Here is a 56,215-nt window from a genome sequence, read left to right on the forward strand (position 1 = left end):
CACAGCAGTGACATCAGCACAGCCTGGCGGCCGACATGGCGCCGGGGTGTGCCCCTCACGGTGCCTCCTCGGGTTTGCCCGTACCGGGACTTTCGTCGTTCGGACCGCCTGTCGCGCTGTGGTCCTGCGGAAGGCCCACGCGCACCGGCCGGACAGCGGCGTCAGGGGTGGCACACCGCTGTTCCTTCCGCATCACGGTAGGGCAAGGCCACCGGAGTCGACGAAGCCGCCTTCGGTATCCGTGGACAACTTCAGCCCCTGTGGACAAGTCGCGCGGCAGTGACAGCAGTTTCGCGCGAAACCGCCCACACACACGACGGAGGGCCGTCCCCCATCGGGAACGGCCCTCCTGGTGGCTTGCGCGCCATCACGGACGTGCGGCAGCACAGGCAGATGTGTCCTGGAAGGACGTCACATCATGCCGCCCATGCCACCCATGCCGCCCATGCCGCCGGTCGGGTCGGCAGCGGCCTCGCCGCCGCCACCCTTCTCCGGCTTGTCCGCGACCACGGCCTCCGTGGTCAGGAACAGCCCGGCGATGGAAGCGGCATTCTGCAGCGCCGACCGGGTGACCTTGGCCGGGTCGATGATGCCTGCCTGCACCAGGTCCTCGTAGTCGCCGGTGGCGGCGTTGAAGCCGGTACCCGCGGGCAGACCCTTCACCTTCTCGGCAACGACGCCACCCTCGAGACCGGAGTTGATGGCGATCTGCTTCAGCGGACCCTCGACGGCGAGCCGGACGCTGTTGGCACCAGTGGCCTCGTCGCCCTCCAGCTTCAGCCCGTCGAACGCGGCCACGGCGGCCTGCAGCAGCGCCACACCGCCACCCGCGAGGACACCCTCCTCGACGGCGGCCTTGGCGTTGCGCACCGCGTCCTCGATGCGGTGCTTGCGCTCCTTGAGCTCGACCTCGGTCGCCGCGCCCGCCTTGATGACGGCCACGCCGCCTGCCAGCTTGGCCAGCCGCTCCTGCAGCTTCTCGCGGTCGTAGTCGGAGTCCGAGCGGTCGATCTCGGCGCGGATCTCGTTGACCCGGCCGGAGATCTGCTCGTCGTCACCGACACCCTCGACGATGGTGGTCTCGTCCTTGGTGACGACGACCTTGCGGGCACGGCCGAGCATGTCGAGCTCGGCGTTCTCCAGCTTGAGGCCGACCTCCTCGCTGATGACCTGACCACCGGTGAGGATGGCCATGTCCTGCAGCATCGCCTTGCGGCGGTCGCCGAAGCCGGGGGCCTTGACCGCGACCGACTTGAAGGTGCCCCGCATCTTGTTGACCACCAGGGTCGCCAGGGCCTCGCCCTCGACGTCCTCGCAGAGGATCAGCAGCGGCTTGTTGGACTGCATGACCTTCTCCAGCAGCGGGAGAAGATCCTTGATGTTGGAGATCTTCGAGCTCAGCAGCAGGATGTAGGGGTCGTCCAGCGACGCCTCCATCCGCTCCTGGTCGGTGACGAAGTACGGCGAGATGTAGCCCTTGTCGAAGCGCATACCCTCGGTGAGCTCGAGCTCGAGCCCGAAGGTGTTGCTCTCCTCGACGGTGATGACGCCTTCCTTGCCGACCTTGTCCATCGACTCGGCGATGAGCTCACCGATCTGGCTGTCGCCTGCGGAAATCGCGGCCGTGGCGCCGATCTGCTCCTTGGTCTCGATCTCCTTGGCGCTCTTGAGCAGCTGCTCGGAGACCGCCTCGGTGGCCTTCTCGATGCCCCGCTTGAGCGCGGTCGGGCTGGCACCGGCGGCGACGTTGCGCAGGCCCTCGCGCACCAGCGCCTGAGCCAGCACGGTGGCGGTCGTGGTGCCGTCACCAGCGACGTCGTCGGTCTTCTTGGCGACCTCCTTGACCAGCTCGGCCCCGATCTTCTCCCACGGGTCCTCGAGCTCGATCTCCTTGGCGATGGAGACGCCGTCGTTGGTGATGGTCGGCGCGCCCCACTTCTTTTCGAGCACGACGTTGCGGCCCTTCGGGCCGAGCGTCACCTTGACGGCGTCGGCGAGGGTGTTCATGCCGCGCTCAAGACCGCGGCGGGCGTCCTCGTCGAACGCGATCATCTTGGCCATTGCGGTGTGGTCCTCCACCTGTCTGGACGCCGCGGGGATGCAGCCACCCCCACGGCAGGACTCGATGCTCGGCCAGGCTCGGTGCCCGCGACGGACGACCGGTCCGGTGTATCGCCATATGACACCCCGGAGTCGGCCTCACCGTCCCGACCTGGCACTCAACCCTACTGAGTGCCAACTCCGTGTTTAGCACTCCCGCCTCCTGAGTGCAAGCTGACCATCCTCCCGAGGGACTCACCCGACAGGATGAGCAAGGGCATCAGAGCCCGTACGTGGGCACCGATGTCGGCAGGTCACCGTCGTTGTATGGCCCGTTGTCGTACGAGGATTCCCCGGATGTTCCGAATGTCCGCCCGGAATCCGCACCACCGGATCCGATCGAGTTCGCCATGATGATGAACAGCACCACGATCACGGTCGCCGCCACGATCACCATCACCGACACCACCCAACGCGTCGAACTGCTCTTTCCGTCCGCGAAGCGCGCAGGCTGCACGGCCCCCGGCGGGTTGGGCCGAGGCCCCGGCGGCTGCGGTGTCCGGAATGGCTGCGGCGGTGGGTACGGAGACTGCTGGGGCGGCTGGTACGGCCCGCCGGCAACCGGTCCCGCCGCGGGTGATTGCTGCGGTGGGCCGGTGTGCTCCGGGTTGCCCGGATAACCCGGGGGATTCGGCACAGCTCCTGCGGGAGCGGAACCGGCAAGCGCCTCCGGGCCGGTCAGCGGGCCCTGGTGCGGAGATGCTGCCGAGGCCTGCGATCGGGGCACCTGTGCGAGCGCGCTACGCGCCGCCGTGATCATCTCCTTGCAGTTCGCGTAGCGCTGATCGGGCATCTTGGCCATCCCGCAGCGCAGCACCTCGTCGATCCCGGCAGGCAGCGCCGCATGGGAGGTGACCGTGGGCGGTTCGACGTTGAGATGTCCCCGAATCACTTCCTGCACCTGTCCCCGAAAGGGCGGCCGTCCGGTCAGGCACGCGAAAAGCATGCAGGCCAGCGCATACAGATCGGTACGGCCGTCCACGGGCTCTCCACGCAGATGTTCCGGTCCCGCATAGGTCGGCGAGCCCAGGAAGTCACCGCTGCTCGTACGGTGCCCGGTTGCTCCGCGCCTGGTCAGCCCGAAGTCGGCGAGGTAGACGTGTTCATGGGAGGACTCCCGAGAGGTCACCAGGACGTTGGCCGGTTTCAGATCCAGATGCACCAGACCGCGCTCATGCAGCATGTCCAGCGCCTCACCGACCTGGTCGAGCAGATCCAGCGCCCGCTGCGGGGAGATCGGTCCCTCGGAGATCAGGCTCGCCAGATCGGAGCCGTCGACCAGCCGCATCGCGATGTAGAGCATCCCGTCGACCTCACCGAAGTCGTACAGCGGCACGATGTTCGCGTGGTCGATGGCCGAGGTGTTGCGGGCTTCGTCGACGAATCGTTCGCGGAACTCGGCATCACCGGTGATGTGCTCACCCATGACCTTGAGCGCGACCTTACGGCCCAGCCGCACGTCGGTGGCGCGGTACAGGATGCTCATCCCGCCACGGCCGAGCACTTCGTCGATCTTGTAGTGGCCGAGGCGGCGCCCGGTGAGGTCTTCCGACACGCGGGCAGCCTAACGGTCGCCGTGGAGCCGCATGCGCTGATCCCACAGCGCTACCGAGAAACCCGCCCACCGGAGCAACCGAGCGTCGGGCGGGCGGGTTCGCATGTTGCCGTCAGTGGATCGAAACCTCAGAGCTTGCGGACGCCGTCAGCCTGGCTGCGACCATCACGCCCCGCCTTCACTTCGTATTCGACTCGATCACCCTCGTCGAGGGTCCGAAACCCGGACATGTTGATCGCGGAGTAGTGCACGAAGACATCGGATCCACCGTCGGTGGCGATGAACCCGTATCCCTTCTCCGAGTTGAACCATTTGACCGTGCCGACCGCCACGGCGTCCTCCTCATGACAATGTGACGCACGACGCTGACAGCGTCGATGGAGCAAGCGACACGCTACCCGAGAATGCGGGGTTCGTCGCCTCCTCAACAGAGCAATTTCGTCCTGAGCGCTGGGCCGAACGGGTAAATTCACGACCACTCGCAGTAGTCCTTTCCCTGGGCGCGGGACTTGCCGACCCACCCCCGCAGTTCGCCGCAGACGCCGCGCCCTGCCGCAAGCGGGCAGTGTGCCACGGCGCAGTCGGGTGAGTTGCCGAAGCCGGTGCAGACAGGGCAACACCCCATGACGGATCATCGGCACGTGGCGAACGCAACCCCAACCCCACGACCGGTCCCGGTCACCGAGCACGAGAAGAGGATTTCGGCGCTGCTGGCACCGTCCCGCGTCGAATCACGGGCGCTCGAGGACTGCCTCGGACTCGCACTCGCCGAGGACGTCACGGCATCGATTCCGCTGCCGCCGTTCGACAACTCCGCGATGGACGGCTACGCGGTCCGATCGGTGGACCTCGCCGAGGCCGGCGCGCAGCAGCCGGTGACCCTGCCCGTCACGGCCGACATCCCGGCGGGCCGAATCGATGTACCCACGCTGGAGCCCGGGACCGCACACCGCATCATGACCGGTTCCCAGGTACCGCCCGGTGCCGATGCGACGGTTCCCGTCGAGCACACGGACGGCGGTGCGGAACGCGTGCGCGTGTCCGCTTCCGTGCAGGCTGGCGCGCATCTGCGTCGAGCGGGTGAGGACGTCGTCGTGGGCGATACCGTACTCACTGCGGGGACCACGCTGAGCGCTGTCCACCTCGGCATCGCCTCCGCAGTGGGCATCTCGCAGCTGCCGGTGCACCGGCCACCGCAGGTGCTGGTGCTGTCCACCGGATCGGAACTCGTGGAGCCCGGCTCGACACTGCGTCCCGGGCAGATCTTCGAGTCCAACGGCATGATGCTGGCCGCGGCGGTGCGCCAGGCGGGCGGGCAGGCCCACCTGCTCCGATTCGTCCCGGACGACGTCGCGACCTTCCACGACGCACTCGCCCCGCACCTGGCCTCGACCGACCTGATCATCACATCCGGCGGGGTCAGTGCGGGAGCCTACGAGGTCGTCAAGGACGCGCTGGCGGACAACGGTGTCGAGTTCACCAAGGTCGCCATGCAGCCGGGAAAGCCCCAGGGCGCGGGCAGGTACTCCCCGGAGCGCGGCACGGCAGGAGCACACGGCGTACCGGTGGTCGCGCTGCCGGGGAACCCGGTCAGCTCGATGGTCTCGTTCGAGGTGTTCGTACGCCCGGCGCTGCGCCGCGCTGCGGGGCACCACGCCGACAGGCGACCGGTTCGACAGGCGGTGCTCACCGAGCGCCTCGACTCCCCGTCCGGCAAGCGCCAGTACCGCAGGGGGAGATTCGACCCTGCGGCCGGGACGGTCACTCCGGAAGGCGGCCCGGGCTCACACCTACTGTCGGCGATGGCCTCCGCGAACTGCCTGCTCGACATCCGCGAGGACACCACCGAACTCCCCCACGGCTCCCCCGTGGACGTGTGGTTGCTCGACTGACCTCGAAAGGAGTCTTTTTCGCGTGCTTCACGTGCTGTGCCACCACCACACCGGGAAAGACTCACGACTCGGCACCTTTCCGCGAGCGCCCTGGTTACACCCGATCGGACTAGTTAGTCTGATGTGGCGATCGCGGACGACCTTCGATCGGGAGTTCCTCACTTGCGTGGCCCTTGGCGCGCCGTCCTGGCGCTGGCGCTGCACACCGGCTTCTTTGCCCTGCCCATCGGACTCGTGGTCGGCCTGCTCGGCATCGCGCTGTTGACCTACCGCTACGACCCGGACAACGGTCTCCGGGCCGGCCTCGCCGCGTTACCGGTCGCCTGCCTGATCGGTCTGGGCCTGCGTACGGTGCTGCGTACGCACATGCGTCCGCGTGGCGTCTCGCTCGACAGGTCCGCCCAACCGCAGTTGTGGGCCGCGGTCGAGCACATCGCCGACGAAGCAGGCACCGAGGAGCCCGGCCGGGTCCGGATCACCTCCACCCCCGAGGTATGCCTGCGGGCGGACACCACGCTGCTCGGTCTGCGCACCCGCAGGCGCCACCTCGAAGTCGGACTCCCGTTGATCGCGGGACTGGACGTGAGCGAGCTGCGCGCGCTCGTGGCTCACCAATTCGGATGCACGGGCGCGGGCAGCAGACTCGAAGCAGCGGTCCACCGCACGGCGGTCGACGTCGAACGCACCACGCAGGGCTTGACCGGCGGCCCCACCAAGTGGCTGTTCACCGGCTACGCCCACGTCTACACCGCCATCACGGCACCCATCATGCGTGACCTGAAGTTCACCGGAGACGCCGTGGCCGCGCGGGTGGAGGGCCACCGCGTCACAACCACCGCACTGCGCAAGGCGACCGAGATCGAACTCGGCTGGCGCGACTACTCCCACGAGTACCTCAGTATGGCCGTGTCCGTGGAGCGCACCCCCGACCTGCTGCTCGGCTTCCGCGCATTTCTCGAGCATCCGGACCGCAAAGAGGATCTGACCGAGCGAGCCAAGCGGGTGATCGCCGAGGAGGGCACCGACGGCGATCGCGACCGCGCCCACGGCCCCACGCTCCGGCAGCGCGTCGACGCGCTCGAGCGACTCGGCGACAGTGACGACGAGCCGGACGACCGTCCTGCCATGGCACTGGTGCGCAACCCACGCCGTGCCATCCCCGCGCTGGAGGACCAGCTCATGGTCGACGGGATGGGCGCCCGGGTGCCGTGGCCGGAGCTGGCGCGAATGGCGGGCGCGGCGGAAGCCGCCCACCAGGCCGCGAGGCTCAGTTCGTCGGTGCTGCAGAGCGGCGTGTCCTCCGATTCGACGCTGGCGGGGGTGCTGGCGGCCCTCCACCAGGGCCAGGGCGCCGAGCTGATCAACCCCATGCTCGATCCCGCCCTGTGCCCGGAGGACATGGACCAGGCGGTGATCGACACTCTCACCGAACTACTCGGAGCGACCGCCGTCGACGCGCTCGTGTGCGCGGGTCAGGCACAGCACGAGCTGGACTGGGGCGGAGCCTGCAAGGTGCGACTGGCCAATGGGCAACTTCTGGATCCGGATCGACTGGTCCGCCCGGCGGTCGTCGACCCACGGCTGATTCCCGGACTGCATCGCCATCTGGTCCACCTGGGGGTTCCGCTGGAGCACTCCCAACCGGCCGCCGAGGAGCCGGAAGCGGTACTGGCGGGAATCGTCAGCCCCGTGCGGTGTGCGGGAAGCCTGCACGAACTTCTGGTGACCGACCGAGGTCTCCTGCTCGTGCCGAGCCTCTCCGGCATCGCTCGGCGCGTGCTCGCCGGGGCACTGACCTCCGTGCGGCGCAGGGAGAACCATCAGCTCGCCCGGTTGGCCGACACGCCCATCACGCAACTCCGCGAGCAGGCGGACGCACAGTGGGTGGACAGCCGCGATATCGCCACGGCCCGGTTGCTGCAGCAAAAGTCGGGGTGGGTCCTGACCCTGGAGCTCTATCTGGACGAATACGCCGTATCGGAGATCGACTCGGCGAGCACGCGCCCCGGCGAGGACGATCTGGTGCTGCTGGAGGTCCACAGCACGCCCGATTCCGGAACTCGTGGAGCGCCGTACGGGGGACTCGACGAGTTGATGGGGGCTCGGATGAACGTGGAAGACCAACGAAACCGGGACGGGTGAGTATGATCGCCCCACTTTGTCACCGTAAGTCACTGAATTCGTGCCCAATGTCCTCCGTTAGCGGCTACGGACTTCCTGTGAGCTCAATTACACTGGAAAACGCGTAACAAACCGTGGAGGAGCGACATCTCTCCGTTGTCCCCGACTTCCTCATCCTGCTTACCGACGAGGGAGGGGTGGACACACCGGGTGCGTGTGCCGTCGGGGGGCGCACGAACCCATCCGGGGGAGGTCGCCAGGTGCCAACGGGGAGGTGCCTGGCGGCCGTGGGTCCGGGGTGGGACCGGCACTTCGGGGGTGCCGGTCCCACCCCGGACCTGTTTGCCGGGAACGTACCGTGATCCGGCACGAGAACTCACGAACCGCCGTCCGAGCTTCGGCCGCTCCGGCCCCACGGCCATGTTGGTGCTCGTTCGAGCAGTCACGGCCACACGGTCTCAGCCAACACCGGCCAACCCGGCCAACCGGAAGAGTCGCGGAGATGTCTTCGTTTCATGCAGTTCAGAAGGCCTTGCATCGACACTCCATGATCGACTCCACCCCCTGGCGACGGAAGCCGTAAGCGTGTCGGCGATGCTGTAACGACGACGACCGCACATCGGCCGCCGTATCGTGACCTCCGACGTAGAGGCGAACCACCTCGATGACCATCGAAACAGACCGAAAAACCAGTCCACTGGCGCATCTGGCCGGGCTCGTGCGTACGACCATACCGCCGATGCATCCGGCCGGGCGCCCGTTCGTGTTCGGCGCCGTGGCCGCCACGCTGCTGCTGCGCCGTCTCTGGCGGCCCGCAGGAATGATCGGCGCGATCATCACCGCATGGTGTGCCTGGTTCTTCCGCGAGCCACGCCGCACCACACCCACCGTGCCGAACATCGCGGTCTCCCCCGCCGACGGCACCGTCTCGCACGTCGAGCAGGCCACGCCGCCGCCCGAATTGGGCTTGTCCCCGGCGCCGATGACTCGGATCAGTACTTTTCTCACCGTGTTCGACGTGCACGTGCAGCGCCTCCCCATCGCAGGGCGGATCACCGGTGTTTCCTACCGGCCGGGCAAGTTCGTCTCCGCCGACCTGGACAAGGCCGCCGAGGACAACGAGCGCAATTCGATGGCGATTCGCAGCACCGAGGGCCACGACCTCGCCGTGGTACAGATCGCCGGGCTGATCGCCCGCCGGATCGTGTGCTCGACACGGGAGGGCGACACGGTACTGGCGGGCCACACCTACGGTCTGATTCGGTTCGGCTCACGCGTCGACCTCTACGTCCCCGCCACCAGTCGGATACGTGTCGAGCCGGGCCAGCGCACCATCGGCGGCGAGACGATCCTCGCCGACCTGCCCGCGGCACAGTCCTCCCCCACAGAACCCTCCTCCCCCTCGACGTTGGGAGGCGACGACAACGCATGAGTGTCGTCCGCAACAATCCCGGTGTTCGTTTCCTCCCGAACGCCATCACGGTGCTGGCGATGTGTGCGGGTCTGTCCGCGGTGCAGTTCGCCCTCAACAAGCAGCTCGAGGGTGCGATCACCGCTGTCGGCGTCGCCGCGGTACTCGACGGGCTGGACGGCCGCATCGCCCGGCTGCTCGACGCCACCACGAAAATGGGCGCGGAGCTGGACTCGCTGTCGGACGCGATGTCCTTCGGCGTGGCACCGGCACTGACCCTCTATGTTTGGCAATTGCAGGGCGATCGGGTCGGCTGGGTCGTCTCGCTGGTTTTCGCCGTGTGCATGATCCTGCGCCTCGCGCGGTTCAACACCCTGCTCGACGATACCGACCAGCCCACCTTCACCAAGGAATTCTTCGTCGGTGTCCCCGCACCGGCTGCCGGACTGCTCGCGCTCCTACCTCTGGTGGTGACCGCCTACATCGGCCATGACGGCTGGTGGTCGGCTCAGCCGATCGTCATGGTGTGGATCGTGGCCATCGCGGCGCTGGCCGTCAGCCGGGTACCGACGCTGTCCTTGAAAACCGTCAAGGTCCCCGCCCGGACGGTGGCACCACTGTTGGTACTGGTCGGGCTCCTCGCCGCCGGGATCGTCACGTTCCCGCTGATGTCCCTGGCGATCGCGATGGTGATCTACCTACTGCACATTCCCTATGCCGTTTACCGTCACGCATGGCTGGCCAAGCACCCCGAGGCCTGGGAAGCGCCGCCACGGGAACGACGCGCGATCCGGAGGCGCACCCAACGCCGCCTCGGACTGCGGCCGCCACTTCGGCGCAGCGTGGCCGGCGCCGCCCGGCGGGTACGTCTGCCACGGCGCAACGGTCATCCGGAGGGACCGAGCAGGCGGAGCCAGCGCAGACTCGGGCTGCGCCGCAGCCGCCGCTGAGCTCGGTTCTCGGCAAAACCGGGATTCCCCTCGCGCCGGGGAGAAGGCCGAAGTTTCCGGGAGAACTTCATCCCCCACCAGGGTCCACCGGACACGCATTAGTCTCGGGTGGGTGGCCTCTCCCGCACTCACCCTGACCGCTCGCCTCTCGACGTCGGCCGCGGACACCCGGCGCGGTGTCGTGCGGCTGCATCCGGAAGTACTGGATGCGCTGAACCTGCGCTCCTGGGATGCCGTACAACTCACCGGCAGCCGAGTCACCGTGGCGCTCGCCGCAGCCGCCAAGTCCGGTGGTCCGACCGGTGTCGTGCTGGTGGACGACATCGCACTGACCAATCTCGGCCTCGCCGAGGGCGCCGAGGTCGTGGTCGCTCCTGCCCGGGTCACCGCCGCCCGCAGTGTCACCGTCTCGGGTTCGCGGCTGGCCACCGCCGCGGTACCCCCCGAAACGATCCGCCTCGCTCTGACCGGCAAGGTCCTGTGCACCGGTGACACGGTCTCGCTGCTTCCCCAGGACCTCGCCCCCTCGACGGCCACCAATGCGGGACAGGTCCGCAGCAGACTCTCCCACGCACTCGGCATGACCTGGACCAACGAACTGGTCACCATCGCCGCCAGTGATCCTCTCGGCCCCGTCGCGGTACACCCCTCCACCGTGGTCACCTGGCGCGGGCAGCAAGCCGGCCCCGCTCCTGCGGCCGTACCGACGAGCGAACCGGCATCGCAGGCCGGTTCCGAGCGCTCGGAGTCGCAGGCCCACCCGACCGTCGCCGTCTCCGATCTCGTCGGAGCGCGCGAGTCGGCAAGCCGACTCACCGAATGGCTCCGACTGTCGTTCGACCAGCCCGAACTCCTGGAGCGCCTCGGCGCGAAACCACACCTCGGTGTCCTGGTCAGCGGTCCCGCAGGGGCGGGCAAAGCCACCCTGGCCCGCTCGGTCACCGGTGCCGTCGGTGCCGAACTCGTGGAGATGTCGGCCCCCAGCGTGAACGCGCTGGAAGCCGCCACCGCCGCACGGCGCGTGCAGGAAACGATCAACCGCGCGACGACCATCGCCGGTGGCGGCGGTTCCTGCGTCCTGCTGATCACCGACATCGACGAGCTGCTCCCGAGCACCGATCCGCCGCCGCTGGCGACCGTCGTGCTCGACACGCTACGCGCGGCCGTCACCACCTCGGGCCTGGCGATCGTCGTCACCAGTGCCAGACCACAGGCGCTCGATCCGCGCCTGCGCGAGCCCGAACTCGTGGAACGGGAACTGACCATCGCCCTGCCCGACACCGGCGTCCGCACCGATCTCCTCCGCGTGTTGCTGCGTCATGCACCACTGGCTCCGGATGTCGAACTCGGCGACCTCGCCGAACGCACACCGGGATTCGTCGCCGCCGACCTGGTCGCACTGTGCCGCGAGTCGGCCGTGCAGGCAGCGCTGCGCCATCGGAGCAGCCCCGACAAGGCGGGAGCGGACAGCACCGAGCCACGCGTGCACCACCAGGACTTCCTACAGGCGCTGAGCTCCGTGCGCCCCATCTCCATGTCCGCATCGGACACCTTGCAGACCGGTGGGCTCACACTCGACGACGTCGGTGACATGGTCGACGTCAAGCAATCCCTCGCCGAAACCGTGCTGTGGCCGCTGCAGTATCCGGACTCCTTCACTCGGCTCGGTGTCGAGCCGCCGCGCGGGGTGCTGCTCCACGGCCCGCCCGGCTGCGGGAAGACCTTCCTCGTACGCGCACTGGCAGGCAGCGGAAGGCTCAACGTGTTCTCGGTCAAAGGGGCCGAACTCATGGACAAGTGGGTCGGAGAATCCGAGCGCGCGGTGCGGGAACTGTTCCTGCGGGCCGCCAACGCGGCACCCGCACTGGTGTTTCTCGACGAGGTGGACGCACTGGCTCCCAGACGGGGTCAGTCCTCGGACTCCGGAGTGGGCGATCGGGTCGTGGCAGCGCTGCTGACCGAACTCGACGGTGTGGAGCCCAGGCACGATGTCGTCGTACTCGGCGCCACCAACCGTCCCGAACTGGTGGATCCCGCGCTGCTGCGGCCGGGCAGGTTGGAGCGCCCGGTTTCGGTACCGCCACCGGATGCGGCAGCACGTGGGGAGATCCTGCGAGCAGCGAGCGCGAACACCCCATTGGCATCCGATGTGGACCTGGATGAACTCGCCGCCTCCCTGGAGGGGTATTCGGCGGCGGACTGCACCGCACTCATCCGCGAGGCGGCATTGAGCGCCATGCGGGAATCACTGACCGCTTCCGAGGTATCGGCCGCCCACGTGGAAACCGCCCGAGCCACCGTCCGGCCCTCCCTGGACCCCGCGCAGATCACCGCCTTCGAGTCCTACCGGAACCGGTAACCACTGCGACGGTGCCTACGGGCGTCTCGGTACCCCTCCATCGCCAGGAGGCCGAGCAGCGTATCGGACCGGGATCGGTTACCGGTGGCCGGCCACCGGAGTGGGTCACCGGGGGTCGATCACCGGGGGTCGGTCACTTGCCGGGCTCGGCGCCGTCGTAGTTCTTGGTGACGATGACGATGATGCCGGGACTGGCGTCGGTGATCCCGTCGAAACGCGGTTCGGTCCGCGCACCGAACCGCGCGCCGATGGCCTCGGCCTGCTGCTGCTCGGCTGTGCCCGGCCGGTAGTAGATGGTGGTGGTGGGGATCCGGCCACTGGAGTAGTTGCCGATCTCGGAGACCGTGTAGCCCGCCTGCCGAAAATCCTCGGCTGCGCGATGGGCGAGCCCGCTGATCATGCTGTTGTTGTAGATGCGGACCGCGATGCGGCGATCGCTGCCCGCACCCGCCGTGTTCCGGCCCGGCGCGTCCGGGGCCGGAGCAACCTGCCCCGGCTTTCCGGGGGCCGGTACTGCTGTGCTCCGCCCGCCATTCGGCGATGCTCCCGGTGTCCCCGGCTTCCCGCCCGGAGACCGTGTCTGCGATGTCCGCTCCGGGGATGGTGCCGCGGACGGCTCGGGCACCGCAGGGGACGCGCCGGACGCCGGAGTCGCCGCGGTGGGCGAAGGCGGCGGAGTGGAGGACGTCGACTGCGCGACACTGTGTGTCCCGCCGGAGACGACGGTGGCGACGCCGAACACCGCTGCGAGAACGCCCAAGCCGATCAGTACGAAACCGACGAGCTTGGTCGCGGACGGTCCGACCGGTGGTTCTCCGGAAGTCATCGGGTCTCGGCTCCCCTCGTCTCGGTCTCCCGCCGAGAAGAGCTCCGCTGCGGAAATGGCCGGTATGCCGGTTCGCTTCCGATCGGATACGCGGGTTCGGCATCCGCGTGGCCGTCCCGGTCCCGACGCAGACGCTTGATCAGCATGGGATCCGCCCGGAGCGCTTCCGGCCTGTCCACCAACGCAGCAAGAACCTCGTAGTAGCGGGACACGGGCATATCGAACAGCTCACGGATCGCTCGTTCCTTGGCCCCGGACCGCTTCCACCATTGCCGTTCGAAGGCCAGAATGCTCCACTCCCGCGAACTCAGGGAACGCGCCCGCTGCCCCTCGGAGGTCGGCTCGGACGGCTGCGGCTCGTCCGGCACGGTCGGCTCGCTGATCCGCTCGATCGGCTCGGTGATCGGATCGGCGAGCTTCAGATGCCGAGGCGGCGCCGGTTCGGGCTCGCTCCGACGCTGCTCGACGATGCGCGCCATGTGCTCGCACTGCCGGGCGATCTCCTGCGCAGTCAACATCTGGGCAGCGTCCATGCGACTCCTCGCCTCGCGATCGGGGCACCCGCGTTCGCAGGAATCACACTCGTGTGAGTCCTGACCTCCATTACACCATGTCATGATCCACGGTGTGTGCATCTCACGCCGTGCAAGCCACATTCCGTTGTGTTGATCATCCGGCGATCTCGCCGGACCCCACGGGTGCACAGGAGGCCGTTCCCGCACTACCGGGGCGATACAGTGCGGTACATGGCCGTGCACTCGATCCGCATCGCCGGTGATCCGGTACTGCACACTCCGACGCGCCCGGTGGTGGCTTTCGACGACGAACTGCAAACCCTGATCGACGACATGGTCGAGACCATGAAAGCGGCGAACGGGGTCGGGCTGGCTGCCAACCAGATCGGCGTGGACCTGCGCGTCTTCGTTTACGACTGCCCGGACGACGAAGGCACCTACCACCAGGGGGTGGTCGTGAACCCGGTGCTGGAGACCTCCGAGGTTCCGCAGGGCATGCCCGATCCCGAGGAGGACTGGGAAGGATGCCTGTCGGTACCCGGGGAGAGCTATCCGACAGGGCGTGCGGAGTGGGCGAAGGTGACGGGAGCCGACAGGAACGGGAATCCGATCGAGGTGGAAGGCACCGGATATCTCGCCCGCTGCCTGCAGCACGAGACCGACCATCTGGACGGGTATCTCTACCTGAGCCGATTGATCGGCCGCAACGCACGGGCGGCGAAGAAGATGGTCAAGCGCAACGGCTGGGGCGTACCGGGCCTGTCCTGGAACCCCGCCGAGGAAAGCGATCCGTTCGCCGAGGAATGATGCCGGACCACGGCCGTCGGAACTCGCCGGTGTCCAGGCTCGGACCGAAGGGCTCCGGCAGGTCATCAGCCCAGCGGAACACCCGACTTCCGTCCGGGGAGTGAAGACCACTTGGCAAGAGGCACCGAATATGGCTAGCCTCATACCCGACAACGAAATCTGCGGGAGCTCGCACCGGAAGCGGGCTGAGAGGGCGGCTGAGTCGACAGGGGCTCGGGGCCGCCGACCGCCTGAACCTGACCGGGTAATACCGGCGTAGGGAGTGAAAAGTCATGGCCGACGTGTCTCCGGCGCTGTCCGATTCCGACGCTTTTTCGTCCAATGGTGACCAGTCCGGCGGAAACAATGCCGGGGTCACCACGGGAGCCATCCGCGGCTCGCGGAAGGTCCACCACACCACCGAGTCCGGCCTGAAGGTGCCTGCACGCCGCATCGAGCTGTCCAATGGTGAGCACCTCGACGTCTACGACACCTCGGGTCCCTACACCGATGAAGCAGCCCATGTGGACGTCCACAGTGGCCTGCATCCGCTGCGCACCGGCTGGACCGACGGTCGGGAGCACCGCACTCAACTCGGTTGGGCGAAGTCCGGCGTGGTCACCCGCGAGATGGAGTTCATCGCCGCCCGCGAGAACGTCAGTCCGGAATTCGTGCGCGACGAGGTCGCCCGCGGGCGCGCGGTGATTCCCGCCAACCGGTGCCACCCGGAAAGCGAGCCGATGATCATCGGCAAGAATTTCCTGGTCAAGGTCAACGCCAACATCGGCAACTCCGCCGTGACCTCCTCGATCGAAGAGGAGGTGGAGAAGATGGTGTGGGCAGGCCGCTGGGGCGCGGACACGATCATGGACCTGTCCACCGGCAAGCGCATCCACGAAACCCGCGAGTCGATCCTGCGCAATTCCCCCGTACCGATCGGCACGGTGCCGATCTACCAGGCGATGGAGAAGGTCGACGGCGATCCGGCGAAGCTGACCTGGGAAATCTACCGGGACACCGTGATCGAGCAGTGCGAGCAGGGTGTGGACTACATGACCGTGCACGCGGGAGTGCTGCTGCGCTATGTGCCGTTGACCGCGCAGCGCGTCACCGGCATCGTCTCGCGCGGCGGTTCGATCATGGCCGCCTGGTGCCTGGCCCACCACCGGGAAAGCTTCCTCTACACGCACTATTCCGAGCTGTGCGAGATTCTGCGGCACTACGATGTGACGTTCTCGCTCGGCGACGGGCTGCGTCCCGGTTCCATCGCCGATGCCAACGACCGTGCCCAGTTCGCCGAATTGGAAACACTCGGCGAACTCACCCACATCGCCCGCGAGCACGACGTGCAGGTCATGATCGAGGGTCCCGGGCACGTGCCGATGGACAAGATCACCGAGAACGTGCGCCGGGAAGAGGAGCTCTGCGGCGAGGCGCCGTTCTACACGCTCGGGCCGCTGGCCACCGATATCGCACCCGCCTACGATCACATCACCTCGGCCATCGGTGCGGCCAACATCGCACAGGCCGGGACGGCAATGCTGTGCTATGTCACGCCGAAGGAGCACCTCGGGCTGCCCAACCGCGATGACGTCAAGACCGGTGTGATCACCTACAAGATCGCCGCGCACTCCGCCGACCTCGCCAAGGGACATCCGCGAGCGCAGGAACGCGATGACGCCCTCTCGAAAGCGCGGTTCGAGTTCCGCTGGCACGACCAGTTCAATCTCGCACTGGATCCGGACACCGCCCAGTCGTTCCACGACGAGACGTTGCCCGCCGAACCGGCCAAGACCGCGCACTTCTGCTCCATGTGCGGACCGAAGTTCTGCTCGATGAAGATCACTCAGGACGTGCGCGACTATGCCGAGAAGCACGGTCTGACCAGTGTCGAGGCGATCGAGGCCGGGATGCGTGAGAAGTCCGAGGAGTTCACGGAGGAGGGTGGACGGGTTTACCTGCCCGTCGCCGATTGACCGGCGGCGCGCGTGCGGAGCCGGTGCGCTCGTGGCAGAGGCCGGGCACTTCGGGTGCTGTGGTTGTGCGCGAAACTGCAGCACCACACCCGGTGACCGGTGAGGAACGATGCGGTGAACCCGTAGCATGAACGCGATGCAGAACGAGCAGGCAAGCACGCCGCAGCGACCGTACGTGCCGGTCGAAGCCGGTGCTCACGAAGTGCGGCCCGCCAACGATACTGCGCCCCCCACGGCATTGACGATCGCCGGGTCGGATTCCGGGGGCAGCGCCGGTATGCACGCGGACCTGCGCACGTTCTTCTCCTGCGGCGTGCACGGGATGACCGCCGTGACAGCGGTGACCGTGCAGAACACCGTCGGGGTCAACGGCATTGTCGAGATCCCGCCGGAGACGGTCGCCGCACAGATCGAGGCGGTCGCAGGCGATATCGGGGTGAACGCCGCGAAGACCGGGATGCTGGCATCGACAGGATGCATCGAGGCCGTGGTGGCGGCGTGCGACTCCCAGGGCATCGGCCGTGGTGGTCGCGCGCCGTTCATCGTCGATCCGGTCGCTGCCTCCCGGAGCGGGGAACCACTGCTGCAGCCGGACGCGCTGGACGCCTTGCGCAACGAGGCGTTCCCCCGCGCGAGTCTCGTGACCCCGAACCTCGACGAGATACGGCTGCTGACCGGCATCGACGTCCGTACCCGCGCGGAGCTGTGGGACGCGGCCAAGGCGATGTACGACTTCGGGCCCGAGTGGGTGCTCGTCAAAAGCGGGCATCTTCCGGACGATCCCGAGTGCGTCGACCTGCTTTTCGACGGTAGCGAGGCGACACCACTGCCCGGGCCTCGCTACTCCACCGTGCACACGCACGGCGCCGGTGACGCATTCGCTTCGGCGATCACCGCCGCACTTGCCAGGGGTGCATCGATGCCCGATGCGGTCCGGCAGGGCAAGCGGTTCGTGACACGCTCTGTGGAGCACGCGTATCCGCTCGGTTCCGGTGTCGGCCCGGTATCGACATTCTGGCGCATCAGTCCGCGCTCGATCTAGAAACCGGTGCTTCGTCGCCCGAACCGGGTCCTCCACCGACCGAAGAAGCCACCGTACTCGGCACCCGGTTCAGTCGGTGCTCGGCAGGCCGTGCTCCGGCCGAAAGGAGCACTCGTACAGGTGATTCTCGTCCCCTCGCCGTAACCCCTGGCGTACTCGACGTCGACATACGGCGTGAAGCGTCCGCGTATCCCCTCCCGCACCTCCGCCGGGACGGGGCAAGCCGCGCGCTCCGCCGAGGGAGTCATGACAGCGTCGGGAACGGTCGAAGGCATAGCTGGATCAGTATTGAAACGAGTACGAGAGCGACTGGCCACGGAAGCGGGGGCACCCGACCCACGGCAGCACCAGTACGCCACCGTGGTCGTGCTCGCCGTCGTCGCCGCGAGCACGGTCGGATGGGCGTTCGGCCTGGCCGCACCCACCCTCCTCGCCGGGCTGACAACCGCTTTCGCGCTCGTCGGTGCCGGTGGGCAATCGCTGCGCGCGGACCTGCACCGGTTCTCGTGGTTCGTCCCCGCCCTGGTGCTGGTCATGACCGGTGGTCCGCTGCTGATGCACGTTCCGCTCCTGGCCGGCCTCCTGGTCTCGGCTGTGGTGTTCGGCGCGGGCATGCTGCCCGCGATGGGGGAACGCAGCCGTATCGCCGGGCAGACGTTCGCCGCCGCCACACTCATGTCCACCACCACCGGTATCGGCTCGAACCAGCCCGCACTCGTGCTGTTCGGTGCTGCGGTGACGGGGGCGCTGTTCGCGCTGCTGCTGCGTGTCGTGATCGGACTCGGTGATCCCACTCGATCGACCCGGGCCGTGGTGGCCAGTACACTCACCGAGCCGGGCCCCGGGGTCATCGAGCACGCGGCACTGGCCTGGCGAGGTGACAACGCAGCAGGTACCTGGCTCGAACAGGTCCTGGCAGGAGCGGCACGGTTCCGCGCCGCCAGGGAAACCATGCTGGCCCAGGCCCAGCGGGTCGACCACGCCGGAGCCGAACGACTGCGCCGGATCGTCGCCGAGGCCGACGTGGTCGCCGCCGAACTCGCCAAGGCCGTCCGCGCCAGCGCCTGTATCGGACTGCCGTCACTCGCTCGCGTGGATCCGGCCGAATCCGTCCTCCGCCGCGACGGCAGCCAGGACATGCCCGATGCCGCGCGCGGTATCAACGAGGGACTCGATCGCATCCGCGCTGCCGTGATCGAACGCGATGTGACCATGGCCCCGCGTGTTCGGGGTGGGCGGCTCCGGTCTGCCCGAGCTGCGGTCCGGGCACACCTGTCGTTGCGTTCTTCGCTGTTCCGGCACGCCCTGCGCTGCACGCTCGCGGTCGGCGCGGGCATGGTCATCGTGCTGCTCCTGCAGGACCCGTCGGTGTCCACGTTGCTACTGAGCCTGTACGTGGTACTCCAGCCTGCCGCCAGGGACAGCATGACGGGCGCTCTGGAACGCACCGGTGGGGTCGTGCTGGGCGTGGCCGCACTGGCGATCCTGATCACTCTGCTACCGGGTGCCTTCCTGCTCGTCCCCGTGGCGATCACGACGATGTTGCTCCGAGCTGAACTGCTGCGCTCCGACTACAGAATCCTGCTGGGGTCGCTGATCGCCGTCACGGTCGTGACCCAGGCGATGATGCTGCAACGATCCCTGATCGACGCGGCGATCGGTTTCGCAGCCAACACCGCCATCGGCGCCGCCATCGCCCTGATCATCGGCTACATCGGTTACCTGGTCCTGCCCGGCAGTCTCGTGCCCGACGTTGCCGGAACGGTCCGAGCCACCGTCCGGTCGATCTCGGAGTTGCTGCACGGTGTCCGGGACACCGATCGCGGTGCCGACCTGTGGCAGCGGCTGCGGCCTGCGAACATCCTGGCGTTGCGCCGCACCCAGGACCTGCTGGGAATGCCCGCACTGCTGGACGGGACAGGAGATACTCCCGACGATGCGCGTCCCACGCGCGCTGCGGCTGTGGCGCTGGAGGCTCTGCGGCAGGACCTCGCAATCCTGGCGTCGCAGCCTGCGGAGGAACAAGCAATCGCCATGCCCGCGTTACGTGCGGTGGACGATTTGCTCGGCGGACGCACCGTGACGGAGGTTCCGGACATCCCCGATGGCGGTGCCCCGGCAACGGAGCTCCTGGCGAGTTCGTTGTTGGAGAATGCCCTGCACGCGCGCGTAGCCATCGATGAGACGCTCGGCTACGACGACCCGTGGAAGAGCTACACCCTCTCGTTCGTGCGCACCGAACACCTGCGTATCCAGTGACGTTGGACGATTTCGCGAGAAATTGCCCGACGTCACTCCATCGGGCGTCCCGGGCTGGAGGCCTGCGCCCAGTAGCGACGGGGAATGCGCCCGGCCTGCGCAGCCAACCGCCCGGCCTCACAGGCCGAGCGCATCGCAGCGGCCATCCGTACCGGGTCCTGTGCGCGGGTCACGGCCGTGGCCAGCAACACCGCATCGCACCCGAGCTCCATCGCCAGTGCCGCATCCGAGGCCGTGCCGATTCCCGCATCGAGCACGATCGGCACCGAAGCACGGGAAGCGATCATGTCGATGTTGTGCGGGTTGCGGATTCCCAGTCCGGTTCCGATCGGTGATCCGAGAGGCATGACGGCAGCACAGCCGGTCTCCTCCAGACGCAACGCGAGCACCGGATCGTCGTTGGTGTAGGCGAGTACGACGAAGCCCTGATCCACGAGTTGCTCGGCCGCGTCCAGCAACTCCACCGGGTCGGGCAACAGGGTGTCCTCATCGGCCACCACTTCCAGCTTGACCCAGTTGGTACCCAGCGCCTCCCGCGCCATCTGCGCCGTCAGCACCGCCTCGGCCGCCGTGCGGCAACCCGCGGTGTTGGGCAACGCCTCGATCCCGATTCGACCCAGCAGATCGAGCACACCACTGCCACCGCCGACGTCGGCACGGCGCATCGCCACCGTCGTCAGTTCCGTTCCGGAAGCCAGCAGTGCGCTTTCCAGAGTCGAGAGGTTCGCGGCACCTCCCGTCCCCATGATCACCCGTGAGTCGAACTTGCGTCCGGCGATCACCAGTGGATCGTCCATTCCTCAACCTCCCTGTACCGCGGTGAGGATCTCGATACCGGTTTGCGGTTCCAGCGGCGTGGCCGGCCAGCTGTCCCGGGCAACGACGGTGCCGTTGACGGCCACGGCCACCCCGCTGTCCGGTACCCCGAAGTCCTTCAAGGCATCGGCCAGCGTGGTGCCCTCGGCGAACTCGCGCGGCTGTCCGTTGATCACGATGTGCATTGCTGTCCTCCCAAGCGCGATGGATCCGCAGCTTTTGCCTCGGCAGGCAACGCACTGCCACACACCAGCCCGACCACGGCTTCCGCCGTGACGGGGGCGAGCAGAAATCCGTTGCGATGATGTCCGGTCGCGGCCACGACGCCGGGTGCCACCCAGCCGAGCAGGGGAAGATTGTCCTCGGTGCTCGGCCGCAGCCCCGCTGTGCTCTCGACCAATGCGTATTCCGCGATGCCCGGCACGAACCGTTCTGCGTCGGCCAACAGGTTCCGCACGCCACCGACAGTGACCTCGGTGTCGAACCCGGCCTCGTACTGGGTGGCACCGATGACGATCCCGTCCGCACGCGGCACCAGGTACACCTGCCGTCCGTGTACCGGCCCTCGTATGGTCCGCCGCGGTGGCGGGATCGATGTTGCTCGAGACCTCAGACGCAGGATCTCCCCCTTGACGGGCCGGATGGCGCCCCGCAACGCCGGATGCAGTTCCTCCGCATGCGCACCCGTGGCGATCACCACGACATCGCAGTGCACTGCCGAGTCGGCCCCAGTCGAGTCGGCGAGCTCGACCACTCCAGAGCGGACACCGCGAGCAGCGGCACGGACGAACTCCACCCCTGCCGATTCGGCGGCGGCACGAAGCGCTTCGAGGGTGATCCGGTTGTCGACCGCGAGATCACCCGGCACCTCCAGTCCCCCTCGGACACCGGGGCCGAGCGAGGGCTCCAGCCCGCGGAGTCGGCGACTGGTGTGGCGAGTGACAGTACGCCCGAGCGAGGCCAGATGGTCGGCGAGAGTGTCGAGTTCCGCACGGTCGGCGCTGTCGGCGGCGACAACGAGGGTTCCCTCGTCCCGCAGGCCCGGCGGCTTCCCCGAGTCCCGGCCGAGCCGCTCGGCGAAATCCGGCCACCTGTGCAGTGAAGCGGCCCCCAGCTCCAGCAGAGGTTCCTCACCGGGCCATGCCTCGGCGATCGGAGCCAGCATCCCTCCCGCAACCCAGGAGGCACCGCCGAACCCCGGATCCGGATCGATCAACCGCACCCGGCAGCCCGCCACAGCCAGCCGCCATGCGGCGGACATGCCGATGACACCGCCGCCCACCACCGCGACGATGCCGTCCTGTTGTCCAGACAATGCACGCTCCCTGCGCCGGTATGATCCGGATCAGGTTCGACGGTCGGGGCATCAGCCCCCTCTCAGTCCGCTCTCGTACGGACTCCCGTGCTTCACCGCCACCCAGGCTATCCGATCCGATCGTGCGAAGTCAGCTCCTGACGAATACGAAAATCCGGAAAGTCCACGCGAGCTGCCATCTCCGAACAAGCTACCCTGAGCAACATGCCTGGATTCGATGGCTACGGGATCCGTGTGCGTCTCGACGAGGCGCGACTGTATCTGTGCACCGATGCCCGTACCGACCGCGGTGACCTGGCCGAATTCGCGGAAGCGGCCCTCGCGGGCGGGGTGGACATCATCCAACTGCGGGACAAGAACCCGGCGGGCGCACCGCTGGAGGCACGACAGGAACTGGCGGCTCTGGAAGTACTGGCCGAGGCGTGTACGCGCCACGGCGCGCTGCTTGCGGTCAACGATCGCGCCGACATCGCTCTGACCGCCGATGCCGACATCCTGCATCTGGGGCAGGAGGACATCCCGGTGGAGTCGGCCCGGCGCCTCGTGGGGCACCAGATGGCCATCGGTCGTTCCACGCACGACGTGGTTCAGGCCGACGCGGCAGCCACCGAGCAGGGAGTGGACTACTTCTGTACCGGTCCGGTCTGGACCACGCCCACGAAACCGGGACGGGAGGCTGCGGGGCTCGACCTGGTTCGCCATGCCGCCGAACACCACGGCCACGGCCGGCCGTGGTTCGCCATCGGCGGCATCGACCACGGCAATCTGGACGAGGCCATGGCCGCCGGAGCCGAGCGTGTCGTTGTCGTACGCGCGATCACCGAGGCCGAGGACCCGCGCCGGGCGGCGGAGACACTGCGTTCCCGTTTGCAGGGATGACGGTGGTTTGCCGCAAAAGTCGGGAAAATTGCAGTTTCGCGCGAAACTGCAATTTTCTCCGCGGCCGGACGTTGCCTAGCCGGTAACCAGGCTTACGCCATAGGTCTGGAGGGCCTCGTTGATCGGCTGGAAGTAAGTCACCCCGCCGCGGTCGCAGTCACCGGAACCGCCGGAGGTCACCCCCTGGGCCTGGTTGCCCGAGAGGAACGCGCCTCCGGAATCCCCCGGCTCGGCACATACGTCGGTCCGGGTCAGACCGGACACGGTGCCCGTTTCGTAGCGCACCGTCTGGTTCTTGGCCTCGATGGTTCCGCAGTGCCAGCCGGTCGTGGAGCCGGAGCGGCACACCGAGGCACCGACCGGGGCCTCCCGCGAACCGGCGACGGTCACGGCACCGCCCCGGTAGTCGTTGACCTGCGGCTTCGGGGTGGCCGAGGACGTGACGTAGGCATAGTCGTTGTGCGGGAAGGAAGAGCCCGCGAAGGTACCGGCAGGTCGGCTGGTGCTGTCACTCCGGTTACCGCAGTGGCCCGCGGTGATGAATCCACCCTGGACGGCGAAGCCGATGGAACAGCGTAAGCCGCTCTTGTTGTAGAAGGCGTTACCGCCGATGATATCGGTGAACAGGCGCGGCGATTCCCGTGACTCGACCACGCGCACCGCTGTGGTGTCCACATCGGTCGAGCGGATGAACTCGGTCGCCCGTTGCGCCGTTCCCATCGCGGTCGTGACGACGACGGAATTGCTCGTCGGGTCGACATACCAGCCGCTGATCGATGTCGGGGCTCGTCGCTCGACTCCGTCGAGCGTGTCGGCCGCCGTGTTGAGCACACTCGCGCTGTCATCGACAAGCTCGGCCTTCGCTCCCGCTGCGCGGACCTCGTCGAATTTCGCCTTGTCGGTGACCCCCACGACCAGCTTGCCGAGGTCGGCATCGAAGTGGGCCCCTCCGAAGGCACCACCGAGGCTGCTCTGCAGTTGCTCCTGGAGCTTGTCGGCGATCTTTTCCTGCTGCAGACGTTCTCGTACCTGCTGCAAGGTCAGGCCGAGGTCTCGCTGCATGGCCTCCAATCGACCTTCCGCGATGGACTCCAGGGGTGTGGCCTCCGGGGCCGCGGTCGCCGGCATGGTCAGCGCGGCGGCAGTTCCGGCTGCCAGCGCCATTGTCCCCGCCATGCGGGCCGCGAGCCTGCGCTTCATGTGCTGTCTCCCTTGTCCTGAGAACGCATCTCCGTCCCCCTGGCGAAGGAGTATGACCCGAGTCATCGATCACACACAGCCTACTTTCGGCGTAGACGGCGAGCGGATTCCGCCCACTGGCGAAGATTTCGTGAAACTCTTTCGGGTGGTTTTACACACATCGTTACGGGGGCGTTATCACGGTAAGCCATCCGGGCAACCCGAACCCGGCCAACGTGGTTTACAGCACTCTCTCCATTACTGTCCGTATCCATCACTGCACTCACCATCCGCAGGATCACCGCAGCACGTTCTCGGATGTGAGCAGCGAGGTGAACGAGCTTGCCGAATCCGGCTTTCGTGCAGAAAGATCGCTTCCATGCAGTTGGTGAGCTACGCCGAGATCGCGGCGGCCCGGACGGTGCTGACGGCGATGCCACCCTCGGTCGGGCCGGTGCGCACCCCGCTGCTCCCGGTGGCCGATGCCGACCCGGCGCGCCCCCTCCTGCTCAAGCCGGAGAGTCTTCAACCGACCGGAGCGTTCAAGATCCGCGGTGCGCTGCACGCTGCCTCCGCCGTACCGGAAGAGGCGCGCTCTCGTGGTCTCGTCGCGTACTCCAGCGGCAACCACGCGCGTGCCGTGGCGTATGCGGCCCGGGCGTTCGGCATGCCCGCGACCGTGGTGGTACCGCACACCGCCCCTGCCGTGAAGGTCGCCGCTGCGCGATCGCTGGGTGCCGACATCGTTCCCGTCGATGCCGCCGAGCGCGAGACACGGGCTCACCGGATCGTGGAGGAACGTGGGGCAACCCTCGTCCCGCCGTTCGACGACCCTGCGGTCATCGCCGGTCAGGGCACGGTGGGGTTGGAGATCCTCGAGGATCTGGATCGCCTCGCCCGCCCCGAGTCCACCGGCGAGCACCTCACCGGCCACGGCCCCGCGAACTCCGGCTTCGCCAGGAGCAACGAACTCGTGGTGCTGGTCCCGGTCAGTGGCGGAGGCCTGATCTCCGGGATCGGTGTCGCGATCAAGTCGGTGCGGCCCGAGGCGACGGTGATCGGCATCGAACCGGAACTGGCCGCCGACGCGCAGGAAAGCCTGCGCGCGGGCACACGTCGTCAGTGGCCGGTCGACTCGCGTACGCGAACCGCCGCCGACGGCCTGACCGCCGAACCCTCGGAGCGCACCTTCGCCCACATGCGCGAGGTGGTGGATGACATCGTCACCGTGAGCGAGGCGGAAATCGCCGAAGCCACCGGGTACCTCGCCCGCACCTGTCGCCTGGTCGCCGAGCGCAGCGGCGCCGTGACAACGGCAGCGTACCGGCACCGTGGAGCGCTGCTCCCGGCGGCGAGCACCGTCGCCGTGGTCTCCGGCGGCAATATCGACGTCGAAGACCTGGTCACGGTGCTGGCGGATTGAGGTCGGCGACGAACTTGTAGCGATCACCCCGGTAGACCGAGCGCACCCACTCGACCGGACGGCCTTCGGTGTCGAAGGAATGACGGGACAACAGCAGCATCGGCAACCCCACCTCGGTCCCCAGGGTCTCGGCCTCCTCGGGACTGGCCAGGGCGGTTTCGATGGTCTCCTCGGCGGTGGCGAACTCGATGCCGTAATGCCCCCGAAGAACCCGGTACAGCGAGACTCCGGCTTCCAACTGTGCGGACAGGCCGGGAAAACGCGGCAACGGCAGGTGGGTCGTCTCGATGGCCATCGGCTCACCATCGGCCAGCCGCAGCCGCCGAAGCCGCAGTACTCCGGCGGCATTGCCGCCCATGTCGAGCAGCGTCGCCATCTCCGGATCGGCCGCCTCCTCGGTGATCTCCAGCAGTCGCGAAGCGGGCTGGCGGCCCTGTGCACGCATGTCCTCGGTGTAGCTGCTCAGCTGAAGGCGTTGGGCCACTTTCGGCCGTGCCGTGAAAGTGCCCTTGCCCTGCACTCGCAGCAGCCGCCCTTCCACCGTCAGTTCGGCCAGCGCCTGGCGCACCGTGGTGCGGGAGACACCGAAGTCGGCAGCCAACGAGCGCTCGGTCGGGATCGACGAGCCGGGCGGCAGTGATCGCAACATGTCGAGCAGGTGCTGTTTGAGCCCCCAGTACTTGGGCTCACGTTGACTACGCTCCGGTGTGTCGGCCCCGCCGGGCACCGAGGCATCGAGCATCGTTCCCTCCTACCGCCGCCCGTCACTGTGCGGAGTCACACCTCGGGTGGGATTCCAGCATGCCCGAAAACACGGATGCTGCATCGGCTGTCTCGTCGGTATCCCCGCTTCCAGGGCGGTAACAGGAACACCGCCCGAGTGTCGAGTATGCGATTTTCGGCAAGCCTCCGGGCATCACCAGGAACCACCGAGGGAGTGTCGCCGACGGCACACCACCGCAGGCATCACCGGATGCAGCCACTCCGGGCAGCTTCGATAGTATTGGTCTAGACCGCCCCGTGCCCGATGCACCACCACGATCCAGTAAACGGCAGGCAATCTCATGAGCGAGGCCACCAACCGAGCCGGAAACCCTCCCGGCAGCCACATGACCGCCGAGATCGCCGAGCAGCCGCAGATGTTCTCCCATCTTCTCGGGCAACGTCGCGCGATCGCCGAGCTCGCCGCCCGGATCACCGAGCGCAAGCCGCGCTTCGCACTACTGGCCGCCCGCGGATCCAGCGATCACGCCGCCCTCTACGCCAAATACCTCATCGAGGTCCTGCTGGAACTGCCTGTCGGACTGGTTTCGCCATCGACGACGACGCTGTATGGAGCGCGGCCGGACCTGACCGACGTGCTGCTGCTCTCGGTGAGCCAGAGCGGCGGCTCGCCCGACATGCTCGAGGTGACCGAAACCGGGCGCAGACACGGTGCGACGACCGTGGCGATCACCAACAATCCCGATTCCGCCCTGAACGACGCCGCCGAGATGTCGGTCGACATCCTCGCGGGCCCCGAGCAGGCAGTAGCGGCCACCAAAAGCTACAGCGCGACACTGCTCGCCCTGTACCTGCTGGTCGACGCGGCGCGGGGCGGCCGAGGCGAGCAGGCCGAGATGATTCCCGAACTCGCGCAGGCGACACTGGATACCTCGCACGACGCCGTGGAGGAGGCGGTCCGCCGCTATCGCTTCGCCGACAGGATGGTCACGACCGGGCGCGGCTATTCCTCGGCCACCGCCGCCGAAGCGGCGCTCAAGCTCACCGAGACGAGCTATCTCTCGGCACGCGCATACAGCGGGGCCGATCTGCTGCACGGCCCGGTTGCTGCGGTGGACACCGAGACCGCTGTGCTGGCGTTGTGCAGTTCCGGCAAGGGTGGCGAAGCCATGCGCGCGGTGCTCGACACGGTGCACGAGCACGGTGCCGACATCTGTGCGATCGGCTCGGCCGCGCCGGATGTCCACGCCACCCATCGGATCGGAGTGCCGTCCTGCGCCGAAGAACTCGCCCCCGTGCTGGAGGTGCTGCCCGTCCAACGGCTCGCGCTCGGACTCGCGCTCGCACGCGGCGATGACCCCGACAGCCCACGGGGGCTCCACAAGGTCACCCACACTCGGTGAGAACGGTTTCCACGGCACTCCGGAGGTTCGGGTAGCACAGCCGGGTAAGAGGTGCCCTCGTCCCGTTTGCCCGCCGGTGCAGCGCGGGTAGTCGCCAGTCAAAAGCGTTCTCTCGAGGAGGAAGCACATGGCGGGACCGACCACCGGCAGATCACGGCAGAGACACGTTCACCGACTCCTCGTCCTCGCGGTACTGGCACTGTTTTCCGTGGTGCTGAGCGCGTGCGGGGGCGACGAGACAGGAGGCCCCGAGACGAGTGCCGACGTCGGAGACATCACGGGACAGCAGGCCTACTTCGGCGGCTCGGATCAATTCGTGGGTCAACGGGTCACCCTGAGCGCCGAGGTCACCGAGGTGTTCACGCCGACCTCGTTCCAACTCGACGCCGCCGAGTGGGGGGACGACTCGCTGCTCGTGGTCTCCGCCCAGCAGCGGAACAACCTCCGCGCGGGCGAGCTCGTGCAGGTAACCGGCACGGTCCGGTCGAGTTTCGCCTACGACCAGAACGCGGACCGGTACGGACTGGCAGCCGACGCGGAAGTCTACAGCGACTACGAGGGCGAAAAGTATCTCGCCGCGAGTTCGGTCAAGCAGCAGGTCCGAACCACCCAGTAATCGGTGCAGGGCTCGGCACCGCCGTCGAGAGTGGTTTACGGTTCACTCCACTCGAGGACGGCGCATGCCGGGATGGTCATCCGGCAGGACCGCGCGCAGAACCCACCAGCTCACTGCCACGCACGCCGCCACCAGCGGCCAGGTCAGCGCGACTTGCGCGATGCTGAGCGCGACAACGGCGTTGGCCGCCCACAGCGGGATGAACACGACCAGCCGCACGGCATACTGCCCCACCCACACCCAGCTCGCCCGGGCATAGGCGCGCAGCAACACCGGGTCCCGACGCCAGCGCGTGCGCTGACCGAGCAGCGTGCCGACGATCACTCCGAGCAGCGGCCAACGCACTGCGATACTGACCATCCAGGCCAGCGCACTCGCAGCGTTGGTCACCAGCCGGACGAGGAAGAAGTCGGCCGCATAGCCGGTGCGCAACGCGATCACCGCACCGAGCATCACCCCGAGCAGACTCACCAGCACCGCCAGTGGACGCGCACCTCGGTACAGCCGCCACAGCCCGATCAGGGCACCGACGGTGACGGCCACCAGCCCGCCGATCGCGATCGACTTTCCAGCAAGCAACCAGCCGAGACCGAACGCCACGGGCGGCACGCTCGCATCGACCGCGCTGGCCCGCCCTCCGAGCAGGTGCATCAGCGAGTCCCGCTCGGAGCTGCTCTCGGAAATCGTGTCGGTCTGCCGGTCCTGCGTCACACGTTTCAGCGTGCCTTACCCCCCGCGACGTACGCACCTACCGGTGTCCTGCGCAACCGCAGCGGCCACGCAGGATCCCCGGCATCACCGGAGTCACCGGCATCACCGGAGTCACCGGAGTCACCGGAGTCACCGGATGCGGGCACGATCGAGTATCCCACCGAGCTGATTGACCATGCCCAGCCTGTCGACGGGCGTGCACGTGAGTACCCCCGCCCCGTCGGGCGACCGGTCACCGAACAGCGTGTAACGACCGCGTTCGGTGTCGAACCATGCCAAACCGGGCAGCCGCGCACGCCGCCCCCGCCGGTCGATGCCGGTAACGACATAGTGGCCGAGGCGGTACCGGACGAGCCCGGTGATCGACTCGACGGCTCGTACACCGTCCGATTCCGGCCCGGACGGATCGCGGTGACCCTCCCCTGCTGCGATCGGTGCTGTGGTGGCCGACACGGCCTCTCCGGTGCCCGGTGGTGCCTGCGGGAGCAGGTCCACGCACACTCCGGGGAGGTCTTCGGGAGTCATGAAGTCGATCCGCAGACCACGGTTGGTGATGAGACCGAGAACTCCCACTTCGCCGGTGGCCACCACGCGAGCAGCCAGCCACTGTCCGGTACGCACGTCGAGCAGTCCGGCCGCCGCGATGGAGACCTCCGAGGTCGACAGCAGGTACAGCGCATCCTCGACCTCCGGTTCGGGTCTGCCCGCCTTGGCCAGGCCCGCCGACTCGAGTTCTTCCCCGACCTGCCGTTCGACCCGGGACCGCTCTTCCGGTGATGCACCGAACCGCGGAATCTCGAACGGGTACTGCCGGATGCTGAGATTCAGCTGCTCACCCAGCACATCCACGGCCTGCACGGACAGGGTGATCGTGTCGACCATCTAGAAATCCCGGTAGGTCGGGGGCGCCTCACCGATGACCGGCGGGGCGACCAGCCTGCTTTCCTCGTATTCCCCGCCGAAAAGGTCGTCGGCCTCGACGAGGAATTGCGGCGCTGCTTCGGAACCATCGGAACCGGGCCTGTCCACACGGAATCCGGAGCCGTTGCGCGCTTCGGTCCCGCCATTGCGCCTTCCGCCGCTGTGGGAATCACCGTCCCGCTGCGAGTCCCGGTTTCCCGACCCCTTGACCGGATGGTTCGCTCCGCCCGTGGTCCCCGCCCAGGCTCCGGAGCCCATCGGCCCGAAACCACCATCGGGCCGGGGCCGGTACTTCGGTGGCTGGGCTGCGGATTGCGGTTCCGACTGCCGCGGGGCTGGTTGTTCCGCGGGCGGCTGCTGCGGAGGCGGCTGCTGCGGAGACGGCCCCACCGGAGGTGGCGAAACGCCCCCCGGTGGGGAAACCGCAGGAGGAGGACCGACGGGCGGTCCGGAAGGCGGCCCTGCCGCGGGCGGAGGGGGCGGCGGGCCATCGCGTGCGGGGTCGGCAGACGAAGGCGGTGTCGGACCTACGGGCAGGGGACCGCTCGGCGGACCCTGCGGTGGCGGAGCTGCAGCAGGGTTCGGAGCTGCCGGAGAGTCCGGGGCCGGGGTAGGCGCCGCGGGCCTCTGCTGCGATGGTCGAACGGGGCTTCCGGCAGAAGTGGAGCTGTACGCTCCTGGATGAGCAGGGGGATCAGCGACCACGCCGAGTTCGCCCGACAGCATCGACATCGGCCCGGAACCGGCACGCCCCCGAGAGCCCGTGGATTCCGGGCGGTGCACGCCGTTCGGCGGTCGGGGTGATCGATCCTGCCGCTGCTGCTCGTGGTCGAAGCGATCCCGGAGCTGGTCGATGTGCTCCCACAAGGAAAAGGGATCCGCCTCGGCGATCAGGGCGGCGAATTCCGACCGCAGGTCGAAACGCACCGGACTCGGCCGGGCCTGCGCTGCCGGTGCTCCGGTTCCCGGAGTGCCGGGCGAACCCGGACGCGGCCCCGGATGTGGACCCGGGCCTGCCGCGGCAGGCCCGGGGGGAAGCACGCCGTGACGCTCCTCCGCAGGAAGCCGTCCTCCCGATTCAACAGGCCTGTGCGCGGGAGTACGCTGATCCCGCCGCACCGGTTCCGGCACTGGTTCCTGCTGTGGCATCACAACTCCCCCAGACCATCATCACTATCGGCGGACACACTCGGTCCGACGTGAATAAACATGCCGCCGTTCCCCGCTCAGGCGCTTGCACGGACGCAGTCTCCCGGTATGACCACGCATATCGATTCCGAGATGATGAGTCCCCTTGTTGCTTTCGTTACTACCTGCTGGACAGTAGCAGTCACCGTTTCCCGGCATCGGGGTTTTCACAAAACTGCCCGTATCGGGGACGAAGCCGGAAGAAAGAGCCTTTCGACGGCAGGAAATGCGTCGCCATCCGAGCCATCCGACCGCGCCCCGGCTCGAGAACGTCGCTGCCGCAGAGCACTGCCGGGCGAACCCAATAGCTAGACTCTTGAGTGCCGTTAATCACGGCTCCCCGTACCGACGGTGGCGTAGGGAGGTCGCGGCCCGTCACCGTGGTGATCACCGGCCAACGGGTCCCTTGGCATCGGGTCCCGGGCACCGATTCCCGGAGCACACGAGTTCCATCGGCCTGCCGAAAGCGCCGGGCCTGCGGAAACCTGCGGATGGAAGGAAAGGCAATGAGTCGAGGACGTGAGCAGGTGCACCACTCCGGCGGCAGCGTGACCGCAGACTTCGGGGGCAGCTACGTCGCACTCGGGGACAGCTTCACCGAGGGGCTGGACGACCCCGCTGCCGACAATGCGGGCTACCGGGGATGGGCCGATCGTCTCGCGGAAATCCTCGCGACGAGCAACCCCGAGCTGCGTTATGCCAACCTCGCCATCCGGGGCAAGCTGCTTCACCAGGTCATCGAGCATCAGGTTCCGGCAGCCGTGGCGCTCCGGCCCTCGCTGGTATCGCTGGCCGCGGGCGGAAACGACATTCTCCGCCCGGGCAACGACCCCGACGAACTCGCCGAACGCTTCGAGGGCGCCGTGGCCGAGCTCCGTGCCCATGGCATACAGGTGATGATCGGCACGGGTTTCGACACTCGACGGGCGCCGGTGATGCGGCACGTGCGCGGCAAGGTCGGTGCGTACAACTCCCACCTGTGGGCCATCGCCGAACGGCACGGATGCCGGGTCGTCGATCTCTGGTCGATGCGCGTGCTGCAGGATCCGCGTGCCTGGAGCACCGACCGCCTGCATCTGTCGCCGGAGGGACACCGCCGGGTCGCACTACGCGCCGCCGAGGCGCTGGGGATCGACGTCGACGATGACTGGCGTCGCTCCTGGCCACCACAGTCCCCACGTTCGTGGCGGGTGCAGCGTGCCGAGGATCTGCGGTGGGCACGCGAGCACCTCGCACCGTGGATCGGCCGACGTCTGCGTGGCCGGTCCTCCGGTGACGGACGTGGTCCCAAGCGTCCGGAGCTCCAGCGCCTGTAAGCACCTGTCCGTCCGGTCCATCCGGAAACCCCGTCGCCGGGTGGAACAGAGTGCGGGCCTCGATGGGAACGGTGTCCGCACCGATGCCCGCACTCACCCCCACGTCCATCCGGGAGCCCACACTCCCGGATACCCGACCCCCACGACAGGTGTCCCGACCCGCGTCCCCCGTCCGAGTCCTCGGGTCAGGACAAGCGGGCGACCTCCCCCCTTCGGTCCCCCCGGAGTCGCCCGGTGCGAGCCGACCCCACCGGGCAGCACGGCCGCCCCGCACAAGACACACGGTTGCAGACACCGCTGGATGCGGACTAAACGATGGCTAAGCGCTACGGACGGGAGAACCCGGCAATGTCACCTGACCGGGGATCAGAGGTTCCGGTGTGCTCGGCTCCATCCGTGCAACCTGTTGCGTGCCTCCCCCGCACGAGGCGAGCCACCCGCCTCGAAAATCGACAATGCGGTCTCCCAACGCGTCCGTGCCACCGGCCGGTTCCTGCGTAGGTCGGCCGCGTCTCCCAAACCGAGGTAGGCGGCGGCCTGCCGCATCGCCGAGCCACACCGCTGCGCGACGTCGAGTGCCTCCTGATGGTAGCGCTCGGCCTCGGTCACGTGGCCCATTTCGACACTGACCTCCCCGCAGTTGTTCAGCACCATCGCGAGGGTCTCCAGGTCGTCGGCCTCCCGATACATCGCTTCGGCCGCACGCAGGTGGACCAGTGCGGCTTCCCGATCGCCGCTGACCTGCTCGACCTGGGCGAGATTGTTCAGGGCACCGGCCTCGCGATAGCGGTCACCGAGCATCCGATAGGCGTTCAGCGCTTCCTCGCAGTGCCGTTGCGCCTCGTCGTAGCGCCCCAGCCGGAACAACGCACTGCCCAGGTTGACCTGCGCCATGGCCAGCCAGCTCGATTCGCCCGTGTTCACCGCATCCGCATAGGACTCGGCGTAGTACTCCAGAGCCACGGCGGGACTGCCCGACCGCGAGTGCACGACACCGAGTCCGGCGGACATGAGTACCTTGCCCGCCGGGTCGTCGAGCTTGCGCGCGGAGTCCAGACCGGTGTTGTAGATCGCGATCCAGTCCTCCCACGGGCACCGCACCATGAGGTAGTTGAACTGCAGGCGTACCAGTGGCCAGGCGTACTCGTGCAGTTCCTCGGCGTTGGCGGTACCGATCGCCGCCACGAGATTCGGCCATTCCGCATCGAACCACTCCAGCGCTTCCGCACGGCCGGTGATGGCCGGACGTACCGTGGTGTCGTCACCGGAGAAGTCCAGTTCGTCCCGAGCCGGCCGCAGGAAGCGGCGCGCATGATCGGCGACCACCAGGTAGTGATGCAACAGCCTGCGCAGGGCGGCTCGGGCGCAGTCCGCCCCGGATCCGGCCGTCTCCTCGGCGCCTGCGGCGAGGAGGTCTCGCGCATACAGCCGCAGCAGGTCGTGCATGCCGAAACGGTCCGAATCGGGCTCGGTCACCAGGTGTGCCAGCACCAGCGCGCGGAGACGGCGCCGCGCCGTGGGCGGATCGGTGCCACACAACGCGGCCACGGTGTGTGCGGTGAAGGTGTGCCCGGGCACCGTTCCCAACAGGCGGAACATGGTGGCGTGTGCGGGATGCAGATTGCGGTAGGAGATATCGAAAGCCCGGCGCACGCTGGCGTCGGAACCATCGATATCCAGACCGTGCAGTCGATTTCGCTCATCGGTGAGTTCGTCGACCAGGTCGGCCACGCCGCGCCCGGGATTGGCCGCCAACCGCGCGGCCGCGATGCGCAAAGCCAGCGGCAGACCCCCGCACAGATCGGCGAGCCTGCGGGCGGCGACCGGTTCGGAGGCCGATCTGCCCGGTACTCCCGCCCGGTCGAGCAGCTCCACGGCCGCGGGAGTGGGCAGAGTTTCCAGCGGGAGCATCCGCGCACCACTGCGCACCACGAGCTCGTCGAGCCTGCGGCGACTGGTCACCACCACCAGCGATCCGGGACTTCCGGGCAACAGCGGCCGGACCTGATCGGAGTCCCTGGCGTCGTCGAGCAGCACCAGCACCCGTCGATCGGCCAGCAAGGAACGGTACAGCGCAGCGCGGCCGTCGAGATCCACCGGAATCGCGTCGGCGGCCACTCCCAGCGCCTTCAGAAATCCGATCAGCGCCTCCCCCGGGGACAGCGGTGCCCGCTCGGAGTCGAATCCACGCAACGAGGCGTGCAGACGGCCGTCGGTGAAGGTGTGGGCAACGCGATGCGCCCAGGTCACCGCGAGGGCGCTCTTACCGACCCCCGCCGGCCCGGTGAGTACGGCAAGCAGGTTTCCCATGCCCTGTTCGCGGTCTGCCAGTATCCGGTCCAGCGCCGCCAGTTCCCGATCCCTGCCCACGAAACCGGCCACAGCGGGCGGCAGCTCCGCGGGAACCGGCCGGGCGCTGCCGCCATCGGCAGGCACGGTTGCCGCGGAACCACGGTCTCCGCCGAGCAGTGTCTCGTCGTCTCGAAGCAGCTGCTCATACAGGGAGCGCAATTCCGGGCCGGGATCGATGCCGAGTTCGTCGGACAGCCGCTCGCGCAGAGCGTGATACCGAGCCTGCGCATCCGCTCGCTGGCCCGACCGGTAGTTGGCGAGCATGAGCTGCCCGGTCAGGCGTTCCCGCAGCGGATACTCGTCGACCAGTCCGGAGAGCTCGGCAACCAGATACTGGTGATGTCCGAGTTCCAGGCCCGCGGCGATACGCTCCTCCAGCGCGAGCAGGCGCAACTCGTCGAGATTCGCAGCGACCATTCGATGCAACCGACTCGAGGAGATATCGGACAGAACCGGGCCGCGCCAGAGCGTGAGTGCTTCGGACAGCACCCGGGAACGCTCGGCGGGGTCGAGTCCGTATGCGTGGTTGATCAGCGCCCGGGCCCGGTGGGCGTCGATCCGGTCACTGTCGACCGTGAGCACGTACCCGGGTGCTCGGGTGAGGATGGTGGGCGCCTCCTCGTCACCTGCGGTGTCGGGTACCGCCGCGAGCATCTTGCGTAGCTTGGAGATGTAGCCGTGGACGATCGTCCGAGCCGTGGCCGGTGGCGCCTCGCCCCAGAGCGTGGTGATGATCCGCTCCATCGACACGACCTGGTTCGGTTCGAACAACAAGCAGGCCAGCACACTGCGCATGCCGGGGTTGCCCAACGGCTGGAGAACCCCGCCGTGGAGCACCTCCAGCGGGCCGAGGACGCGGAACTCGAACCCCGTGCCCGGCGCGCCGGTCGAGCTGTCCTGCGGTGACATACTCCCCCAAAACATGATTCGGTTTTCATATTTTGACCGATTCAGGCGACAAGAACAAACGCAGCCGAATCACCAAAGGTTGCACCGATGCCTGCCGTGGAACGCACACGGCCAGTAGAGTCGTGCTGCAACCACCCGAACCGGACCACTGTGGAAGGAGCCCGCGTGTCCATGTCGTCCACAGTGGTCGATCGCGCCGTGGGCTGCCTGCTCGGCGGCGCCCTCGGTGATGCACTCGGCTCGCCTGTCGAGTTTCTGCAGTACGCCGACATCCGCGCCGAGTACGGCGACGTCGGAATCACCGAGCCGCCGCCGCAGGCGCTGCTCGGAGACTCGACACAACTGGCACTGTTCACCGGGGAGGGCTACCTCAACGCCTGGACCACCGGCAACAGTGGAGGCCCGTGGCGTCCCGTGGAGGCCACCGCCGCCGCCTATCGCCGGTGGCTGATCACGCAGCAGGAGCACAAACCCCGTCCCGGAGCGACCGGCCTGCTCGCCGAGGCCGAACTGTACGCCAACCGCTCACCCGGGCTCTCCAGCCTGCGTGCACTTCAGGAGGAGCAACTCGGCACGCCCGAACGGCCACGCAACAGTTCCCGGGGTTGCGGTGGAGCCGACCGTAGCGCACCGCTCGGTTTCGCCCCGACCGCGGAAATGAGCTACGCACTGGGCTGCCAGTTCGGCGCCCTCACCCACGGTGGCACCGGCGGCTGGGCCCCGGCCGGGGCGATGGCCCTGATGGCGCATCTGGTCGCGGTGAAAGGCAGACGGCTGCCCGAGGCAGTCGACCAGGCCGCGGGCAGGGTGCTGCGCGAGGACGCCGAGACCGCGGCGGCACTCGCGGAAGCGGCGACGCTGGCCCGGCTCGGCGCAGGTATCGGCCACATCGAACGCCTCGGACAGGGCTGGGTCGGCCCCGAGGCGGTGGCCATCGGCGCGTACTGTGCGCTGGCCATGCCCAAACCCGGCCAGTTCGCCGATGCGTTACGCCTGGCGGCCAACCACTCCGGCCACAGCGATACGACCGCCGCACTCACCGGCTCGTTGCTCGGGGCTCGGCACGGCACTGCCGTACTGCCCAGGCCGTGGCTGGACCGGTTGGAACTGGCCGATGTGATCGAACGCATCGGCCACGATCTCGGCGCGTCCTGCGTCGGTGAGAAGTTCAGCGAGCGTCGCTACCTCGCCTTGGCCTGAGCAGCCCTCCCAGGCACCGCACCCCAAAGGACCGCCCCGCACGGACGTGCGAAAGGTTCCCCTCACCCGGCACTTGCGGATGAGGGCACCATGCATCGCTCTTACCGCGTCACGGGAGTGAAGTCGTGTGCGGCGATGAACTCGGGCCTGGGTTCCACCGCCGCGTACGGCTCGACCAGCGTGTTGTGCACACTGTTGAACACCACGAAAATGTTCGAGCGCGGGAACGGAGTGATGTTGTTGCCCGAACCGTGTAGGCAGTTCGAGTCGAACCACAGCGCCGAACCCGCCGATCCGGTGAACTGCTCGATCCCGCACTCGTAGGCGAGCTTGGTGATGTCGTCATGGCTCGGCACGCCGACTTCCTGCTCCTTCAGCGAGGACCGGTAGTTGCGCTGCGGAGTTTCACCGGCACACGAGATGAACCTTCGATGCGAGCCGGGAATGATCATCAGCCCGCCGTTGAACGGGTAATTGTCGGTCAGCGCGATCGAGATGCTCACCGCACGCGGTGCGGGCATCCCATCTTCCGCATGCCACGTCTCGAAATCGGAGTGCCAGTAGAAACCGTTGCCCTCGAAACCGGGCATGTAATTGATCCGGCTCTGGTGGACGTAGACATCGGAACCGAGGATCTGCCGGGCCCGATCGAGCACCCGCGGATCCCGGACCAGTTCACCGAGAGGGCCACTGATCTTGTGTACATCGAAAATCGAACGGACCTGGTCGGAGCTCTTCTCCACCACGGTGCGCTCGTCGGCACGCACCTCCGGGTCCCGCGTCAGACGGTCCAGTTCGTGCCAGTACGCCTGCACCTCGGCCGGGGACAGCAGCCCTTCCACGGAGTGAAAGCCCCTGTCCGCATGGGCGGCCAGTTCCGCGCGGCTCGCCGGGCCGGAGTCCACTCCCGGCCATACGGTGGGATCCCTGCGCTCGATCAGTTCGGATGCGTTTCCCCGAGTGGGGTAATGATCCCGCGTGCTCGCATCTGCGACGGTCATCGTACGCGCCTCCTTCTCGAATTCCCGCCGGAGCGACTGGTGCGCATCGCGCACCGTCGCCATTTCTCGGTTCCTCGTTGGGAGTGTGTTCCCCGTCAGGGGAAGACCAGCCGCGTCCCGCCACGGCGGATAACCGGCCGGGTCGTAGCCTCGACCCTACTAGCTGCGGTTACCCGCCGTCCGGGATATTCATGCGTGCACGTGTGTGATCAGGTGGCTGCCGCCGTATCGTCGTCCTCCACGACCACCGGGTACACGCCGTTCTCGTCGTGGACCTCACGGCCGGTCACCGGTGGATTGAACACGCACACCGTGCGCATGTCGGTCTTCGGCCGCACCTGGTGCTTGTCGTGATCGTTCAGCAGGTACAGCGAGCCGGGCTTGAGCTGGTGTGTCTCGCCCGTGGCCTTGTCAGTGATCTCGCCTTCGCCCTCGAAGACGAACACCGCCTCGATGTGGTTGGCGTACCAGAAGTCGTTCACGGTCCCGGCATACAGCGTGGTCTCGTGTACCGAGAAACCCGCCTTCTCCTTGGCCAGGATGATCCGCTTGCTGCGCCACCCCTCGGTTTTGATGTCGGCGTCGGTGTTCTCGACGTCGGCGAGAGTACGAACGAGCAACTCTCCTCCTCCTCAGTAAAAGTTCCCGGTTACCGGCTCACCGAATCGGTGCGCCCGCACGACCGCCCGACCCGCACCGGTTCGGCGGGCCGGGCGGTCGGCGATGCGAATCATGCCAGGACAGCTTGCACCGAGTCGGTGAGGATCTGAAGGCCCTGCTCGAGCTCATCATCCGTCAGTGTCAGCGGCGGCATGATCTTGATGACCTCGCTGTCCGGGCCGGAGGTCTCCAGGATCATGCCCCGGTCGAACGCGGCCTTGGACACCTTGCCCGCCAATTCCGGATCCTCGAAGCCCAGCCCGCGGGCCAGTCCGCGGCCCTTGGCCACCGTGCCGTCGTGCTTGCCGGTGATGGTCTCCAGCACCTGGCCGATGCGGTTGCCCTTGGCGATGGTCGACTTCTCCAGGGCGTCATCACTCCAGTACTGGCGCAGTGCCTCGGAAGCCGTCACGAACGCCGGGTTGTTGCCCCGGAAGGTGCCGTTGTGCTCGCCGGGTTCCCACACGTCGTGCTCGGACTTGATGAGGGTGACCGCCAGCGGGCTGCCGTAGCCGCCGATCGACTTGGACAGGCAGACGATGTCCGGGACGATCCCGGCCTCTTCGAAGCTGAAGAACGGACCCGTGCGCCCGCAGCCCATCTGCACGTCGTCGACGATGAGCAGCATGTTGTGCCGCTTGCACAGGTCGGCCAGTCCCCGCAGCCACTCCGCGCGGGAGTTGTTGATGCCGCCCTCGCCCTGCAACGTCTCGACGATCACGGCGGCGGGCTCGTTCAAGCCACTGCCGCTGTCCTGCATCAACCGCTCGAAGTACAGGAAGTCGTCGACCTGGCCCTCGAAGTAGTTGTCATAGGGCATCGGCGTGGCGTGCACGAGCGGAATACCCGCGCCACCGCGCTTCATCGAGTTCCCGGTCACCGACAGCGAGCCCAGCGTCATGCCGTGGAAGGCATTGGTGAAGCTGATGATCGATTGCCTGCCGGTGATCTTGCGGGCCAGTTTCAACGCGGCCTCGACCGAGTTGGTCCCGGTCGGCCCGGGGAACTGGACCTTGTAGTCCAGCCCGCGCGGCTTGAGGAGCTTTTCGTCGACGGTTTCGAGGAACTCGCGTTTGGCCACCGTGGCCTGGTCCAGCCCGTGGTGCACGCCGTCCCGCTCGATATATTCGAGAAGTTTTCGCTTCAGTATCGGATTGTTGTGACCATAATTCAGCGCCCCGGCACCCGCGAAGAAGTCGAGATAGGGCTTACCGCCCTCGTCATACAGCCAACTACCGAGGGCACGATCGAAAGTCGCAGGCCAGGTGCGACTGTAGCTTCGGGCCTCGGATTCCAGGGTTGCGAAAATGTCGTTCACGATCCTCCGTTCGGCCTGGCGACCACTGTGGTTCGTTCATCACGGGTCGCCGGCTACGTACGTCTCTTTCCCGCTCGGGAAGACTCTCGCGGCGTTCACTCACGAACAGGCACGCCGCCACCCGTCAAACCGGCGCAACCACCTCGGCGAATGGGCCGATGCGATACAGATCCTCACCCTCGTGCGCGTCCGGGAACAGGTTCGGAGTGAACAACTCGCTGACCACAAGCTCCGCACCGCGCTGACGCGCCAGTGCGGAGAAGAGTTTGATCGATGCGGCATTGTCCGCCGTGATCGTCGTTTCCAGGTAGCGAACACCACGCGGAAGCACGCGATCCAGCAACTGGCTCAGCAGCGAGCCCGCCACGCCACCACCACGCTGGGAAGCATCGACGGCGACCTGCCACACCACGATCGTGTCGGGCGCGTCCGGCCGGATGTAGCCGGTCACGAACCCCACGACCGTGCCGCCCACACGCGCCACCACGGAGGTGTGCGCGAAGTCGCGGCACCACAGCAAATAGACATAGGACGAGTTCACATCGAGCACCCCCGAATCACGAGTGATTCGATACAGTGCCGGACCGTCCGCGACGGCCGGAGTGTCGATCTCCACCCGCCCGGCTGACCCGCCATCCCGCTCGTCGCCGTTATGGCTCGGTTTTTCGCCGGTCATGCTGCCCCAAGTTAACAGAACATCGGTCCCGCGTCAGGCGGAGACCGCCGACACGGCCACACTCCCAGGCCAAACAGAACAAGCCCCGTGATGAGCACAACAAAAAGATTGCCTGCCTCATCCGGAGGTGCTACGAAAAATTTTTCGTGTTAGCTGCTGCAGCTTGGTGATCACGACGTTGCGCAGGACAAAATCGGCACAACATCCGACAGGATCGAAGCCTGCTCGGAGTTCCCTCGCAAGCTCTTCCCGGGTCGGCGACGACCGGCAGCAGGCAATCGACACAGGCGGGCTCTCTCCCCGGCGGCGGTTTTTCGGGCGTACTGCACCCGCTTACGTTGCGAGTGATACTGGTCTCGAAAAAGCTTTCACTCGGTTCGAACCGGGTGAGGCTCTCCGGGGCGGGATTCCCCGGGCGAGTGAGTACCGATCGACCCGAGGGGATACGGGCCGCGTTGTCGGACCGAGCGCACTAAGGTGCACCACAGGTCCGGCCCGCCGAGAAAGGCACAGTCGTGATGAGTTCATCGCCGCAGCATCCGGTCGAAGCAGTGCACCAAGCCCGTGATGCGCTGCAGCAGGCCGCCGCCACGCAGGCTCATACCGATCCCGCACGGCAGGACCTGCCCGCCTACGGCTCGGCGGTCCTGGGCACCTTGAGCGCCTTGGGGGAGCTCGTCCGCGTGCTGGCCGACCAGGTCGACCAAGTCGATCGGGAGCGTCTCCGCCGGGAAGCCTTCCGGGACCATCCGCACGAGGCGCTCGAGCACGCCATCGAGCACCTGAACAACCTGCGTCAACTGCTGACCACGGCCGTGACCAACGCCGAGAACTACTGGTGGACCGCCGAGCACATCCGTGCCGACACCCGTACGCCACCCGAGGACCAGGAGTGACCGAAAAGGCACACTTCGAGCTCCCCGGACGTCATCCGGAGCGCCCATGCCGGGTGGCCGTACGCCCATAGGTGAGACGTCGCAACAGGACCTCGGCAGGCCCCCGGTACCGGAGCCGCCGCATGACCTCGGCCGCTACGACGGTCAGCATCCAGACCAGCACCGCCAATACCGCCGTTGCGGCAACCCCGGCGTCGTCTCCGAGCCCGCCGCCGTACGCCGCGAGCACCGCTACGAGGACCACGGACTGTCCGAGGTAGGACGTCATCGAGCGCTGGCCGCAGGCCGTCAACGCCGTGCTCAGCGCGCCCTGCCTACCCCGGAGACGGATCGCGACAAGGCCCACGACCGCGGTGTAACCGATGCCGCCCGCATAGCCGGTCACGGCGTGCAGCACACCGGCGAGCACACTCACCGTGAATCCCGGCTCCGACCACACCGCGGAAGCCATCAGCGCCATCGGCAAGCCCCCCGCCACGGCCAGCCCGACCCCCGCTGCCGCGGCATACCGAAGCCCGCGCCGATACCGCTCGGGCTCGTCGAGCAGGCGTCTGCGCGCCGCCCATACGCCGAAAAGCAAGGCGGGCACCAGGCTGACCAGCACCTGCTGGAAGGTCAGCAGCACCCACTCCTGCAGGCGGAAAACCGCAGCAGCCGACGGGTTCGATATCGACATCGACGATGCCGATGGCTGTGCCCCCTCCGGCACGGGCAGCCCCTGAAGTGCGCCGAGCCCGGCGACCGGAACCATCCACAACCCGGCCATCACCAGCAGCGTCCTGCCACGGGCCCGGGTGAACACCCCGGCCAGAGCGATAGCGAGCAGCCCGTAGGAACCGAGAATGTCCCCGGAGAACAGCAGCAGAGCGTGCGCGAGCCCGAACAGCAGCAGCCACCATCCCCGCCGCCGAATCAGCTTCCGAACGGCGTTCTGCTCGATTCCCGCAGCCTCCTGCCTGCGAGCGAGCTGGACGATGCCGTATCCGAACAACGCCGCGAACATCGGATATGCGCGACCGTCCACGAAAATCATTTGCAGCAGAACGACCACCCGATCGGGAATCGTCTCGACCACCGGATAGCCGCGGACACCGATCGTGTCCGCCACGAGGTAGACATGAGCGTTTCCGAGCGCGATGAGCAGCAGCATGCAACCGCGTGCGAGGTCGGGAGCCAGTGCCCGGGCTTCGACAGTGGTGGCACCGATCGAACGAGCCGAGGCTCCAGCAGTCCTGTCGATCGGTTCGCTCATTTTTCGTTCCCGTCACCGAGGGCCCCCACACACTCGAAAAACGGCTGCGCTGGAGCGCCTGCGCCATCTTGCGAGCCGGATCTCCAGGCCATGCCCGCAATCCGGTTCTTGCCCCTTCCGGGTACCGCAGCACAGCATGCATCAGCCGGACCCCCACCCGGATTAACCCGATCCGGTGAAAGTCAAATCGCAGTTCAGGCACGCGTGGCACGGCGGTGGCCGGGCGCTGCACCGCGCGGTACGCCCACCGATCGTCCGACGAAGACGACGTCGTGGATCACGCCACCTCCCAGATCGGCCACGCCCGGCAGTCGTCCCCGCTCCTGGAAGCCGTGGGACAGGAAGAGCCGGATGCTGGCCTCGTTACCGGCGAAGATCGTGGTGGCCAGAGTCCGTACCCCCAGCTTGGGAGCGTGCGCGACCGCCTCGCCCAGCAGGCAGGTCCCCTGCCCTAGGCTCCGGTGTTCGGGATGGAGATACACGGCGACATCCGAGGTCACGTCGTATCCGGGGCGGCCGTTGAGGAAGGGATCGAAGGTCAGATACCCGGTCACTGTCCGCGGACAGTTCGAGTCGTAACCGACCCAGATGGGGCAATGGTCGGGATGTGAGGCATCGAACCATGCCTGCCGGGAGGCGACACTGACCGGTTCCAGGTCGCAGGTGCTCGCCATTCTCCACGATCGCGGAGTTGTAGATGTCCACGATCGCGGGCAGGTCCTCACGAGTGGCGAGGCGATGGCTGTAGGTCAATGGGTCGTTCCAAGCCTTTTCAGGTATTCCTTCATGCCGTCCCCGACGAGCGCGACGACGCCTACGTTCTCCATGAGTAGCAGCGGGCTGCCAACAGGTCGGAATCACCGCAAACCGAGTCGATCTTGCCCGAAAGGGGCAGGGAGCCGAGGCCCAGAGCTGTCACGGAAAACCATCAAGCATGTAACCGGGACCTCGAAGGTTCGAAAATACCGCGCCGGTCACTCCGGCGCGGCACTTTGCCTGCTCACCTGTGGAGCCGCTGAGGGGACTCGAACCCCTGACCTTCCGCTTACAAGGCGCCTCACCAGCACTGACACCCGCCACGACCAGCAACGACGACCACACACGCGGGCCCACTACCCCGCTGCAGCCACCCGCGTTGACTCCGTTTCATGCCACATGCAATGCCACGGATGGGCTCAACACTTAGTCGTCGCCAACGACACGGTCGCGAGGTGACGGCCGGTCTGGTCGTCGGCGGGCCGGACGACGAGCTCGTCGTAGTAGTGGAGACCCAATATTGCCCCCTGTTTCACATGAACAGTTGCGGGAACGGTTCGTTCCGCTGGAGCTGCCTGTGTATCCATAGTCCTGCTTATGAGTATACAACCACGAACCCTAGCAGGGCGTGCGCCTCCTGTACATAACAAGGCGCAGGTATGTACGAGACATGGTCAACCGTGCACATAAGCAGTGAGCAGCGTCGGTTACGATGCTCGACATGACAACGCCAATGACGACGGTGCACATGAGCCAGCAGGGACGCGTCGTCATCCCCGCGGCCTACCGGAACCGTCTCGGCATCACACCGGACACAGACCTCGTCTGCTATGTCGAATACGGCCGCGTCGTGTACGAAGAGCGCGATCACATGAAGCGACGCCTGCAGCGCGAGGCGTTGGCCGCCTTCCAAGGCGCGAGAGCCTCGCCCGTGGACGAATTCGTCGCCGAGCGTCGCGACCACGCCCAGCAGGAGCAGGAGGGCGAGCGGTGAGCGTGGTGCTGGATGCCAGCGCCGTGCTGGCCTACCTCAACGCCGGCACCGGCCAGGAGCGCGTGTCCGCCGCCCTCGATGAGGCCGTGCTCTCCGCAGTGAACTGGGCCGAAGTCCTGCAACGGATCACCGCTGTCGGCGGTGACGCGGATCGGATCGGCGACGGACTCGTCGCCCTCGGCGTCAGCGTGGAGCCACTGACCGTCGACGACGCCCGGATGATCGGCCACCTGTGGTCGAGCACCCACAGCGCGGGCCTGTCGGTGAGCGATCGCGCATGCCTGGCCACGGCCTACCGACTCGGACTGCCCGTCCTCACAGCCGATCAAGCCTGGTCCGAGCTGGACCTCGCCCTCGACATCCACCTCATTCGCTAAGGAGTTTTCCTAGCCGACTGCCTGGACACCGCGGTAGCCACGCGCGGTGTCGACGTCGCCGGGGTGATCTTCCACAGCGACCGCGGATGTCAATACACCAGTGCCCAGTTCGCCCAGCACTGTTCTAGCCTGGGGAACCGCCGGTCGCTGGGACGCACCGGGATCTGCTGGGACAACGCCGTCGTCGAGTCGTTTTTTGGGGCACTGAAACGCGAACTCGTGCACCGACACCGCTTCACGACCCGAGTCCAGGCACGCCAGGCCATCTTCGTCTGGATTCAGACCTGGTACAACCGCAGACGACTGCACTCCACCCTGGGCTATGCCAGCCCCGAACAATGGGAACATCAAGAGCTACCCGAGGCCGCATAACCCAAGTTTCCGGCCAACAGGGGGAAAATCACCGGGGCCGCAGGCGGGATGGGCGTTCGGTCTGGGAGGTGCTGTGGTTCATTCCTGAGCGATTGTGAGCACGATTTTGCCTTGGAGATGCCCGCACGCGGCACGTTCGTGCGCGGCTCGGGTATCCGCGAGTGGAAACGTACTGTCGATCGCAACGCGGACCGTGCCCGCATCGAGCAGGCGTCCGAGCTCGGCGAGCTGCGCGCCGTTCGAACGAACCTGGGTACCCGAGACCGTGACACCCAGTTCGGCGGTCTCTTCGTCGTCGAACTCACCGAAGAACACCGGGAACAGGGCCCCGCCGCGGGTGAGCGTCCGCAGGAAGCGTGTGCTGTCGGGGCCGCCGACGGTGTCGAGAACGAGGTCGAGGTCGTGCACGAGTTCCTCGGGCCGGCTCGTGGTGTAGTCGATGAACTCGTCCGCGCCGAGCTCGCCCAGGAACGATTCGTGCGCGCCCGATGCCACCGCGATGACACGTGCTCCCTTCCACTCCGCCAGCTGCAGCGCGAGGTGCCCCACCCCGCCCGCGGCGCCGTTGATGAGCACCGTCACGTCGGCGTCGAGTCGCACCGGACGATGCTTCGCCGCCTGGAACGGCGAGGGGTGATCGTGCCCGACCTCGATCAGGAACTGCCACGCGGTGAGCCCGGACATCGGCGCGCCAGCGGCGTGCACGTGATCGATACCGGCCGGCTTGAGCGCGAGGTCCGAGGCAGGCGCGGCCACGTACTCGGCATAAGCGTGACCGTCGAAACTGGGGAAGCGAAGGAGGCCGAAGACTTCATCACCGACGGTGAAGGCGTCCACATCCGCGGCGACGGCCTCGACAACGCCCGACACGTCCGTCCCCGGAATCACGGGCAGATCGAACGTCGGCCTCGTCTCCGGAGGCAGATTGGACATCCCGTCGCGCAGATACCAGTCGGGAGGATTGACTCCGGCCGCGTGCACGCGAACGAGCACCTCACCCGGCCCCACCTCGGGAACCGGCACCTCGTCGTAACGCAGAACCTCAGGGCCTCCGTGCTCGTGGAGCCGGACCGCCCTCATCGTGTGTGTCGGCATCGTTCTCTCCTGCTTGCGCTGCGGGATAGGCTTATTCGGATCAGTGGTCCGAGTAAGCGGACCGCTGGTGCGAATATATGGACCAATGGTTCGGATAGTCAAGGGGAGCCATGCGGGCAGACGCCAAAAGGAACCGCGACCACCTGCTCGCCGTAGCGGGCACCGCCATCGCCGAGCACGGCGTCGACGTGTCACTGCGCGACATCGCACGCAGGGCCGGTGTCGTGCTCGCGACGCTGTTGCGCCACTTCCCGACACGCGAGGCGCTGCTCGATGCCCTGCTGCGCACGAGCTTCGACGAGCTGACAGCAAAGGCAACCGAACTCGAGACGTCGAGCTCGCCCGAGGACGCCCTCGTTTGCTGGCTACGCGACTGTGTCGCGTGCGCAACCGAGTACCGAGGCGCGACATCGCTGATGGCCGCCGCCATCGAGGACACCGAATCCGCGCTCCATGCGTCGTGCTCTGCCATGCGCGCCGCCGGCGCGCGGCTCCTCACCCGTGCCCAGGACGCGGGCGTAGCGCGGACCGACATTGACGGCACGGATCTGTTCGCGCTGGTGGCCACGCTCGCGTGGCTCGGCGATCAACCCTCGCTCGCGCCACGCGCCGATCGCCTCTTCGACGTCGTCGCGAGCGCGATTCTGATGAGCGCAGGAAGTGACGATCCCGAGGGGGGACGCCCTCGGGCCCGGAGCTGACATCGCCGCACGCCGACCAGCAGTGCCAGCCAGCACTACCCCTCCGGGCACGCCGGGTCGAGTCAAGCTGCCGACGATTCTGCGGTGGGTGACGCGTCATCAGAGGACCTTGATGAAATCTGCGCGGTGCGTGCGTGACGTCAGAATGCCGCTTCGTCTTCGACGACGCCAGCTATCCCACTGGCCCATGTCCTCGCTAACGAATCGGCGAGGTCGTTGATCTGTGCCTCGGGAAGCACGTGCTGGACGTTGCCCCCGATGGCCAGCTCGGAGACGCCGTGTGCCAGCGACCAGAGTTCAGCAGCGCGTCGGGTGATCTCGTCCGGCCGCAAGTACCGGCCCAGAGCGACCTCGAGCCGTTCCTGGATTCGGCTGGTCTGACGTAGGAGATCTTCGTGCTCGGCCTTGTCGATCCCATGGGCGAACATCACCTCGAACCGGGCGGTGTCCTCGCGCGCAAAGCGCAGGTACTCGAAGGCGATCTGCGCCACCGTGTCGGTGAACCCCTGCTGCGTGGGACGGTTCACGAATCTGTTCTCTAGTTCGATGAAACCGGCCAAGGCTGCTGCCGCGAGCATGGCGTCGCGGTCGGGGAAATGCCGGTAAGGGGCGGAGGAAGATACCCCCACACGGCGGGCGGCCTCGGACACGCTGAACCCTCGCGCTCCGCGCTCGCGTACCAGCTCCGTCGTCGCCGTCAGGAGTGCGTTGCGCAGGTCGCCATGGTGATAGCCACGCTCGGACATCGCCAGACCTCCAATGTTGCAACCTCTCACATTATCTTCTAACCTGATGTATGAACCTCTCACATTCAAGGTACATGGCCGCACGGCTGACGTGCGGGTCTGAACAGCGAAGGGTATCGACATGCGGTACGAGGGAACGACAGCGCTGGTCACGGGGGCCAGCTCGGGGATCGGTGCCGAGTTCGCCCGGCGTCTCGCGCACCAGGGTGCCGACATCGTCGCGGTGGCACGCCGGTCGGACGCGCTCGAAGAACTCGCCGAGGGCATCCGCTCCGAATGCGGGCGGCGGGTGCAGGTCGTTCCGTTCGACCTGTCCGTGGATCGTGGCGGATACCGACTCGCAGAGCAGCTCGCTGACGCAGGGGTGCGGATCGACACCGTCGTCAACTGTGCGGGAGTCGGGCTGAGCCGGGCACTCGCAGACTCCGCTGAGCAGGAGATCCACCGGCAGTTGCGGGTGAACGTCGATGCAACGGTTGAGGTATCTCGCGCCTTTCTTCCGCAGCTCATGGAGTCCGGGGCGGGTGCGCTCGTCAACGTCGCGAGCCTCACCGCCTACATGCCGGTGCCAGGCATGGCGGTATACGCGGCATCGAAGACGTTCGTCGTCCGGTTCACCGAGGCGCTGGCGTACGAGACGCGCTCGACCGGCCTCACCGTCATGGCACTGTCTCCGGGACCGACGGCGACGGAGTTCTACCGCACAGCGCAGGCCCCGGAGGACGGCGTGCGCTTCCAGGCCCCGGAGCAGGTCGTCACGGCCGCGTTCCGGGCGCTGCGGCGCAGAAACCCGCCCAGTAGTGTTGTCTCTGGAGCCCGCAACCGCTGGATCAAGCGGTTGATCACGGCAATGCCGAAGGACACCGTGCTGCGTCTCGCAGATTCTGCCTGATTCCTGACATTCGCGCGCAGTCCTGCCGGCCTGTGCAGTTGATGGTGTCGTCCCCGCAACCACCAACTGCACAACCACGACCAGTTACACCAGTCACCGGGCAGTCCCGGGCGTGCCCATGGCAGACTCCATCAGACCTGGTGCGGTTCGTCCTGCAGGCGCATGCCGGCACGCCAGACACCACGAAGATTGAGGGTGTCGACGATGTGTGTGGTGGGGTCGCCTTCGACAACAACGATTTCGGCTCTCTTCCCGAGCTCGATACGCCCGCGGTCGGTAAGCTGGAACTGCTCCGCGGGGATCCGTGTCGCGGCCTGCAGTGCATTCGTCGGGCTGAGGCCGGCATCGACGAGCATCTGCATCTCGTGATGAACGCTTGCTCCATGCACGATTCCGCCGTGCGTCAATGGGGATGCGTCCGTACCGACCAGGACCGGGACTCCGGCTTCGTGGAGCGCTACCACACTCTCGAAGACGTCGGCAATCCGGCCTTCGGGATAGTTGCTGAAGCTACTGCCGAGCGCGTCGAGCCACTGCCGGCCGAGCCATGCACGGACTCGAGGATCCCGCAGCAAGCGCCGAAGCGTCATACCCCAGCAACGATGAGTTCATCACCAGGCACGGAGTGATGAATACACCGGCGTCGGCCAATGCACTCACGATTTCCACGCCGATGTCCTGGCGCGAGCCTTCGCCAGCCTTCGCTCGCGCGCTGTGCACCCCGAGGCGCAGGATCACCGAGCGAAGTGCCTCGACGGGACGGCTCGACGGCACGAACATCTGCTGCTTCAACCGTGCGGCTCGCTGGTGCTTCCTGATGGGCGGGCGCAACCGTGCTTCCCAGATGGTCAGGGCGGTATCGAGGATCGTCCGGGGACTGCAGCAGTGCCCTGCCGAGTTCGGCACCGCCTCGGAGGGCGGCTGTGGCTCCCATTCCCGAGTAGAGGTTCGGGCACCAGGCCGCGTCGCCCGACAGGGCAACCCGTCCATGGCTCCACCGGGGCTTCTTCACCTGGTGCACCGAGTCGAACAGATAGTCCGGCGTCTCTTCCAGGGCCGCCAGGGTGTGCCGCACCGCGGGGTCGTCCATGTCGGAGAAGACCGTGCGCAGGCGCTCGATCGTGGATCCGGTGGATTCCCGCCGGGTGTCTTCGGTGCGGTAGGTCAGCAGGACGGTGGGGGGCCGGTCGGCGAACCCGAACACCCACACCGCACGCCCTGCGCGGGCGCTGATGATGCTGTCCGTCGCCGCGAAGGACGGTACCTGGTCCTGCAGGGGGAACACGCAGACCATCGCATCCCACTTCGTCATGTAGTCCTCGTGCGGGCCGAAGACCATGCGGCGCACGCGCGAGCGCAGCCCGTCGGCGCCGACGACCAGGTCGAAGTGCTCGCGGTACTGCGCGCCGGTACCCGCCTCCTCGAACAGCACCCGCACGTCGCTGCCGGTGTCGTCGATCTCGACAGGTGTCGTCGCGAACCGCACGTCGATGGGCTCGCCCGCCGCGTCCCCGCAGGTGCTTCGCCAGAGAGCGGCTTCGATGTCGCCGCGGACCACTGCCGCCGGGTCGCCCCGCTGGTGCAGGAATCCCACGCCCGGTACCCGGTTCCCGCGCCGGGTCAGCGACCACGCCTTCCCACCCTCGGGCGGATTGCGGGTGTGCAGATACTCGGCGATACCGAGGTCGACGGCCGCCCGCTTCCCCTCCGGCATCAGGCCGACGAAATAACCACCCGTGCGGCGCTGCGGCGCCCGTTCGACGATCACCGGTGTCCAGCCGGCTTGCCGCAACCCGATCGCCGCGGACATGCCCGCGACCCCCAGCCCGACGACCAATCCGCGCTTGCGCACGATGCCGCTCTCCCCTTCTCCTCGAATCGGATCCGATCAATCCGGGACGATGACGGCGCGGGCGCGTCCCTGGTGCGCCCAGGCCTCGCCGACGCGGCTGAGCGGATAGACGCGATACGGCGCGTCGAAGGTGCCATCGGCGAACCGGGCGAGAATCCCGGGAAGTCGGCCGATCATCTGCGCCTTCGATACCGAGCCCACGCCGCTACCGCTGATCCGGATGCGTCGGCTGCGCAGCAGCGCCGCGGGCAGCGCCACCTCGGCTCCGGCGAGCGAGCCGATCTGCACGTAGTCGATGGCCGCGCTGCCATCGCCCGCGCCGGGCGTTGCCAGTACGGCGAAAGCGGCCTCGGCGACGGGACCCCACACGAAATCGAGCACGAGGGCAGGCTGCGCCTCGGCGACGGCCGCGCCGAGAGCGGCCGTCCAGGCACCGGGTGCGGCGTCCGCGAGGGCAACGGTGACAGCGCCGAGACCGCACAGCCGCTCGAGGGCCTCGGGGTCACGCCCGGCCGCGATGACACGTTTCGCGCCGAGGGACAGCGCCGCCCGCACGGCCAGGCTGCCCGACAAGCCGGTCGCGCCGAGCACCAGCACGGTGCCCAGCTCGCCCGCCTCCTCGCGTCGGCCGGCCAGCGCCATCCAGCCCGACATAGCGGGGTTCATTCCCGCGGCGACCGCGAACGGATCGGCCCCGGCGGGCACATCCACCTCGAACGGGGTGGCCAGCCATTCGGCCATCGTGCCCCACGGCGACCGGGCGAGACCGGTGTAGACCAGCCGCCCGCCACCGGTCCGAGCCACGGCGTCGACGCCCGGCACAAGGGGATACGCCTGCTCGCTGCCGTAGTGGCGGCCGGAAGCCAGTGCGCGGACGACGTGATGCAGACCCGCGCCCACGAGCCGCAGCGGCCGCCGACCCGGCCACGGTTCCAGGTCCGGGAAGTCCGCGCAGACGGGGATCGCTTCGGGGGCGTTGACGACTGCTGCACGCACAACAATCTCCTTAACAAAGTTCAATTACTAGCATTCCTGAACTTTGTTAAAGTGTCAACCGTGGCGAAGGGCATCACGCGGAAGTGCATCGTGGCGGCGGCGCTCGAGCTGCTCAACGAGAAGGGCATGGACGCTCTCACCGTCCGCGCGCTCGCTTCCCGGCTCGACGTCCGAGCCCCTGCGCTGTACTGGCACGTCCGCAACAAGCAGGAACTGCTCGACGAGATGAGCACGGTCGTCATGCGCCGTGTCACCGACACGCTCGCGGGGATCCCTCCCCGGGCGAGCTGGCGTGACGAGGTCGCCACCTACGCCCGCGTCCTGCGCTCGGAGTACCTGCTCCACCGGGACGGGGCCCGCATCTTCAGCGGCACGCGGATCTCCGATCCGGACGTGGTGAAGGCAAAGGAACCCTGGCTCGCGCGCTTGACAGCGGCCGGATTCACGCTCGCCGAGGCGGACGACGCCCTTGAGCTGGTCACCGCCTTCGTGGTCGGCTTCGTCATCGAGGAACAAGAGCGGGACCAGTCGGCCACCACAGACCCCGCCCGTTACTCGCTCGCCGAGCGTGACGCGTGGCTGGGCGACGATGCCGAACTGGTCAAGGCCACCGGACACCTCCGCGACGACGGTGACCAAAGGTTCGAACGGCAACTCGGCATCGTTCTCGACGGGCTCGCGGCCCGCCTGCGCCACTGACGGCCCGGTACGGACGAAGAAGGGCAGGGCCGGGGTCCGCCGGTCAGGTCACCAGACCGTAGCGGTTCAGTGGCGACGTCGGCGCAGCCAAGCCCCGAGCGAGGCGTCTCAGGCTCGTAGATCTCTCTCATTGCGCGCGCGTCGTGCTTGCCGCACTTCATTACGCATGTAGGGGGTCCATTTGGCGCAGAGCGCCATGACGTCCGGTGTAGCGAGGTGTCGATCGAGCGTCTCCTGGGACGCCCATTGCTCGAGTACCGTGACGGCTTCGAGGGTTGCGTCTTCCACGCAAAACGAGATCAGCACGTTCCCCGGGTTCGCTGCAGCGATCGGATAGGTCGCCTGTGACTCGGCGACGAAGGTCTCGACGTCCCCGGCGGGAACGAAGGGCCGACCAGCAACAATGAGGGCCGTCCGCACAGACGGTTGCGTTTCCGCGGTGGTGGCCGCCTCGTCCTGAGGTGGATCCATTGTTCGTTCCAATCCTTGTTGTCCTTGTGCAGATCCTGCATGCACGGAAAACTATGACGCCGGCTCCAGGGAAAATGTGATAAGGGATACAGAAGCGTTCTATTGAGCGAAGTTCTGAATCATGGGAACTAGATGAGCGATTCCGTGAAGATCGTGTCAGGCGTGTTGGTCTGCTAGTGATGAGGGGAAGGTTTTCAAGATCAATGTGTGACCAGAGAACTGAACACCCTCCTGACCGCACTGTACGTACTCGTCGACGATCATGTGATGTCCCCTCACGGGAAGGAAAGGCCCGATGCGAATCGCCGAACTAGCCACTAAGACAGGAGCCAGCGTGCGATCGCTGCGCTACTACGAAGAACAGGGCCTTCTCTCGAGTCATCGCAGCGGCTCGGGACAACGAGCACTACAGCGAAGAAAAGGTCGCACGTGTGGTATACCTTAATCGACTTTTTGCTGCGGGCCTTTCCAGCCGCGCCATCGTGGAACTCCTCCCGTGCGCTGAGTCTCCGAGCGTAGACAACTCCGATGTGGCTTTCACACGAATGCTGTACGAGCGCGACCGCATCAGCGCCCACATCGAGGATCTGATTCGAACCCGCGACGCCTTCGACGCGCTCTTCAGGGCCGATCAGGACCACCGCGCCACCCTTGCCAGTGTCGGTGGCGCAGAACAGGAATGCGCCTCGCGCAGCAGAAGGGGTCTGACACTACTGGCGCCGGAACCGGGCATCAGGCAGATTCAGCCACCAACGGCGAACCGGAACAGCAAATCTGAGTAGCCTCGGTGGCGGAGGTGACCAGTTCGGAGCGGCGCCCGTGGTCGGGGTTGAGCATCAATCCAGCTCGACCGCGAGCCCCGCTCGGTGCCCGGCACCACGGCGGCCCGATACCGCCGATCTGGCCGTTGATCGCGTTGAGCCAGGTGGCCACATTTGCAACCGAAATAGTGCGGGTTGTACCCGGGATGCACGGCATAGGAAGCACAGCGAAGCGCATCCCGTCGCCCCGGAGTTGCGCGAGCAGGATCTCGCCCCGCACCTCGATCAGCCTAGCGTTGACGACTGTCAGAGTGTCGTCGCGGCAAAGTCGTCGCCGACACGATCACCGATGCCTACGGTCGGCTCCGAGATCTCGCGCGCTCCACCTGACAGCAATGCGAACCACGTCTGGCGCGTTCTCGCCGCGGAGGCCGAGTTCGACGGCGGGCGCTGCGAGGTAAACAGCGGTGCAGCGCGCCGAGTACCTGTCGCTCAAAGTCCACCATCGTGTCCGCCGCGGGCCCGACAGCCGATGAGGAGGGTGTCGCACAGGGCGTCGACCCAGGACCGATCCAGCGAGCTCCCGACGAGCAGGCGGAAGTAGACCGCCCCGACGAAGGCGTCGATCACCCGTTCCACGTCGAGATCGGCACGGAAGTGCCCGCTGGCCACACCCGCTCCGAGAACGATCGCGGACTCGCGGCGCAGGGGTCCGGAGAACCGTTCACGGAACAGTCGCTGTGTCTCGGCGTCCCGCTGGGCGTGGGCGACCACGGACGCAGCGACCCGCCCCGACGGACCCGCCAGCGCCGCGGCGAGCGAGGCTACCAACGCGCGGAGGTTCTCCTCCGGATCCCCGCCGCGCGCGGCGTCCAGCTGTGGTCGGAAGCACTCGAGAAAGCTGTCGATCGCCAGTACGGACTTCGACGGCCACCGACGGTAGATCGTCGTGCGTGCTACACCCGACCGTCGGGACACCGCGTCAATGGAAAAGTCATCGATCCCCTCGTCCTCTAGCAGCGCGTAGGCGGAGTCGAGCACCGCCCGCCGAGCCAGTTCGCTGCGTGGGCGCCCGACGGCGCGATGCTCTTCCTCTGCCTCAGCCACCCCGTGATCCTGACACTCGAGTTGAAGTTGCCGCTTTCCGCTACATGTTGTAGCGTAATATCTCGAGACGCCGACGCTACGCCTGCGCCCACATTCAACACGACTGCCAGGAGTACCCATGAGCATCGACCAGGCCGAACGCGGCACCCAGCCCACCCTCCGCAGAGAGCTGTTCATCGGCGGCTCGTGGCGCCCGAGCGCCGACGGCTCCACCACCGGGCTCACCGACCCCACGACCGAGAAAGCCTTCGGCGCTGCGGCGGTTGCGTCTCCGACCGATGTGGATGCAGCCGTACGCGCCGCGCGGACGGCGTTTGACGAGGGCCCCTGGCCGCGGCTGACGATCGTCGAGCGCGCCGAGTACCTCCGCCGGTTCGCCGACGCGCTCGCCGACGACATCGAACCGATCGCGCAGCTGGTGATGCGCGAGACCGGCCTACCCCGCGCCGACAGCCTCGGTGGCACAAAGGCGATGATCACCGTGCTGCGGTACTACGCCGATCTGGCCGACACCGTGACCCTTGAAGAACGCCGGGTCGGCCGTACCGGTGTCTCCACTCTCATCGAGAAGCGCCCCGTCGGGGTCGTCGCCCAGATCGTGCCCTGGAACAGCCCGATCGTCATGGCGGCCTTCAACCTGCCCGCCGCGCTGCTCGCTGGCTGCACAGTGGTGCTCAAGCCCTCCGAGCTCACCCCGCTGAGCGCCGGCTACCTGGCCGACGCCGCAGTGCGTATCGGGCTCCCCGCCGGCGTGCTCAACGTCGTCACCGGTCCGCCAGCGAGCAGCGAGGCACTCGTGCGCCACCCTGCAGTGAACAAGGTGGCTTTCACCGGCAGCACCACCACCGGTCGGCTGATCGCCGAGGCAGCCGCCCCTGGCCTCAAGCACGTCTCCCTTGAGCTAGGAGGCAAAGCCGCAGCCCTGGTCCTCGACGACGCGCCCCTCGCCCGCATCGTCGACACGATGGTCCCCGCGATGATGTTCAACAACGGGCAGATGTGCCTTCAGCCGAGCCGACTGCTGGTTCCCCGCCACCGTCAGCAGGAGATCACCGATGCCCTCGCAGCGAGATTCGCCGAGGTTGTCGTCGGAGCTCCGTGGGACCCCGACACCGAGGTCGGGCCCCTGATCAGTCGCGGCCAACATGACAAGGTCATGGGTCTGCTCGCCTCAGCCGTGGACGAAGGCGGTCGGTTCGTCGTCGGCGGCGGCCGCCCGAAGGATCTCGACACCGGCTACTTCGTCGAGCCCACGATCATCACCGACGTCGGGCCCCGCTCGCGGGTCGCCACCGAGGAGATCTTCGCTCCCGTCCTGGTCGTGATCGCCTACGACGACGAAGAGGAGGCCATCGCCATAGTGAACGACACCGAGTTCGGCCTCAACGACGCCGTCTACAGCGCAGACCCCGATCGTGCACTCGCCATGGCCCGCCGCATGGACAGCGGCAGCGTCAACATCAACAACGGCCAATACCTCGACGTCGCCGTGCCCTTCGGCGGCGTCAAGCAGTCGGGCTACGGTGTCGAACTGGGCCCTGAGGGGCTGGAGGCCTACTTCCACCACCGCGTGATCTACCTGGATGCAGAGCCGTTCCACGGACTCGGGTGAGGTGTCACGCCGCCGCGCACCAGATTCGGATCAGCACCCTGCGGCTAGTCGAGGCCTACACCGCGGCCGGGATGGTCGATGACGACCGCGCACTCACCACCGCCCGGTGGTTCGCCGACACCACCACCGGTCTGCTCGCGCCGATGCGTGGCGAACTCGACCGCTGGTTCACCGTCATGTTCCAGGGCAGCGCCGCCCCACCCCGCAGCCGTCCCCGGTCCGAGCAGATTGCTGCGGC

Annotated in this window: 53 protein-coding genes, 2 pseudogenes and 2 riboswitches (2 of these 57 running past the window's edge); of the genes and pseudogenes, 26 read left to right on the plus strand and 29 right to left on the minus strand. The window is 67.3% G+C overall.

Translation table 11 applies throughout. From position 1 onward, the window contains the following. From JOF55_RS08590 to JOF55_RS08605, 4 genes are all read right to left on the minus strand, one after another. Positions 1–14: the beginning of a glycoside hydrolase family 84 protein gene (locus tag JOF55_RS08590; RefSeq protein ID WP_374727429.1), read on the minus strand. Its footprint begins 1,999 nt before the window's first position; the window shows 14 of its 2,013 coding nt (coding positions 1–14); the start codon lies at positions 12–14; its stop codon lies beyond the left edge, outside the window. 397 nt (positions 15–411) lie between these two features. Then, entirely contained in the window at positions 412–2,061 is a 1,650-nt protein-coding gene (gene groL / locus JOF55_RS08595) for a chaperonin GroEL (RefSeq protein ID WP_310272243.1), read from the minus strand. 259 nt (positions 2,062–2,320) lie between these two features. After that, positions 2,321–3,655, minus strand: coding sequence for a serine/threonine protein kinase (locus JOF55_RS08600; protein WP_310272246.1), 1,335 nt, complete (start codon positions 3,653–3,655; stop codon positions 2,321–2,323). A gap of 128 nt (positions 3,656–3,783) precedes the next feature. Next, positions 3,784–3,987, minus strand: a complete 204-nt coding sequence (locus JOF55_RS08605) for a cold-shock protein (protein ID WP_114453159.1) — start codon at positions 3,985–3,987, stop codon at positions 3,784–3,786. 291 nt (positions 3,988–4,278) lie between these two features. Here JOF55_RS08605 and moeA point away from each other — a divergent pair, with 291 nt between their 5' ends. The 5 genes from moeA (at position 4,279) to JOF55_RS08630 (ending at position 12,388) form a co-directional block, all read left to right on the plus strand. Beyond that, positions 4,279–5,547: a molybdopterin molybdotransferase MoeA gene (gene moeA, locus JOF55_RS08610; RefSeq protein ID WP_374727250.1), complete on the plus strand. Its 1,269-nt coding sequence runs from the start codon at positions 4,279–4,281 to the stop codon at positions 5,545–5,547. 162 nt (positions 5,548–5,709) lie between these two features. Beyond that, positions 5,710–7,689, plus strand: a complete 1,980-nt coding sequence (locus tag JOF55_RS08615; RefSeq protein ID WP_310272252.1) for a M48 family metallopeptidase — start codon at positions 5,710–5,712, stop codon at positions 7,687–7,689. A gap of 643 nt (positions 7,690–8,332) precedes the next feature. Beyond that, on the plus strand, positions 8,333–9,100 hold the full coding sequence (locus JOF55_RS08620; RefSeq protein WP_310272254.1) for a phosphatidylserine decarboxylase: 768 nt from the start codon (positions 8,333–8,335) through the stop codon (positions 9,098–9,100). Next, a complete protein-coding gene (gene pssA, locus JOF55_RS08625) occupies positions 9,097–10,029 on the plus strand; it encodes a CDP-diacylglycerol--serine O-phosphatidyltransferase (protein ID WP_310272256.1) in 933 nt (310 codons plus the stop codon). The genes JOF55_RS08620 and pssA overlap by 4 nt, the downstream gene beginning before the upstream one ends. A 112-nt stretch (positions 10,030–10,141) precedes the next feature. Beyond that, the gene (locus tag JOF55_RS08630) at positions 10,142–12,388 is read left to right on the plus strand and encodes an AAA family ATPase (RefSeq protein ID WP_310272259.1); all 2,247 of its coding nucleotides are present in this window, start codon (positions 10,142–10,144) and stop codon (positions 12,386–12,388) included. Positions 12,389–12,521: 133 nt separating this feature from the next. Here the strand turns inward: JOF55_RS08630 and JOF55_RS08635 are convergent, their stop codons facing one another. Beyond that, positions 12,522–13,214, minus strand: a complete 693-nt coding sequence (locus JOF55_RS08635; protein ID WP_310272261.1) for a LytR C-terminal domain-containing protein — start codon at positions 13,212–13,214, stop codon at positions 12,522–12,524. Further along, positions 13,211–13,747 carry a DUF3263 domain-containing protein gene (locus JOF55_RS08640; RefSeq protein ID WP_310272264.1) on the minus strand — a complete coding sequence of 179 codons (537 nt, stop codon included), beginning with the start codon at positions 13,745–13,747 and terminating at the stop codon, positions 13,211–13,213. The genes JOF55_RS08635 and JOF55_RS08640 overlap by 4 nt, the downstream gene beginning before the upstream one ends. 213 nt (positions 13,748–13,960) lie before the next feature. Between JOF55_RS08640 and JOF55_RS08645 the strand changes: the two genes are divergently transcribed. The 4 genes from JOF55_RS08645 (at position 13,961) to JOF55_RS08660 (ending at position 19,792) form a co-directional block, all read left to right on the plus strand. Further along, on the plus strand, positions 13,961–14,536 hold the full coding sequence (locus JOF55_RS08645; protein WP_310272267.1) for a peptide deformylase: 576 nt from the start codon (positions 13,961–13,963) through the stop codon (positions 14,534–14,536). Positions 14,537–14,687: 151 nt separating this feature from the next. Continuing rightward, a riboswitch (TPP riboswitch) is annotated at positions 14,688–14,816 on the plus strand. Further along, positions 14,809–16,491, plus strand: a complete 1,683-nt coding sequence (gene thiC, locus JOF55_RS08650; protein WP_310272270.1) for a phosphomethylpyrimidine synthase ThiC — start codon at positions 14,809–14,811, stop codon at positions 16,489–16,491. Its footprint overlaps the riboswitch before it by 8 nt. A gap of 136 nt (positions 16,492–16,627) precedes the next feature. Then, positions 16,628–17,533: a bifunctional hydroxymethylpyrimidine kinase/phosphomethylpyrimidine kinase gene (thiD, locus tag JOF55_RS08655; protein WP_310272272.1), complete on the plus strand. Its 906-nt coding sequence runs from the start codon at positions 16,628–16,630 to the stop codon at positions 17,531–17,533. A gap of 288 nt (positions 17,534–17,821) precedes the next feature. Next, positions 17,822–19,792, plus strand: coding sequence for an FUSC family protein (locus tag JOF55_RS08660; protein WP_310272274.1), 1,971 nt, complete (start codon positions 17,822–17,824; stop codon positions 19,790–19,792). Positions 19,793–19,824: 32 nt separating this feature from the next. Here JOF55_RS08660 and JOF55_RS08665 read toward each other — a convergent pair whose 3' ends face one another. The 3 genes from JOF55_RS08665 to thiO form a co-directional block, all read right to left on the minus strand. After that, entirely contained in the window at positions 19,825–20,589 is a 765-nt protein-coding gene (locus tag JOF55_RS08665; protein WP_310272277.1) for a thiazole synthase, read from the minus strand. Positions 20,590–20,592: 3 nt separating this feature from the next. Continuing rightward, the gene (gene thiS, locus JOF55_RS08670; protein WP_310272280.1) at positions 20,593–20,793 is read right to left on the minus strand and encodes a sulfur carrier protein ThiS; all 201 of its coding nucleotides are present in this window, start codon (positions 20,791–20,793) and stop codon (positions 20,593–20,595) included. After that, positions 20,781–21,923 (minus strand): glycine oxidase ThiO, encoded by a 1,143-nt coding sequence (thiO, locus tag JOF55_RS08675; protein ID WP_310272284.1) that lies wholly within the window; start codon positions 21,921–21,923, stop codon positions 20,781–20,783. The genes thiS and thiO overlap by 13 nt, the downstream gene beginning before the upstream one ends. Further along, positions 21,914–22,022, minus strand: a riboswitch (TPP riboswitch). Its footprint overlaps the gene before it by 10 nt. A 105-nt stretch (positions 22,023–22,127) precedes the next feature. On the opposite strand from thiO, the gene thiE reads away from it, so the two are divergent. Then, a complete protein-coding gene (thiE, locus tag JOF55_RS08680; protein WP_310272286.1) occupies positions 22,128–22,802 on the plus strand; it encodes a thiamine phosphate synthase in 675 nt (224 codons plus the stop codon). A 75-nt stretch (positions 22,803–22,877) separates the two neighbouring features. On the opposite strand, the gene JOF55_RS08685 is transcribed toward thiE, so the two are convergent. After that, positions 22,878–24,002 (minus strand): S1 family peptidase, encoded by a 1,125-nt coding sequence (locus JOF55_RS08685; RefSeq protein WP_310272289.1) that lies wholly within the window; start codon positions 24,000–24,002, stop codon positions 22,878–22,880. Positions 24,003–24,360: 358 nt separating this feature from the next. Here JOF55_RS08685 and JOF55_RS08690 point away from each other — a divergent pair, with 358 nt between their 5' ends. Next, complete coding sequence (locus tag JOF55_RS08690) at positions 24,361–25,404, plus strand: threonine ammonia-lyase (protein WP_310272292.1); 1,044 nt, start codon at positions 24,361–24,363, stop codon at positions 25,402–25,404. Here JOF55_RS08690 and JOF55_RS08695 read toward each other — a convergent pair. Beyond that, positions 25,385–26,146 (minus strand): GntR family transcriptional regulator, encoded by a 762-nt coding sequence (locus JOF55_RS08695; protein ID WP_310272295.1) that lies wholly within the window; start codon positions 26,144–26,146, stop codon positions 25,385–25,387. The genes JOF55_RS08690 and JOF55_RS08695 overlap by 20 nt on opposite strands. Before the next feature lie 322 nt (positions 26,147–26,468). Between JOF55_RS08695 and JOF55_RS08700 the strand changes: the two genes are divergently transcribed. After that, on the plus strand, positions 26,469–27,530 hold the full coding sequence (locus tag JOF55_RS08700) for an SIS domain-containing protein (protein WP_310272298.1): 1,062 nt from the start codon (positions 26,469–26,471) through the stop codon (positions 27,528–27,530). A gap of 127 nt (positions 27,531–27,657) precedes the next feature. Then, the gene (locus tag JOF55_RS08705; RefSeq protein WP_310272303.1) at positions 27,658–28,146 is read left to right on the plus strand and encodes a hypothetical protein; all 489 of its coding nucleotides are present in this window, start codon (positions 27,658–27,660) and stop codon (positions 28,144–28,146) included. A gap of 42 nt (positions 28,147–28,188) precedes the next feature. Here the strand turns inward: JOF55_RS08705 and JOF55_RS08710 are convergent, their stop codons facing one another. The 4 genes from JOF55_RS08710 to JOF55_RS08725 form a co-directional block, all read right to left on the minus strand. Continuing rightward, positions 28,189–28,797 carry a DUF3159 domain-containing protein gene (locus JOF55_RS08710; protein ID WP_374727430.1) on the minus strand — a complete coding sequence of 203 codons (609 nt, stop codon included), beginning with the start codon at positions 28,795–28,797 and terminating at the stop codon, positions 28,189–28,191. A gap of 65 nt (positions 28,798–28,862) precedes the next feature. Continuing rightward, complete coding sequence (locus tag JOF55_RS08715; RefSeq protein ID WP_310272307.1) at positions 28,863–29,003, minus strand: hypothetical protein; 141 nt, start codon at positions 29,001–29,003, stop codon at positions 28,863–28,865. Then, complete coding sequence (locus JOF55_RS08720) at positions 28,987–29,739, minus strand: ESX secretion-associated protein EspG (protein WP_310272310.1); 753 nt, start codon at positions 29,737–29,739, stop codon at positions 28,987–28,989. Before JOF55_RS08720 ends, JOF55_RS08715 begins: the two co-directional genes overlap by 17 nt. After that, entirely contained in the window at positions 29,740–30,036 is a 297-nt protein-coding gene (locus tag JOF55_RS08725) for a hypothetical protein (protein ID WP_310272314.1), read from the minus strand. A gap of 1,436 nt (positions 30,037–31,472) precedes the next feature. Here JOF55_RS08725 and JOF55_RS08730 point away from each other — a divergent pair. After that, entirely contained in the window at positions 31,473–32,282 is an 810-nt protein-coding gene (locus tag JOF55_RS08730) for an SGNH/GDSL hydrolase family protein (RefSeq protein ID WP_310272317.1), read from the plus strand. A gap of 366 nt (positions 32,283–32,648) precedes the next feature. Here JOF55_RS08730 and JOF55_RS08735 read toward each other — a convergent pair whose 3' ends face one another. Next, entirely contained in the window at positions 32,649–35,543 is a 2,895-nt protein-coding gene (locus tag JOF55_RS08735; protein ID WP_310272319.1) for an AfsR/SARP family transcriptional regulator, read from the minus strand. Positions 35,544–35,714: 171 nt separating this feature from the next. On the opposite strand from JOF55_RS08735, the gene JOF55_RS08740 reads away from it, so the two are divergent. After that, positions 35,715–36,743 carry an ADP-ribosylglycohydrolase family protein gene (locus tag JOF55_RS08740; protein WP_310278320.1) on the plus strand — a complete coding sequence of 343 codons (1,029 nt, stop codon included), beginning with the start codon at positions 35,715–35,717 and terminating at the stop codon, positions 36,741–36,743. A gap of 101 nt (positions 36,744–36,844) precedes the next feature. Here JOF55_RS08740 and thpD read toward each other — a convergent pair whose 3' ends face one another. The 4 genes from thpD to ectA form a co-directional block, all read right to left on the minus strand. Then, positions 36,845–37,744, minus strand: coding sequence for an ectoine hydroxylase (gene thpD, locus JOF55_RS08745; RefSeq protein WP_310272323.1), 900 nt, complete (start codon positions 37,742–37,744; stop codon positions 36,845–36,847). A 209-nt stretch (positions 37,745–37,953) separates the two neighbouring features. After that, positions 37,954–38,364, minus strand: a complete 411-nt coding sequence (locus tag JOF55_RS08750) for an ectoine synthase (protein ID WP_310272326.1) — start codon at positions 38,362–38,364, stop codon at positions 37,954–37,956. 110 nt (positions 38,365–38,474) lie between these two features. Beyond that, on the minus strand, positions 38,475–39,722 hold the full coding sequence (ectB, locus tag JOF55_RS08755) for a diaminobutyrate--2-oxoglutarate transaminase (RefSeq protein ID WP_310272329.1): 1,248 nt from the start codon (positions 39,720–39,722) through the stop codon (positions 38,475–38,477). A gap of 124 nt (positions 39,723–39,846) precedes the next feature. After that, positions 39,847–40,398, minus strand: a complete 552-nt coding sequence (ectA, locus tag JOF55_RS08760; protein WP_310272332.1) for a diaminobutyrate acetyltransferase — start codon at positions 40,396–40,398, stop codon at positions 39,847–39,849. A gap of 518 nt (positions 40,399–40,916) precedes the next feature. Between ectA and JOF55_RS08765 the strand changes: the two genes are divergently transcribed. Continuing rightward, positions 40,917–41,294: a hypothetical protein gene (locus JOF55_RS08765; RefSeq protein WP_310272334.1), complete on the plus strand. Its 378-nt coding sequence runs from the start codon at positions 40,917–40,919 to the stop codon at positions 41,292–41,294. 31 nt (positions 41,295–41,325) lie between these two features. Here the strand turns inward: JOF55_RS08765 and JOF55_RS08770 are convergent, their stop codons facing one another. After that, positions 41,326–42,546, minus strand: a complete 1,221-nt coding sequence (locus tag JOF55_RS08770; protein ID WP_310272336.1) for a DUF418 domain-containing protein — start codon at positions 42,544–42,546, stop codon at positions 41,326–41,328. Positions 42,547–42,740: 194 nt separating this feature from the next. Beyond that, positions 42,741–43,220: a GNAT family N-acetyltransferase gene (locus JOF55_RS08775; RefSeq protein ID WP_310272338.1), complete on the minus strand. Its 480-nt coding sequence runs from the start codon at positions 43,218–43,220 to the stop codon at positions 42,741–42,743. 803 nt (positions 43,221–44,023) lie between these two features. On the opposite strand from JOF55_RS08775, the gene JOF55_RS08780 reads away from it, so the two are divergent. The 3 genes from JOF55_RS08780 (at position 44,024) to JOF55_RS08790 (ending at position 45,045) form a co-directional block, all read left to right on the plus strand. Further along, positions 44,024–44,296: an AbrB/MazE/SpoVT family DNA-binding domain-containing protein gene (locus tag JOF55_RS08780; RefSeq protein ID WP_310272340.1), complete on the plus strand. Its 273-nt coding sequence runs from the start codon at positions 44,024–44,026 to the stop codon at positions 44,294–44,296. Further along, positions 44,293–44,673 carry a type II toxin-antitoxin system VapC family toxin gene (locus JOF55_RS08785; protein WP_310272343.1) on the plus strand — a complete coding sequence of 127 codons (381 nt, stop codon included), beginning with the start codon at positions 44,293–44,295 and terminating at the stop codon, positions 44,671–44,673. Before JOF55_RS08780 ends, JOF55_RS08785 begins: the two co-directional genes overlap by 4 nt. Before the next feature lie 63 nt (positions 44,674–44,736). Beyond that, entirely contained in the window at positions 44,737–45,045 is a 309-nt protein-coding gene (locus JOF55_RS08790) for an integrase core domain-containing protein (RefSeq protein WP_310272345.1), read from the plus strand. Between the two features lie 78 nt (positions 45,046–45,123). Here the strand turns inward: JOF55_RS08790 and JOF55_RS08795 are convergent, their stop codons facing one another. Beyond that, positions 45,124–46,140, minus strand: a complete 1,017-nt coding sequence (locus JOF55_RS08795) for an NADP-dependent oxidoreductase (RefSeq protein WP_310272349.1) — start codon at positions 46,138–46,140, stop codon at positions 45,124–45,126. A 110-nt stretch (positions 46,141–46,250) separates the two neighbouring features. Here JOF55_RS08795 and JOF55_RS08800 point away from each other — a divergent pair, with 110 nt between their 5' ends. After that, the gene (locus JOF55_RS08800) at positions 46,251–46,841 is read left to right on the plus strand and encodes a TetR/AcrR family transcriptional regulator (RefSeq protein WP_310272353.1); all 591 of its coding nucleotides are present in this window, start codon (positions 46,251–46,253) and stop codon (positions 46,839–46,841) included. 140 nt (positions 46,842–46,981) lie between these two features. Here JOF55_RS08800 and JOF55_RS08805 read toward each other — a convergent pair whose 3' ends face one another. Then, positions 46,982–47,587: a TetR/AcrR family transcriptional regulator gene (locus tag JOF55_RS08805; RefSeq protein ID WP_310272356.1), complete on the minus strand. Its 606-nt coding sequence runs from the start codon at positions 47,585–47,587 to the stop codon at positions 46,982–46,984. A gap of 121 nt (positions 47,588–47,708) precedes the next feature. Between JOF55_RS08805 and JOF55_RS08810 the strand changes: the two genes are divergently transcribed. Further along, positions 47,709–48,479 (plus strand): SDR family NAD(P)-dependent oxidoreductase, encoded by a 771-nt coding sequence (locus JOF55_RS08810; RefSeq protein ID WP_310272358.1) that lies wholly within the window; start codon positions 47,709–47,711, stop codon positions 48,477–48,479. A gap of 131 nt (positions 48,480–48,610) precedes the next feature. On the opposite strand, the gene JOF55_RS08815 is transcribed toward JOF55_RS08810, so the two are convergent. The 3 genes from JOF55_RS08815 to JOF55_RS08825 are packed head-to-tail and all read right to left on the minus strand — an operon-like array spanning position 48,611 to position 51,327. Next, positions 48,611–49,069 carry an amidohydrolase family protein gene (locus tag JOF55_RS08815; RefSeq protein ID WP_310272361.1) on the minus strand — a complete coding sequence of 153 codons (459 nt, stop codon included), beginning with the start codon at positions 49,067–49,069 and terminating at the stop codon, positions 48,611–48,613. Continuing rightward, positions 49,066–50,331: an FAD-dependent monooxygenase gene (locus JOF55_RS08820; RefSeq protein WP_310272365.1), complete on the minus strand. Its 1,266-nt coding sequence runs from the start codon at positions 50,329–50,331 to the stop codon at positions 49,066–49,068. Before JOF55_RS08820 ends, JOF55_RS08815 begins: the two co-directional genes overlap by 4 nt. Positions 50,332–50,367: 36 nt before the next feature. Then, on the minus strand, positions 50,368–51,327 hold the full coding sequence (locus tag JOF55_RS08825) for a hypothetical protein (protein ID WP_310272369.1): 960 nt from the start codon (positions 51,325–51,327) through the stop codon (positions 50,368–50,370). Positions 51,328–51,378: 51 nt separating this feature from the next. Between JOF55_RS08825 and JOF55_RS08830 the strand changes: the two genes are divergently transcribed. Further along, on the plus strand, positions 51,379–52,026 hold the full coding sequence (locus tag JOF55_RS08830; protein WP_374727251.1) for a TetR/AcrR family transcriptional regulator C-terminal domain-containing protein: 648 nt from the start codon (positions 51,379–51,381) through the stop codon (positions 52,024–52,026). A 108-nt stretch (positions 52,027–52,134) separates the two neighbouring features. Here the strand turns inward: JOF55_RS08830 and JOF55_RS08835 are convergent, their stop codons facing one another. Further along, the gene (locus JOF55_RS08835) at positions 52,135–52,497 is read right to left on the minus strand and encodes a putative quinol monooxygenase (protein WP_310272375.1); all 363 of its coding nucleotides are present in this window, start codon (positions 52,495–52,497) and stop codon (positions 52,135–52,137) included. A 207-nt stretch (positions 52,498–52,704) separates the two neighbouring features. Between JOF55_RS08835 and JOF55_RS24695 the strand changes: the two are divergent. After that, positions 52,705–52,794, plus strand: a pseudogene (locus tag JOF55_RS24695) (IS982 family transposase); the annotation flags it as partial. Then, a pseudogene (locus tag JOF55_RS24440) lies at positions 52,793–53,153 on the plus strand (MerR family transcriptional regulator); the annotation flags it as partial. The pseudogenes JOF55_RS24695 and JOF55_RS24440, both read left to right, overlap by 2 nt. Positions 53,154–53,750: 597 nt before the next feature. Here the strand turns inward: JOF55_RS24440 and JOF55_RS08845 are convergent. Next, positions 53,751–54,365, minus strand: a complete 615-nt coding sequence (locus JOF55_RS08845) for a TetR/AcrR family transcriptional regulator (protein WP_310272381.1) — start codon at positions 54,363–54,365, stop codon at positions 53,751–53,753. A 118-nt stretch (positions 54,366–54,483) separates the two neighbouring features. Between JOF55_RS08845 and JOF55_RS08850 the strand changes: the two genes are divergently transcribed. Then, positions 54,484–55,977, plus strand: coding sequence for an aldehyde dehydrogenase family protein (locus JOF55_RS08850; protein WP_310272384.1), 1,494 nt, complete (start codon positions 54,484–54,486; stop codon positions 55,975–55,977). After that, on the plus strand, positions 55,974–56,215 hold the 5' portion of the coding sequence (locus JOF55_RS08855; RefSeq protein WP_310272387.1) for a hypothetical protein. 64 nt of this gene lie beyond the right edge of the window; only the first 242 of its 306 coding nucleotides appear in the window; the start codon lies at positions 55,974–55,976; its stop codon lies off the right edge, out of view. The genes JOF55_RS08850 and JOF55_RS08855 overlap by 4 nt, the downstream gene beginning before the upstream one ends.

Origin of the sequence: Haloactinomyces albus, from assembly GCF_031458135.1 — a bacterium.
Classification (GTDB): domain Bacteria; phylum Actinomycetota; class Actinomycetes; order Mycobacteriales; family Pseudonocardiaceae; genus Haloactinomyces; species Haloactinomyces albus.

What these genes read in the sequence shown, in the direction of transcription:
- moeA (WP_374727250.1), top strand. Translation starts at nt 4,279, where the DNA reads ATGACGGATCATCGGCACGTGGCGAACGCAACCCCAACCCCACGACCG.
- JOF55_RS08810 (WP_310272358.1), top strand. Translation starts at nt 47,709, where the DNA reads ATGCGGTACGAGGGAACGACAGCGCTGGTCACGGGGGCCAGCTCGGGG.
- JOF55_RS08735 (WP_310272319.1), bottom strand. Translation starts at nt 35,543, where the DNA reads ATGTCACCGCAGGACAGCTCGACCGGCGCGCCGGGCACGGGGTTCGAG.
- JOF55_RS08770 (WP_310272336.1), bottom strand. Translation starts at nt 42,546, where the DNA reads ATGAGCGAACCGATCGACAGGACTGCTGGAGCCTCGGCTCGTTCGATC.
- JOF55_RS08730 (WP_310272317.1), top strand. Translation starts at nt 31,473, where the DNA reads ATGAGTCGAGGACGTGAGCAGGTGCACCACTCCGGCGGCAGCGTGACC.
- JOF55_RS08740 (WP_310278320.1), top strand. Translation starts at nt 35,715, where the DNA reads ATGTCGTCCACAGTGGTCGATCGCGCCGTGGGCTGCCTGCTCGGCGGC.
- thiD (WP_310272272.1), top strand. Translation starts at nt 16,628, where the DNA reads ATGCAGAACGAGCAGGCAAGCACGCCGCAGCGACCGTACGTGCCGGTC.
- JOF55_RS08775 (WP_310272338.1), bottom strand. Translation starts at nt 43,220, where the DNA reads ATGGCGAGCACCTGCGACCTGGAACCGGTCAGTGTCGCCTCCCGGCAG.
- groL (WP_310272243.1), bottom strand. Translation starts at nt 2,061, where the DNA reads ATGGCCAAGATGATCGCGTTCGACGAGGACGCCCGCCGCGGTCTTGAG.
- JOF55_RS08690 (WP_310272292.1), top strand. Translation starts at nt 24,361, where the DNA reads ATGCAGTTGGTGAGCTACGCCGAGATCGCGGCGGCCCGGACGGTGCTG.
- thpD (WP_310272323.1), bottom strand. Translation starts at nt 37,744, where the DNA reads ATGACCGTCGCAGATGCGAGCACGCGGGATCATTACCCCACTCGGGGA.
- JOF55_RS08695 (WP_310272295.1), bottom strand. Translation starts at nt 26,146, where the DNA reads ATGCTCGATGCCTCGGTGCCCGGCGGGGCCGACACACCGGAGCGTAGT.
- JOF55_RS08800 (WP_310272353.1), top strand. Translation starts at nt 46,251, where the DNA reads ATGCGGGCAGACGCCAAAAGGAACCGCGACCACCTGCTCGCCGTAGCG.
- JOF55_RS08685 (WP_310272289.1), bottom strand. Translation starts at nt 24,002, where the DNA reads ATGAAGCGCAGGCTCGCGGCCCGCATGGCGGGGACAATGGCGCTGGCA.
- pssA (WP_310272256.1), top strand. Translation starts at nt 9,097, where the DNA reads ATGAGTGTCGTCCGCAACAATCCCGGTGTTCGTTTCCTCCCGAACGCC.
- JOF55_RS08835 (WP_310272375.1), bottom strand. Translation starts at nt 52,497, where the DNA reads ATGGATCCACCTCAGGACGAGGCGGCCACCACCGCGGAAACGCAACCG.
- JOF55_RS08665 (WP_310272277.1), bottom strand. Translation starts at nt 20,589, where the DNA reads ATGGACGATCCACTGGTGATCGCCGGACGCAAGTTCGACTCACGGGTG.
- JOF55_RS08710 (WP_374727430.1), bottom strand. Translation starts at nt 28,797, where the DNA reads ATGCACCTGCTCGGAGGGCGGGCCAGCGCGGTCGATGCGAGCGTGCCG.
- JOF55_RS08720 (WP_310272310.1), bottom strand. Translation starts at nt 29,739, where the DNA reads ATGGTCGACACGATCACCCTGTCCGTGCAGGCCGTGGATGTGCTGGGT.
- JOF55_RS08780 (WP_310272340.1), top strand. Translation starts at nt 44,024, where the DNA reads ATGACAACGCCAATGACGACGGTGCACATGAGCCAGCAGGGACGCGTC.
- JOF55_RS08765 (WP_310272334.1), top strand. Translation starts at nt 40,917, where the DNA reads ATGAGTTCATCGCCGCAGCATCCGGTCGAAGCAGTGCACCAAGCCCGT.
- JOF55_RS08850 (WP_310272384.1), top strand. Translation starts at nt 54,484, where the DNA reads ATGAGCATCGACCAGGCCGAACGCGGCACCCAGCCCACCCTCCGCAGA.
- JOF55_RS08815 (WP_310272361.1), bottom strand. Translation starts at nt 49,069, where the DNA reads ATGACGCTTCGGCGCTTGCTGCGGGATCCTCGAGTCCGTGCATGGCTC.
- thiC (WP_310272270.1), top strand. Translation starts at nt 14,809, where the DNA reads ATGGCCGACGTGTCTCCGGCGCTGTCCGATTCCGACGCTTTTTCGTCC.
- JOF55_RS08795 (WP_310272349.1), bottom strand. Translation starts at nt 46,140, where the DNA reads ATGCCGACACACACGATGAGGGCGGTCCGGCTCCACGAGCACGGAGGC.
- JOF55_RS08635 (WP_310272261.1), bottom strand. Translation starts at nt 13,214, where the DNA reads ATGACTTCCGGAGAACCACCGGTCGGACCGTCCGCGACCAAGCTCGTC.
- JOF55_RS08700 (WP_310272298.1), top strand. Translation starts at nt 26,469, where the DNA reads ATGAGCGAGGCCACCAACCGAGCCGGAAACCCTCCCGGCAGCCACATG.
- JOF55_RS08725 (WP_310272314.1), bottom strand. Translation starts at nt 30,036, where the DNA reads ATGGGCTCCGGAGCCTGGGCGGGGACCACGGGCGGAGCGAACCATCCG.
- thiE (WP_310272286.1), top strand. Translation starts at nt 22,128, where the DNA reads ATGCCTGGATTCGATGGCTACGGGATCCGTGTGCGTCTCGACGAGGCG.
- JOF55_RS08640 (WP_310272264.1), bottom strand. Translation starts at nt 13,747, where the DNA reads ATGGACGCTGCCCAGATGTTGACTGCGCAGGAGATCGCCCGGCAGTGC.
- JOF55_RS08705 (WP_310272303.1), top strand. Translation starts at nt 27,658, where the DNA reads ATGGCGGGACCGACCACCGGCAGATCACGGCAGAGACACGTTCACCGA.
- JOF55_RS08645 (WP_310272267.1), top strand. Translation starts at nt 13,961, where the DNA reads ATGGCCGTGCACTCGATCCGCATCGCCGGTGATCCGGTACTGCACACT.
- JOF55_RS08620 (WP_310272254.1), top strand. Translation starts at nt 8,333, where the DNA reads ATGACCATCGAAACAGACCGAAAAACCAGTCCACTGGCGCATCTGGCC.
- ectA (WP_310272332.1), bottom strand. Translation starts at nt 40,398, where the DNA reads ATGACCGGCGAAAAACCGAGCCATAACGGCGACGAGCGGGATGGCGGG.
- thiS (WP_310272280.1), bottom strand. Translation starts at nt 20,793, where the DNA reads ATGCACATCGTGATCAACGGACAGCCGCGCGAGTTCGCCGAGGGCACC.
- JOF55_RS08805 (WP_310272356.1), bottom strand. Translation starts at nt 47,587, where the DNA reads ATGTCCGAGCGTGGCTATCACCATGGCGACCTGCGCAACGCACTCCTG.